The sequence below is a fragment of the Bradyrhizobium sp. 132 genome (assembly GCF_023074185.1).
Classification (GTDB): Bacteria; Pseudomonadota; Alphaproteobacteria; order Rhizobiales; family Xanthobacteraceae; genus Bradyrhizobium.
In genome coordinates this window covers 1-50,016 of the sequence record NZ_JADPKY010000060.1, presented here as the reverse complement: position 1 = coordinate 50,016, position 50,016 = coordinate 1, and the positions used below count along the sequence as shown (strand labels likewise).

Genomic DNA, 50,016 nt, shown 5'->3' with positions numbered 1-50,016 from the left:
GATAATCTGTTCTTCCGTAAACCTGGCTCGCTTCATCTGTCCGTCCTTCAGAAGGCCGGACTCTAACTTCAACCGGAGGAAATCGGCAGGGGCAGGTCAGACCAACGCGATGCTCACGGCAATCTCTATTTCGAGCAAGTCTGGTTTCCGGGCGTACACGCCGACATTGGTGGTGGCTATCTGGAGAATGAAGCGCGCCTGTCGGACGTGGCGCTAAAATGGATGGTCGCTGGGGCGTCTCAAGCATCATGGCAGCGTCTTGCGGCTATCTCCAGACCCGGCCGGACCGCAACACAATGAGCAAGCGGGCAGCATCCTGAGGGCCGGTGTGCGCCACCTTCCTGTCGATCCGGAGACCGGCGAGTCCGCGTCACCAATGCACAAATCCGTCTACAAGCGGTTCGAAACAGACCACGTCCTGCTTTATGATCGGATGGCACCTTAGGCTCGATTGCTCTCGAATGAAGCAGCAGATCAGCCGACAGCTTTTTGCTTGATCCAGTATGCGATAATGTAGGCTTGGTCTGTAAAAGTCGATGCGATAGGGTCCAAGTCGAGTTCTTTGCAAATCTTGCGCTTTTGCTTTTCGAATTCCATATATTCCTTGGCTATCACAGTCCCGCCAGGAAGAACTTTCTGATTTGACTCCGCTCGAAGAAAGTCGCGGACCTGAGCTATGACAGAACTAGTATTTCCGTCATGCGACTGTATGTCTTGCCCGGCGATATCGGAGATAAATTTCTGATATCGATACTTCTCTTTGTCCAACACCAAACAACTTTTCCGACGCTGTTGCGCTGTTCCAAATCGCTTCGCTCCCAAGAAAATTCCTAGTTCAAGGGGCATGTTGAAGCGCGGTAGTCGACTTGTACTATCCAGCTCAGTTCGACAAAGATCGTGAATGCCGTACCGGCATTGTTCGACCAGCTTCATGATCTTTTCGATCCGGGTCCCCCCGCTATCGATACTTTCGAGCGCGCAACGAGGTTGGAAGCCGCAGCGAGCGACAGCGAAAACTATCGCGTCGAAAAAAGGTCTATATTTCTTATCGAAGGGACAATTTATGAAGACAGCCAGGTCCGCAGATGGGCGAGACATTAAGATCTTCCGCGAACACCTGTGATGGCCTTCTCTAGGCGCTGCACACTGAATCCGCGTGGCTTACCTGGCGGCTTCACGATGACGACTCCGTCTGGCGTCGCCCCGATCGGATCGTAACCAGCCGTCTTGTACAGGTTTTTTATCCGCTTCACGCCGGGATTCTTGCTTTCGCCTACTGTGACCCAGCGCCCCCCTGCGGCCTTCTTCACCTCCGCGGGAGGTAACATTCGGAAGGTTGCTCGAACCAAGTTCCCCGAATGCCCGGTACCGGCGCTGGACTTTTTAGCCGCCGCTTTACTAGATTTCTTCACTGCCATTTGATGCCATGTCTCTCGAAATTCGCGACTCTCATCTACAGCAAGATGTAAGACCACTCCATCCATACGAAAAGAGGAATTATGAAGTTCTTAGAGAAAACCACCACCGTGTGGAGACGCGAAGAGACTAAAGAACGTCTCCTCGGATCAGTACCTTAAGTAGTAGCAAAATTCTTTAGCAATTACAACAAGTAACTTCGGGATAGCGTCGCGTCCGGTATCATTTGGATTCGATCGATCTGCTGCAGGCACATGAAAGTACGTGCGACTACTCTCCCGGAGGTCGAGCAGGTCATGAGCGTGGTCCACCAAGCATTCGGTGAGCCGCCGCCAAGGAAGCTAACGCGGCCCGTTCTGGTTTTCGTTCGGTTCGAGATGCCTTTTTAAGTTACTCAGCGCGAAAAAAGGTTTCCGCCTATCATTAGATGCGCAAAAGTGTTTTGAGCGCGAGCATTATCATGTCCAAAAGGACATACCGACCCAACTATTCGCCGCCGATCGACCCGCGGGCTTAAGAGATCAAGGCATTACGACGCGAGCTGTCCGACCTTCGCCATGACCTGATCCGACTGCAGCCTCAAGAGATTGCTGACCTGCTGTTCAGCTATTATGGCTGCACAACGAGGGCTGAGTGGGAAAAATGGAAGCGCGATACCGCCGGAGCCGTGATCCAGCACGCCAAGGTCGATCCGGCCCTGGCCTCATATCCCGGCATCGAAGAGCGCGCGGCATGCCCGTTATGTGGGGATGGCACGACCGCATTCGGCGCGCGCGGCGGGTTCGCCTACCCAGGCGGGCTGGAACGTCACCTGAGGGGTTACGGCAATATGCACCGATGCACGGTGCTCGGCACGGCATTCAAGCTCGCGGCCGATTACCTGCACGAAACGTTGCTCGCCAGTGACCGCGCCGAAAAGGAGCGCGAGCAGAAGCGACGGGAGTTGGAACCGATGGTGCAGCACGCCGCGCAGGCTCCTCCGGCCTTTCTATACCAGAACGAGTGGCGCGGCCCGGCGCGAGGCGAAGCAAAGATAGGTGAGGCCGAGCAGCGGCTACACGATCTCGGCTTCGAGATCATCATCGAGGGCAATGTTCGGACCTACAGGTTCGTCCAGGACGACTGGCTTGTCGGATCCGCGTGGCGCCAACAAGATCGAATTCGAGGTGACAAGCCTCACCAACCCGAAGAAAACGGCGCGGCATTGGCGCGCCAACACCTTCTATCTGCTCGACAGCTACGCACTCGACATCCCCGGCAAATTCCGAAAGCGGCTCCAAGAGGCCATCGAAAGCTTCGGTGAGGCGACGAAGTCATGAGCTGTCCCGTCAAGGCCTCGCAGTCCGAGCAAGGATTCTATGAGAAGACTAGCACGCCTGGCTGGCTGCGCCTGATGGTGCACCGGCACGGGGACGAAGCCGTCTATGTCGGCTTCACCGGCTTGAGCCAATGGACCTCTAGCTTCGCCCGATGCGCAGCTGCGAAATACACGCAGATCGAGGCAAGGTTGTTTCCGAAAGAGCTAGCCGGCATCGCGGGGCACCTGGAAGCGCGATGAAACTCGACCGCAACACCCGGATCGGAGGGCAACCGGCCAAGCTCGTCCGCGACCTGCTGGCCGATGCCACGAACTCCGATGGCTTTTTTGCCGATCTGGTCGACGAGCACCTCTTCAGGACATGGTGGCGCGCAACCATCGATGAGTTGATCGAAACCGGCAAGCTCGATGGATCCAATCGCGGTCACGCTCTGCGCCTTTGGACGACCGCACGCAGCCGCGACAAGATCTTCGGGGTGCGCCTGCCCAAAGTGCCGGATTTTACCGTTCAGACGCAGGGCCTGATCGAAGCGTTGCTCGCGCAGGAGCTCATCTGCGACGAGGGCCGGGAGAGCGACGGCCGCACGGTCTATCGGGTCACCGACGAGGGCCACGCGACCGGAATGAAATCCCTGGGTCCACGCATGAGCCGCGCGGCCGCTGAGGCTTTGCTCGCTGAGGTCCTCGCGCGCGTTGCCAGGATCAACGATGACGGCGAGCTCCTCCACTATGTCACTGAGGTGCGCGTGTTCGGCTCCTACCTCACCGACAGCGGTGATCTCGGCGACCTCGACGTCGCCATCAAGATGGAGCGCAGGCGGATTGCGGGCGAGTGGGTGAAGGCCGCCCAGGCTCTCACCGATAAGAGCGGCAGGACCTTGGACCTTTTTCAGAGGCTGACATTCCCGGAGACGGAAGTCCGGCGCAGGATCAAGCGCCGTTTGCCGCGCATCTCGCTGCACGAAACGAGCGAGCTCGACGAGAACCCGCAGATGGGCGGCAAGGCCGTCTACAGCTTCACTCCGCCCCCGGAAAAGACGCAAATCTCCTGAGGCATGCTTGTCGCTAGGGCCGCGCCCGCGCTGCCCTGCTAATCTTTCCATCCGGCGCCGAACGGTTGGGAAAGCAAGCGCCGACCTCGTAGCGCGGCAGTTTCCGAATCTCGCGCAGGGCTGGGCCTGAGATCCCCATAGGCGCGCGCTTCGTTGGCTCGGCGCTTGTCCCGAGATGATGTTCTGGATGCGCTCGTCAATGCCGGCGTCCATTGCCACGCGCTGACGACGCCGCCGCTCGAGCTGAGACAGCAACAACTGGACCGACCGGTCTCCGTCGCGGGAGAGATTGATCCACATCGAGCCGACAGGATTGTTTGGGCCCGGCATGATGATGAACGGCTTGTGGGAGTGAACGCCCTTGAAATCGTAAGCGGGATTGTAGCGGTAGGTCGGATTGCGATCGATCTCCGTCACCTTCAAGGTACCGGAGGGGCATGGTTTCTCCTCACTGCCGATCGTCGCGGGGTAGAATCTGATCAGCGCGTTCGACTTGTCGAACAGCTTGACCGTCTGCCGGCTCCTTGTCGACTTCGACCTTGGCCGCCTTCTCTGAACTCTGCTCGGCGCCGGCGTCGATCACGACGATGGCCTCGCCGGGGCGGTCGAAGTGCCTTCGCGGATTCAGGGCGGACAGCAGATCCTCGCTCATGTGAAGCTTCTCGGCCAAGCCTTCGCGCGGGCTGCCGTAGGACAGCTGCGGAATGTCCTTCATGTCCTCCATCTTCGCAGGCAGCTTCTTGAGGAACGGCCCTGCGACGTCCTGCTCCGCGATGGTGTAGTCCATTCCATCGTCACCGGGCGGCCGTCCGCAGCAAGCTTTCCCCAAACATCGGCGTTGAGGTCGTCGGAGACCGGCAATTGCTGCGCCTCTTCGAAGGCCCGCAGCGCCTTCTTCGCGTTCTCCCCGAACCTTCCTTCGATCTCGCCTGGCGAGAAAGTGCGCCCGGTCGAGCAGGACCTGCAACCGGATCCCCGCCGGGGCCGGCCTCTCGTTGGACAGGGTCTTCTTCGAGGGCTCGGCCGCGTCGATCGCGGCAGGCTTCATTTCGGCGGCAAGCGCGGACCTCGTGACGCCCGCCAGCACAAGGCCGATGACGATGCATCCGGACGACACATGCCCGCCTGGCTTGCGGTAGCGCTGGTGGATCACTTCCGGTCCGCAGGCGCCTGTGCGTTGGCCTTGTTGGCGTCGGTCTTGTTGGCTTCGTGATGACCGACGACGCAGCCGGCCGCAGCGCCGAGCTTGCCGTGTCCCGCCATGTGCCCGGCGACGCCGCCGACGATGGCCCCCTTGATGCAGCCCTTGGCGTCCGCGCCGGGTGCGAAAGCGAGCGAAATGGCGGCCGCGCAAGCCGCTGCCACAATCAATCTCATGAGCGTTCTCCATCCTGAAGGTTAAGGGTGCAACGGACTCGAACACACTCCGTTCCGTGTGCAGCGCAAGGCGATCGACAGCGGCTGGCGATCGCCGACTAGCACCTCTCCGAACCTCCGAACGCGTTTGGCCGGCCGGGGTCGCACTATTCCATGAACTTCGCAATCGGAAGTCGCCAGCCACGCTTCATTGCCATGACGCGCAGCGAGAAGCATGAAATCAGCGCCACCGCCGTCACCGGCGCGACTGGCAACTGCAACATGTGTCCAACCACCACGATGGCCGCGGCCGCAAGCGCCGCGACCGCATATAGCTCTGCACGGAGCACAGTAGGAATCTCGGCGAGCAGCACGTCACGCACCATCCCGCCGCCGATCCCGGTGACCATGCCCAGCACTATGGCCATGAGCGGATTCAGCCCGTGAGCCATTGCCTTCGATGCGCCGGTGACGGCGAAAAGCGCGAGACCTGCGGCGTCGAAGATGAGGACCGCGTTCGACATCCGCACGATCAAGGAAGAGAAGAAGAACGTGATGACACCAGCGAGGAGCGATACGCCGAGGTAGCGCCAGTCGGCGATAGCGCCGGGAGGAACGACGCCGATCAGGAGATCCCGGGTGATGCCGCCCGAATTGGCCGCCGCGAACGACAGCACCAGAATGCCGAACAAGTCCAATTTTCGCTTGACCCCCGCCAGCGCCCCGCTGAGCGCGAAGACAAAGGTACCGGCCAGATCAAGCACAAGCGGAAGCGCTTCCATGATGCCGTCCGGCGCTATGCCGGCAACCAGGCGCGAGCCGCGACTACCAGCGCCTCCACGCCGGTTTGCAGGGTGGGGTGCAGAACAGGTGCGAATTTCGGACTGTGGTTCACTGGCAACTCGGTGAGCTTGTTCGCCGCTTTCGCCTTGGCGTAGGTCTCCGGATCGGTACCGCCGACAAACCAGAAAACCGAGGGCACGTGCCATTCGGTCCCGAACGACCCGAAGTCCTCGCTCGCAGGGGCGGGTCCCGTTGCCCTTACCCGTTCGCTGCCGAAATGACCCCGGAATGCGCCCACCACGCGTTCGCTGGCATCCCGGTCGTTCACGTTGAGAGGATAGTGGTCCAGCGAGGTGATCTCCGGTTTGCGAGGGGCGCCGGAGGCCGCCGCCTCGGCATTGACGATCCGCTCGATGGCAGCCAGGACGCGCGTCCTTACTCCGGCATCGAAAGTCCGCACGTTCAGCTTGATGATGGCCTCGTCCGGAATGACGTTTTCTTTCGTCCCCGCCTGCAGGACGCCGATAGTCACGACTGCAGCTTCCGCAGCGGCGATCTCGCGCGAAACGATGGTCTGCAGCCGCAGCACGGTGGCCGCCGCCATCACCACCGGATCGATGCTCGCCTGCGGCATCGACCCGTGCGCGCCGCGACCGAACAGGCGAATCTGCAAGCTGTCGGCGGCGGAGGTGATCGCACCTGCACGTCCGGCAACGGTGCCCGACGGCCCAACCATGACATGCTGTCCAAGAATTACATCGGGCTTCGGGAATCGCTTGAACAAGCCGTCGTCGATCATAGCCTGCGCGCCTTCTGCCGTTTCCTCGCCTGGCTGAAAGACCGCCATGATCGTCCCGTGCCAGGTGGTCGGGGCCTCGGCGAGCAATCGGGTGGCGCCTACAAGCCAAGTTACGTGCATGTCGTGACCGCACATATGACTGACGGGGACGGTGTTTCCGTCGCGGTCTTTCGCCGTGATCTTGCTGGCGTAGGCAAGCCCGGTTGCTTCCTCCACGGGCAGTGCGTCCATGTCCGCGCGCAGCATGACCGTCGGTCCCTCGCCGTTCCGTAGCAAGCCGACCACGCCGGTCTTGCCGACGCCCGCCGTGACTTCGAAACCCGCGGCGCGAAGTCGGTCGACCGCCAACGTCGCCGTGCGGATCTCCTGCATCGACAACTCGGGATGCGAATGCACATCCTTGTAGAGTTCGGCCAGGTCGGGAAGCATTGCGTCAAGGTTGCCTAGTGCGGGATCGGACATGGGCCACTCCATCGCAGGACTTGAAGCAAAGGAAGCTTTTCCCTTTTCACAATCCGGCGCAAGCAGATCGAGCCGGAATAGCGCTGGCTTGCAGAGGGCCCCTAAGCCCGGTTGGAGGTGTTAGCGGACACCCACGCGGCATAGGACTGCATGAAGCCCTGAAGGAATTTCCGCGTTTCCTCGTTGACCAGCTTTCCGTCCGCGTCGAACAGTCTGTCGGCGCCGCCGATATAAGCTTCCGGTTGCGGCATCGCGGGCACGTCGAGGAATACCAACGACTGTCTCAGATGATGGTTGGCGCCGAAGCCGCCGATGCCGCCCGGCGAGGCGCTGACGACAGCGCCAGGCTTGCCGCTCCAGGCGCTCTTGCCGTAGGGCCGCGATCCCACATCCAGGGCGTTCTTCAACGCGGCAGGCACCGAGCGATTGTACTCGGGGGTGACAAAAAGGACGGAATCCGCCGCCCGTACACGCTCGCGGAACGCCGTCCATTCCGCTGGCGGATCGTCATCGCCGTCCTGGTTGTAGAGCGGCAGTTGGCCGATCTCGACGATGCCCAGCTTTAGTCCGGCTGGCGCCAGTTCAGCGAGCGCATTGGCCACCATGCGATTGATCGAAGCCTTCCGGAGGCTACCGACGATCACGGCGACGTCGCGGGGCTGATCCATGCGGTTCCCTTTCGATGTTTTTGAAATCGACTCCGACCTAACCCCGCAAAAGACCAATGGCTCCTCGGTCGGGAGCGGCTACACGATCCGATCCGGCAACAACGGCGCGACGGACGGACTCGAAAACTGAAATTAAGCCGACTTCCGTCCCGTGCCGGCCGCGGGCTTCTTCGCGGCTTCCTTCGCAGGCTCATCCCCGAGATTCATCCGCCGACGGCCGCCGCGCCCTGGGAATTCGGACGGGGAAGCCTCTTGACTCGAATGAACGAAACGGGAACATAAAAGCATGAAAGCTGGTCCCGATCGGACTATTCCCGCCGTCGACGATTTCGATGCCGCCGCCGACCAGGCGATAGCGGCTTGCGGCGGCGATGCCCGGAAAACCCGTGAAGGTCCTATGGTCGCGAACGAGTTTCTGGAGGTGCAGCTCAACGAGCTCCGCTCGAAGGTGTCGACCGGCTACGCCCGGGGGCGACTTCCAGGGCCGCGCGAACGCAATGATGAGGCAGATGGCTGACACGTGACCTATGATGGCTGACGTGACCTATTATGTCGCTCTACCGTTCGTTTTCTCCGACGACGGCGTGGCCGCCGGGGAGGCAACGGAGTGCTTCAGCGCCAATGCCGCGGTCATGCGGGCGGAGGCGCTATCCCGGAAGCCCGGTCATCTCGCGGACCGGAGATCCGCCCAGCGGCGACTTCACCGACGCCACGCTGATCCGGAAGTTCGGCGACGACCTAAGCGCGCTGTGAAGCTCGACTGGCTCCGTGGCGAGATCACGCGCATGCGCGGGCAACTCCGCGCCCAGGAGCGGGAGATCGGGATGCTGCAGCGGGCCAGCGTGCCGACAGCGTCAGCCGAACTGCTGCTCTCGAGAATGCGGGCGAAGGTCGACGATCTCTGTCGCGAGCGGGACACTCTACGGAAAGCGGCGTCCGCCTGACGCGACCGGCGTCACTGCGCCTCCAGATCCCAGCTGCCAGCGCTGCCGACGCGAGCACGCTTGACGACGACAGGGATGGCCCGCACCCCGCCCGCGTGCCGGTGGCGGGCCCGGACCGGCCTGCTTCTATCGTTGCGCCAAGCGTCCGCGTCCTGCTGCAGCCGCCTCGCCCAGCCGTGCTTTCGGCCTGGGCGAGGCTCTGTCATGCCGATTGAACTGTCCGCATGACTGCGTCCTTCACGCCGCCAGCCGCGACACCGAGAAGCGGCGCTTCGGCTTGCCGCCGGGCGGATTGCGAGGGCCGCCGTCCAGTTCGCAGAGAGCGTCAAGGATGGCGTCGATGCTGACGGGTGCCTTCAGTCCCTCCGGAGCCCGCAGCGCCGGGCAGGAGGCGATGGCCGAAGCGTCCGAGGCCCAGGACGCGAGGATGGCCCGCTTTTCTGCCAGCGTCAGGGCGGGGTGGGCGACCACGTCCTTCGGATGTTCGAAGACGGTGCCGGGATGCAGGATAGCCTGGAAGTCAAAGACATTGTCGTCGGTCGTGGTCGTCGGCCGCATGATTTCCTCCATTCGAAGACGATCAATAACGGGAGCCGCAGCGAAGTGGCTCCCGTTTGCGTCCGCTCAAGCCGCCTTGGCTTCGAGCTGATGGAGATTGTCGGGCGCGGCGCCGTTGATGGCGATCCGGCGCGGCTTCATGGCCTCAGGAATCTCGCGGACGAGTTCGATCTTGAGCAGGCCATTGTCGAAGGCCGCGGCCTTGACCTGGACATAGTCCGCCAGGTTGAACTGACGCTTGAAGGGACGGTTCGAGATACCGCGATAGAGGTACTCGCGCTCGGCCTTTTCGGGTTTGTTGCCCTCGATGGTGACGACGTTGTGCTCGGCCGTGACCGAGATCTCCTCGGGCGAGAAGCCGGCGACCGCGAGCGAGATCTGGTAGCGATCATCGCCGAGCCGTTCAATGTTGTACGGGGATAATTGTCCTCAGCGGCCCGCTGGGCGGATTCCGCGAGGTCGAAAAGGCGGTCGAAGCCGATGGTCGAACGCCAGAGCGGTGAAAAGTCGTAGCTGCGCATAGCCAGATCCTCCAAGGAGCAAAATGGTTACGAACGGCACCGGACACGACCGGTGCCCGTCTGGGACCCCGGGCCCAAAAGGCACCCGGAAGCCACCCTGCGGTGGCGACTGAGAAATTAGAAAAACTGGTTTTGGTTTCAAGGGTCGGCCCGAAAAATTTTCGGGTGCAGCCGGGGCCGATCTCTGACGCCCGAAAGAGGCTGCGAGCCACCGTTAGCCCTCCCCGCGCGAGACCGAGCTCGCAACAATCAGGTGCTGGCGCGTGAGAGCCAGTTCACACGCGGTAGCGGGAGGAGCTGCTACGGCTGGTGGGTGGTTTTCAGAGGAGACCGAACCATGGAATGGGCGGCCAAGGCGCTGGCACGCGCGACCGGCACGGACAAGGACGTCGAAGAACTCAAGGCGGTCGCGATCTTCTGCGGCGCCGGGCTGTTGCTATCCCTCTCAGCAGCCATGGTCTTCCCGGACCTCTGGTCCGCCCTCTTCTGAGCGATTGCCACGGACCACGCCGAGTGGCACCAAGCCCCCGCCGTTCTTGACTCCCAGGGCATCGGCATACTCAACTCCGCCGATTAATGTCGTGGGGTTGTGTCATGGAGCAGGAAGTCTACCAGGGCCTCGCCCATCGGGTCCGGACCCTCGCCGAGAAGGCCGATCCGTTCACCAGGCGACGCCTGCTGGATCTCGCCAAGCGATACGATGCGAAGAGCGATCAGCCACCCCGCCCTGCAGCGGCCGAGCGTCCGCTGCCGGTACCGCGGACGACGCCACCGGCGTCCATCTTCTCCGGACCCGGCGAAGCCTAAGGTGTGGACGGCGGCTGCCATCGCTGGATATTTGAACGGCTGCGGGTCAAGACGCGTTCGCTCGGACTCGCTCGCTTCCTTCGCGAGCGGCGGCAGCGGAGGCGCGGGCGCAATGACCGTCTGAGCCGCAGCCACCTCGACCGGCACATCGACGACCTTGCGCCCCTCCATGAATTCGAGCACGGTCCGCCCCTTGTCGATGATCTTCCACCCGCCGTTTTCGCGATCGACCAAACCTTGCGAAAAGACGTCGAGTTCCGGCACGCGCGCGGCCAGCCGCCTGGTGCGGTCGGCCCAGTCCCGGACGCTGGTCGCCAGGATCGCCATGTCGCGCTTGATGAAAGTGGCCCCCACAAGTCCGCGGCGGCGCCCATGCTGATGCTGGGGATGGGGATGATGATGCCGGTGATGATGCCGCTCACGATGATCGTCGGCATGCCGATGAGCAGCAGCATCATGCGGATCACCATCATGGTGCCGCCGATGATCGGCGCCGGATATGCCGGCCTCGGTCTTTCGAACCTGACTGTTAGGCGCGGGCCGCGGTGTCTTTCTTAGCGAAAAGCGGCTCCGCGCTGTCTACCACTTCTTTCGGAAGCATCTTCAGCTGCTCTGCGTCGAATGGGAGGTGAGTGAGATAGTTCGCGACCAGAGCCCCGACGGCTTCCGCCTGTGCTGCATCTCGTTGTCGCTTGAGCGGCTCCCTGTCCGCACGCCGGGACAACCAAAGCTTATGGGCGGCCCAAACCCGCGGGTCTGGAGCGACGATGCGCACCGGTTCGCCCTTCTCGTCGATCGCGGTTGCCTCGAAAGCCGGCGAATTCTGCAGCCAATCGAGTCCTTCGATTTGAACGGCAGTCAGGTCTTCGGGGTCCGAGCCGATTTTATCCGGGGCCTTCTTCCAAGGAGGGCTCTGCATAGGTTTGATCAGATCGACGAGATAGCCGTCCCGGTTTACGGCGCGGAACGTCTGCTTGGCGCGCTCGAAGCTGGTGTCGACACGTTGGAGTATCTTCAGCAACGAAGACTCGGAAACGTCGTCGTCCGCCACAAACGTAAGGCCGCCGCGCGCGTCGAACAGAAGATCGATGTCTTCCGTCGTGGCCAAGCCAGGATCGATTCTGACGCCGGAGGAGGCCTCATAAGCGTAGATGGCGTTTGTTCCGAGAATCCGAATGCCGGAACCTAACATTCCGAAGCCATCGAGAGCGCGCATGATGCGGGCACCGATCAGAGGGACGCGACCCAAGCCGAGTGCGCGATTGACCGCGGCTTGACGGTCCATCGTGTCGCGCAAGTTCCTCAGTCGGTTTTCCGCCGCTGCTCGCTTAGCCTCGAAGTCGACCTTCATTTTTTCGGTTTCGGCCGAGCGCGTGCCGAGCGAGCTTTGCTTTCGGAGGCCCGCTTTATCGTAGTAGCTCCGGACGAGGTATTCGTGGCCTTTGGACTCAATCCAGGTCAGGGAACCGCGATGAGCATCGTACGCCTCCTTGGCATCCCGCAAGGCCTGAAAGCGCTGCTGGCTATTGACCACCTCGCGGCGCTGATCATTGTTAAGCTCTTGAAAATCCATGGTTTCAACACTTCGATTAGTTTGACGTCCTCACTGTTGAAACCGTATTTATCATTAAAAATCAACGGTTTCAACAGTTCCATCGCAGATGTAGCCAAACTGTTGAAACCGGGAACTTTGTCTCCATTCGGCTGCCGTCCATCCGCCTTGCTACCCGCCTCCATCGAACCACCGGTCCAGCGCCTGTCTATCGGTTTCATTTTCCGCGCACGCGCGATCCAATTGATAGATGAGATCTGCCAACTGTCGATCGTCCAACGAAGGCACCAGGTCGACTTGGTCGTTTTCATCACCCGCAGGCGGACGCCTTCTTAGTAGTGCTTGAAAGCTTCTCTCAGATGCTTCGGCAGCCATCGTTCGTAGTTGGCAAGATCGACCCGGAGAGCACTGTCGTACCGGCTCCGGGCAAAACGGCTACGGAGGAGTTCCTGATACTCCTCGGCCCGCTTAGCTCGCGCTCTGGCCAGACGCGCTTGCTTGGAGATGGCGCGGCTTCCGGACGAGCTGCGGGACAGCATCCCGGCGCTCGAGGAGCTGCCGGTCCCGCTCCCGCATGCGAAAGCCACCAGGTTCACGCGGCGTTCTCTGCAAAGCCGCCTTCGATATAGGCTGCGGCTCCTACCTGTATGCGGCGCAAGACCTGGTGGTAAGTGGAGGAGCTTGCCTCGCAGACGGTCTCTACGACCGACGCGGGTGCAGCCTGGGGCAATGTCGCAAACGTCTCGTTGAGGACGCGCCCATCCATTTGGCTAGGGGCGACAATTCCCAGGAGATGCAGAATGGTCGGCGCGATGTCGCAGATTCCCGACGGAACTTCTGAAAGGCTGCCCGAGCGGAAGGCATTCCCGGCGAGAATACCGACTGCCGCCATCTCTTTAGGATGCAAGCCGCCATGTACTCCCAGTCCGATCGGCGCGTCGTTGCTCCAGGTTCGGCCCATGAGGCCGAATGGATCGACTTCACTATCGGCACGATAGGAGAACAGGATGTCGCTGGATCGGGCATGATCTGCCATCACAAGTTGGCGCGCAAAACTGCCCGGCGCGATGCCCTCGATGTCATTTCGTCCAGCGGTGAAGATAGGTCCGCACCACGGCGCCTTGGTCATTGCTGCGACGGCTCGCCGGATGTTCAGCTCCGAGGGGTCTGCCAGATAAATGGCCCCCACCTGCCCGGGAACGAGAATCGCATCTACGTCTTGCCCAGGCGCCGAGCCGCAACGGAATCCGGCATCTCTGAGCACTTGGTGAACGTCAGCCTTCGCATGGACGCTCACGTGTCCATGATCGGAGACGGCAATGATGTGGACGTCCTGCCGCCGGCCTTCAGCCTCCCACCAGTCCAGAACACGACCGAATTGCTGATCGGCCCAGGCGAGCGCTTCCAACGTCCGTACCTCTGCCGTGCCGCAGTAATGAGACGAAGCGTCCGGTTCGCCAAAGGAGAGAATGGTGACGTCCGGCCGAAGCTGTGGCCAGACGATGTCGAGCAAAGCCGCCGTCAGATAGCTCTGCGCTGCGACATCGGGCGTTCCTGCAGGCGCGGGCGCCGGGGGCGGACCGATCCGAGCATTCAGCGCCTCTAGAAGAGATCGGGAAGTCGCGAGCCGCGCGAAGTGCCCCGAGATTGTGGGATGACCGAACGTGCGCGCCTTGTGGTTGAACAAGCGGGTTGTCCCGGCAGAATTCGACGCGAGCACCGCGAGCATCTTGCCCTGGGCGGCAAGAACCTCGCCGAGCGATGGCACGCCCATGAGACGCCCGCCGCTCAACGTATCCAGGGTTTCGACCAGTTGATCATCCGCCGTGTCGACGTAGCGTGACGGCTCCGCTGCCCGGTCGAGGTATTGGTTCCCGACCATGCCATGGCGCCCGGGTGATGCGCCGGTAACAAGGCTAGGCATCGCCGCCCGCGTTTCGCTCGGATAGACGGTGACATTCCGGGCGAGGGTCACGCCCTGCCACTGCAGCCTATGAAGATGAGGAGTCGCTGTAGCATTAATAAGATCGGGACGAAGCCCATCGAAACTTACAAGGATGACGCGGCGGGTTGCAGGGTGAGTCACAGAGGCCTTCACGATAATGTCTTGTCCATGCGGTCGCGCAGCCAGTCCCCCACCAGCGAGATGGACAGTGTGGTGAGCGAGATGATCAGCGAAGAGGGCACGAGTATCCAGGGCGCGCGGGTCAGATAGTCACGACCATAGCCGACCATATTGCCGAGGGAGGTGAGCGGGGGCTGCACGCCCAGACCAAGGAAGCTCAGACCACTCTCGAGCAGAATAATATCCGGAAAGGCGAGCGTCATGGTGACGATCAGGGTTGAGGCGATGTTCGGTAGGATGTGGCGCAGGTAAAGGCGGCAAGGTCCTGCGCCCAGCTGGCGTACGGCGACCACATAGCCTTGCGTGTTCGCGCTCATCGCGAGCGCGCGCGTGACGCGCGCGTAGCGCTCCCAGCCATGAAGGCCAAGGAGGGCCACGAAGAGCAGCAGAGAGTTACCGACAAATGCAAGTACGGCGAGCGCCAGAACGAGAAATGGCATGCTGGCCTGGAAATCGACACATGCGAGGATGACCTGTTCGACCCAGCCGCGGAAATGGGCGGCGAGAAAGCCGAGCGTGGTACCCAGGCATGCGCCTATCAACGTGGCTCCAAAAGCAATGAAAAGGCTCATCCGGATCGATATCAGTAAGCGAGCCAGCAGGTCCCTGCCAAGCTCGTCGGTGCCGAACAGATGCGATACGTGCCCCCCGAAGCCAATAGGCGCAGCGAGACGATGCCGAAGATCAAGTGCGGCATAATCATAGGGAGCGAGACGATCTGCTAGGATCGCGATCACGAGCATGAGCGCGAGCCAAGCGATGGCGCCTTGCACAGCAACATTGCGCCAACGAAGTACTCTCTTCTTCTTAACGTGAGCAAACGACATCTGTCCGGCAGACATTTCCGCCATCTACGCTCCTCCAGCAGAGCGCGTATCGCGCAGACGCGGATCGAACATACCGTAAAGGAGATCGACTGCGAGGTTCGTCGCGATCATGGCGGCTGCCACCAGCAGCAAGATGCATTGGACCACAGCCAGATCGCGACTTACGACGGAGACGACGAGCAGACTGCCGATTCCCGGCCAGGAAAAGACGCTTTCGACGAGCACCGTCCCCGCGATTAAGTTGCCTACCATCAAACCCACGATGGTCAACACTGGTATGGCGGCATTGGGCAGGGCATGACCCGTCACGACTCTGCGCCATGGCACACCCTTGGCACTCGCCGTGCGGATATAGGCTTGCCCGAGCACCTCGAGCATGGCGCTGCGGGTGAAACGAGCCAGAACGGCCGCGCCGCCAAGGCCAAGCGTGACCACCGGCAGGACCATATGGCGCACGCTGCCGGCGCCCCCTGAAGGAAACCAGGGAAGCTCGACCGCAAAGGCGAGCACGAGTACGAGCCCGAGCACGAATGAAGGCACGGTGAAGCCCGCTACCGTCACCATCATCACCAGACGGTCAGTGAAACTGTCGCGCTTGAGGGCTGCATAGATGCCGGCCGGAATGCCTAGGAGAAGATTGAGGGCGAGTGCCGGAGCAGTGAGCATCAGCGTGACCGGGATGCGTTCGGCAACAACCGTGGCGGCAGTACGCCCGTCCCGCATGGATTGGCCGAGATCTCCGTGGACGACCGCAAGAAGATATTTTACGTATTGGACCCAGAGTGGTGCATCGAGCCCCCAAGCCTTGCGAAAGGCCTCGACCGCATCGGCCGACGTTTCAGGCGACAGCATCGCGCGAGCGGGATCGCCAGAGGCTCGCAGAACCACGAAGGCGAATGTGACTACCATCGCTATGGTGAGCACGGCGCGAGCCACCCGAGTCATGATGAAGCGGGTCATCAGGCGACGCTCCCAACTTGGAGACCATCCCTGTTGATCAAATGGCAAGCGACCCTGCGTCCTGCGCCTACGGATGTGAGCTCGGGCACAATCCGTGCGCAGGCCGGAAGAGCCGCCGGACAACGTGGATGGAAGGCGCAGCCGGCGGGCCGCGCCGATGGATTGGGCGGATCACCTTGCAGGATCGTCCGCTCGCTACGCCGTCCAGGCCTGGGTACGGCAGAAACCAGCGCTTTTGAATACGGATGCAAGGGGGCGCGCAGAACTGCATCGGGCGAGCCTTCTTCGACGATCGAGCCGAGATACATCACGGCGATACGATCACTGATCTGCCGAACGACGCGCAAATCATGGCTGATGAAGATCATCGCCATGCGCCGCCGCTCCTGCAGGTCACGGAGTAGATTGACGACTTGGGCCTGGATCGAGACGTCGAGCGCGGACCCCGGCTCGTCGCAGACGATGAGGTCCGGATCGGTCGCGAGTGCCCGTGCCAACACCGCACGCTGGCGTTGGCCGCCTGAGAGTTCATGAGGATAGCGCGCGCCGTGATCGGTTCTGAGCCCAACATCAGCGAGGAGCGTATTGATCAGGTGCGCTCTTTCCGACTTGCTGCCGATCCGATGAATTTCGAGCGGTTCTGCGATTTGCGCCCCGATCGTCAACCGGCGGTCGAGCGCCCCCAGCGGGTCCTGAAATACCATTTGGATTCGCATCCTGAGATGCCGCCAACGGATATCGCCTATCGGCGGCAACTCTTCTCCGCCGAAGCTGACGGTGCCCGCATCCGGTCGTTCCAGACCAATGAGAAGCCGGCCCGTGGTGGACTTTCCGCAGCCCGATTCGCCGACAAGTCCGAGCGTCTCACCGCTGGCCAGAGACAGCGAGAGTCCATTGACGGCGTGGACCGTCGAGTGACCCCGGAACAGGCCCTGGCGCAAGGGATATCGTCGGACAAGCCCATCGGCTTGGAGAAGCGGTGCGACGGTCATCGTCATGCGGCGACGGTCTCATCGTTGCACCGCTGGCCGGTGACATGCAGGCAGGCAATTCTGTGGTCGGCATTATCGTCCACAGAAGTCAATTCGACAGTGCATTCACCACACCGGTCCGTGCGCAGGTCGCAGCGTGGCGCGAAGGGACATCCTGGCGGGAGGTCCGCCGGGCTCGGAACAACACCGGGAATGGCGGCGAGGCGCCGCCGAGGCCCGTCCAGATTCGGGAGGGCCCCAACAAGCCCGCGTGTATATGGATGAGTGGGATGGTCGAACAGACGCACGGCGGGTGCTTCTTCAATGATGTGCCCGGCATAAAGGACCAGCACGCGCTCGCAGATCTCGGCGACAACGCCCAGATCATGGGAGATCAGGACCAGCGCCATGCCTCTTTCGCGTTGAATCTCTTGCAGAAGCTCAAGGATCTGCGCCTGAATAGTGACGTCCAAAGCGGTGGTGGGTTCATCGGCGATGAGGACGTCGGGCTGTCCCGCAAGCGCCATGGCAATCATGACCCGCTGATTCTGCCCACCGGAAAACTCGTGCGGATAGGCGCCAAGCCGTCTCGTCGCATCGGGAATGCCGACCTGATCCAGCAGACGACGCGCTTCGCTCAGCGCGCTGCGCCTGTCCATTCCACGATGGAGTTGCAGAGATTCGCCGATCTGGTCGCCCACGGTACGCACGGGATTGAGCGCGCTGGTCGGATCCTGAAAGATCATTGCAATTCGGCGACCACGTACATGTTCCAGATGACGGGCGGGAGCATGGAGAAGCTCTTGGCCAGCAAAGCGTACGCTGCCTGCCGTCCGGGCGCGCGACCCCAAGAGGCCAAGCGCCGCAAGCCATGTCACCGACTTTCCGCAACCACTTTCGCCGACCATGCCGAGCGCTTCGCCACGGCTGAGGCTAAGATTGATTCCCCACAGCACCGGCGCCTCGTCGAAAGCAACCTGCAACCCGGTAATCTCGAGAAGTGGTGTCATCTGATCTGCCTGTCCTGCCAGCGTCATCGCGGCTGCTCCACGCGAGCGGCATCGCAGGGACTGTAGAAACGGGGCAGCCCACGAGGTGGAGCTGCGCGCAATTGCAGGAACGCGTCCGTCATCCTGAGTCAGGTCCGGATCAACGCGCTGTTGAATGGGCCGAAATTGAGATCGAGCGTCAGCCCCGGCAACCAGGGTACGTCGCGCCGCTTGCCATAGAACTGGCCCGACACATGCAAAATCACACAGGGCGGATCGACCTCATTGATGATCTCGAGCATGCGGCGGACGATTGAACGGCGCTGCTCGGGCTGAGCGGTCTCCTGGAGCTGCGCGCCCAAGGCGAAATACTCCTCGTTTTTCCAGACCCCAACCGACTTCGGCAGGGTGCCGCTGGGGCCGTATTCACGCCAGGGATGGCCGAGATGATCCAGAAACAACGCCGTGTTGGAAGTGTCGAAGATCGCCCGCACCGGCTGGCGCTGAACTTGCGCGAAATTTTCCATCATCTCGATTTTGACGTTCAGGCCGACTGCACGCCACATCTCGATCATGGTTTGCGCGCCAGAGATCTGATTGGGGTAGTAGTTGTTGAGGAGCCGATAAATGATCTGCTCTCCTTTATAGCCCGCCGCGGCGACCAGCTCCTTGGCCTTATCGGGATCATAAACCAGCGCGGGGAAATCCTCGATGTAGCCCTGGCCATAACTCGCGAGTTGATAGCCATTCGGAATCGGCAGACGGTTCGCCCACAGGCTCTCGATCAAGAGCTTGCGATCGAGCGCAAGGCTCATCGCACGGCGGATCCGCACATCTTTCAGCACTGGATCGTTCTGGTCGAGCACGAGCGAGCGGATATTCTGTACTGGCCCGCCCGAGATCTGGAGATCGGCGCGCTTCTCGATACGCTCGAATTGATCCGGTGGGATGTCAGTGATGAGGTCGAGCTCGTTGGCAAGAAGGCCGTTCACGCGCGCGGAAAGCTCGGGGATAATGCGATATTCGACGCCCTCAAATGGTGGCCGTCCGCCCCAATATGCATCGTGCGCAGTCAACGTGACATGGATGTCGAGCTTGTGATTGACGAGCTTGTACGGGCCGCTCCCTACAGGAGCTGCCGTCCAGCGCTCCCACGAGCCCGCGGCGGTGAACGCGCGCTTACAGGCGATCTCCGCTCCCCAGGAAGCCAGACGCTGCTCAAGCAGTGCGTCGTTCCCTTTGGCGTGGACAATGACCGTATAGGGATCGACGATATCCACTTTGTCGATCCGGTCCAGCGACTGCAGCGCATCGGACATTCCGCTGCGGCCCGGTCCCAACAGGTGGTCGGGCCCCAGGCTAAAGGCGACATCTTCGGCAGTCAGCGGGCTTCCGTCATGGAACGCCACGCCTTTGCGCAGGAACAGCCGCAGCGACTGCGCATCGACTCGCTCCCAACGTTCGGCCAATGCCGGCCGCAGCGCCATCCCATTGGCGTGGTCAAAGCCAATGAGGCTATCAAACAGCTGTGGCATGATCCGCCGAATGGCGGTGTCGGTTGCGATGACTGGGTCAAACGTGCGGGGAAAGCCGGACATGCCAACTCTTAATCGCCGCCGGGCCGGTTTCTTGCCGGCGCTCTCAGCCCAGGCGGTGCTCGCGGTCGGCAACAAGCCTGCTGCGACCGCACCAGTCAAAGCCTCTCGCCGTGTCAGATGGCTGCGGGTCATCACCGTCTCCCGGAATTCGCTTCAATCAGTACGGAACGCATAACCTTGACCTTGCGGTGATCAGCAGATCCTCGCAGAGGCCGAAAACTAAGATCGCTGATCTCGTGCTTGCCAAACATGTCCACGTTAGAGCCGCGAAATACTACGCTGCGATGACATTCATCGAGTAAGTCGATGTTCACGTGCGCAGATGAGATGACATGAGGCTTCCGGGCAGAGAAAGGTGCCTCCTCGGAACTGGCTCGCTCCCCGTTGGGCTGAGGACGCTGCCCAACTGAAGCGTCATCAGCGCTCTCACTGTTAGCGCAACCAACATGGGTCTCGAGTGATCAAGTGTCGCGCGGAAACGATGTCCCCCCTAGCTTCTTGACCAGCTCTGAGGTGCAACGAGACACGACGCCAGCATCGAGATGGTTGATCATTAGATCGCAAGAATGCGATCACACCATTGGTTGGCCCGCTTAAGAGCAATTAGAAACAGGCAAGATTTCCGCTTTTCACTTAGGCGCTGACTCTTGTCTCTCGTTTAAGACCGACTCAGATGTCGTCCGTCCCCTCAAGAAGCTAAGATCATGACCGCTGGCGCGGCCCAATTGCGCGATCAGGGTGCCGACGTGACCCCGCTCAGTGATGGCGAGCCGTATCCGCGAAAGAAGGATTTTCCGATGTCCTCCGTCAAACGCCTTCGTACTCGCCTGGACGAAACCAGTCTCATCCATGTCATGGCCGCCCATAGCCCACTTTCGGCTCTGCTGGCCGAAGAGGCCGGCTTCGATGCTTTGTGGGCATCGGGCTTCGAACTCTCCGCGCTTTACGGTCTGCCCGATATGAGCCTGATCTCGATGACCCAGCATCTCGACATGCTGCGCTCGATCGCCGGACGCACGACGCTGCCGATCATCGCTGACATTGACACCGGTTATGGCAATGCAATCAACGTGATCCACGCCGTTCACGAATACGAGCGAGCTGGCGCCAGCGCTGTGGTGATCGAAGACAAAACCTTTCCGAAGGTGACGAGCCTTATGGCTGGCGGACGCCAGGAACTGCCTCGCGTGGAGGAGTTCCAGGGCAAGATCGAGGCCGCTGTTGCGACAAGACGAGACCCACATTTTCTCGTAATCGCCCGCACCGAAGCCCTGATTGCGGGTCTTGGCGAAACGGAAGCTCTGCACCGAGCAAAAGCTTACGAAGAGGCCGGCGCCGAAATGGTGCTAATCCATTCGAAAAAGAAGGATGCATCAGAGATCGAAAGCTTTTCGCGCGCCTGGGGCGGATCGGTGCCGCTAGCGATCGTGCCGAACGCCTACCCGGATCTGGACGCCGAGCGGGTCAAAGCACTCGGGAATATCCGCGTAATGATCTACGGCAATTACGGTATCCGCGCTGCTGCAACTGCGATGAGAGAGACCTTCCGCCGAATCATTGCCGATGGCGGCGTCCAGAACGTCCACAAGGATATTCTGCCGGTCGAGGAGATTTTCGACCTCCAGAACTTGGATAGCGTCAAGGCGGCCGAAGCTCGCTTCCTTCGCTAGATCTCTTGTCCAAGACGGCGTCATTGCGTCTGAGCTCTGCTCGGGCGCAGTTTTTGCTGTTCGCCAATTGCCGTAAACGCCCCTCTCCTCCAGAAGGGGGACCGCGCAAAGAGCGATCACGCCAGCCGATTTAACGGCACGATTTCGTCGCGCCTTTGGAAACCAATGTGCGCACCTAGAAGTGAGCTCGTTCGCACGGATTGCACCGCGTCTGAGCGAAATCGCTTTCGCGCGCGACCTGCAGTTGGTATCTAGTAACCCGGCTACGATCATCGAATAATGTGATGGACTATTGATTTCTGGCAATGCCCTCCTGCGAGAACTGACGGGCATGCCCGAAATTCCGGAGCACAAAATGGCTACCGAAACGGATGAAGTGCCACTCAATGCGATCCGGGTATTCGTCACAATTGCGCGCGAGGGAAGCGTAACCCGCGCGGCTAGCGCCTTGAGAATGACCCAGAGTTCGGTCAGCCGCTACCTCGCGGTGCTGCAGGAGTATCTGGGCAGTGACCTCATGCAGCGTCGCGGCCGGCGGAGCGAATTGACGGAATTCGGGCGGCTTTTTGCGAACACGGTTGCAGAACCGCTAGATACCGTTTGCTTCACCGCCAAGAGAATGCGCCGACGGAATCGTCGGGACACCAATCGGATTGTAGTCCGCACGTCACTCTCGACTTTCGCTTACGCCTTTCTAATTCCAAATCTCCAAGCTTTTTCTAATGAAATGGGCGGCGTAGTTGTGGATGTGATTAGTTCACTTTCGCAACCGACGTCGTCCGACGATTACGACATTTTGATCACACGGGATCTTTCCGTCATCGAGCCGGCAGATGATTGGGAAATCTACAACGAGCAACTCGTATGTGTGGGCTCACCAAATCACGTCGATGGCAAGAGCCTCCCGGTTGTTCGCACAGTACCCATCCTGAACATCACATCCCGGCCTGACATAATGCCGACATGGCTGAGGGCCATGAACCTGACTCCAAAGGATATAAAATCGGGAGCGCGATATGATCACAATTACCTTGCCTTGCCGGCGGTGATGACGGGCAAATGTCTTCTGGTCGCGCCCGAAATCATTGTAAGTGACCTGGTACGTGGCGGAGCTCTCAATGTGATTCCACGATCGCGCACTCCCAGCGGCATGCAGTATCGCGCCTATGCTGTCGACCGAGGCGATAATCCCGAAATGTCTCGCGCTTTTTGCCGGTGGCTCGTCCGTCTTTGTAAGAAGACCGCCCTTGCGGAGACGGCATAAGATTGTCGCAGCAGCATTCCAACTTGCTTGAAGATCTCACCAGCACCCGCTTTTCTTGAAGGTGAGAGCAAAGCCTACAATGGCGAAGCTCGGCCCTTCGCCTGGACCAAGAAACCGGTCCTTCAACGCCGTTTGAAAGCCGCCGTATCACCCAGGTCTGATTTGGTGCGTCTGGACGGGTCGAGAAAGCCCTAATGGTTGGCGCGCGTTCGATGCAAGTGCGTTGAAAACATCGCGCAGGCGCTCCGCGTCACAGGCGTACCGGACTGAGCGACGCGCCGCGCAATAGACCGGTTGTTCGGATCGACCTACTCTGCTCATTCGGGCGGTGCCACGACTCCGGTGACCGCGCCGGGGCACTCTCGGGGGTCACATCATCGTGCCCGGCATGAAACAGCGAACGCGCGGATGCCCGTCGATGAAATACGTCCAAACCATCGTGCGCCCTGCCCGGTTTGGTTGCGTGATAACGGCACCATCAGGCACCGAGACCCATTCGCCATTCAAGCGAACACGATAACTTCCGCGATAAGACTCCCAATCCGCGCCAGAGACGATGTATCCATCTGCATTCGTGCAGCATTGCCCAAACTCACTCTGCAAGCTCTCAAACCAGTGCTTCAAAGGTGAGTCTGCGTAACGACCGTCATCACGAGCAAGCACCGCGTTCGCGAACAGGAGCAAGCAGGCCACGGCAGCATGCTTCACCAGGTACCTCTTACTGATCCGCTCCATGATCATCAGTCACCGCGCTTCCTCGCCTATGGAATGCGGACAGCGAAGATCGGGCCCGTCAAGAACACTGGAAACGAGGTAATCAATCTCCTCGCGTGAGATACCGACGTCCAACAGTTCTCTCTCGCTCAAGAGGTCAAGTTGCTGCCGGAGCCTCTTGCGTCTACGCCATTCCAGAAATGCATCCCAGTAAACCTCCAGCGGGCTGTATGCCGGCCGTTTTGCAGTTGCCCGCTCCAGCCCTGCGCTCTGTTGAATCGTGCTCATTTCGTGTATCCGCCTGCCGTTTCATCAGGCACCTTGCCGGAATATGAGTTGGCGCGCTTAACTGCCGGCTTACATTTCGATAATCAGTGACTTATTTTTCCGCTTCAAGGTCGGACGAGCAGTGGCAGCAAACTCAGCGATGGACCACGAGTGGGGCCTGGCCCTCTCCATTGGCTGGTGCGGCCTCAATGGACCGCACGAACAGAAACCGTGAGATAATAGATATTTGTGCGTCCGCGCTGCCGTCTTGACCGATAAGGATTAGCCCTGCTCCGCCATTAGCTACAGTTAAGATGACGGGCTCGCCCTTCCACGTCCTGATTGGCTCCATTCCAAGGATCAAAAATTCACCGATCGGTTGGTCAAAGTATTGAAGCCTCAACTGTGGACCCACCTCCGCTGCGACCAACCCAAATCCCAACTCTTGGGCGCGTGCATAAATGTCCGCAAGCGACGCAGTATCGGTCTGAAAGCCAAGTTCAGCCGCCGACACTGCGAAAAGCTCCACGTTTGCTCTCGCTGCGCTGAGTGAAAATGAAGGTCGCGCGAGAACTTCGCCGGCCGAACGTCCGATGCCGCAACCTACCGCATCCAATGCATTGCTGAGGGCAAACGGATCCGAAAACGTCCCTACTGCAATGGTTCGCCAAACCGGAACATCGAAGGCCGATTTGACTACAATGTGCGGCATGCTGGCTGTGAGAGGCGTCCTAAGCTTCAGTTGCTTCTGCAGGCCATCTCGGGCCGTGCATTGGGCTTTGCCTTCCGTCGCGAATAGCAAGGTGCTTGCGATGCACAGCATCGCCATGGTGATCCGACTAGATGATCGGGACCTTCGCGACTTGATAGTGCAGTTCGCAAGGTCGAAATTCAGCATCTTGCAGCCGCTTGGGACAGGCTGGATAGCTCGTACGATCCGCTTTCCTGGCAGTTCTCGTAGCGGGCGGGTCTGCCTCGAACTTGTTGCACCGCACGTCGTACTCATCCCATCTCCTTCGATGGCGTTCTTGTGCAGCGACGATACCAGTGCGTCAGCCAGCGCGCTTAACGTTCGGCTTACATTTTCCTTACCAACGGCATATTCTTTGCGCTCCAGCTGGTGCTACAGGCCTTCACCATCGGAGGCCGCTTGACGCATCGTATTCGTCACAGGCTCGGGCTGCATCGAGATGGACGCCGTCTTCGTTGCACCCCAGGCATTTGGGTTTGCCGATTATCTGATCCGAAACGGGAGCGGGTTGTCAGCACGGACGACCTCATCAAAACCATAGGGAAGGGCAGCGTATCTGACGCGGCGCTGACAACCGCCCGAACGCCGTCCGGCAGGGGCGAGAGGCTGCGAGCCCGGACGATGCGCCCGAGGGCGCCGGTGCGGCACCGGACAAGCCCTCCATCGCCATGCTGCCGCTCGCGACGATGTCTGACGATCCGAGCAGGCGCACTTCGCGGAGGGATCGTTGAGGAGATGACGACCGGGATCTCGGTGATCAAATCGCGGTTCGTGATCGCTCACAACACGCCATCGACCCTCAATTTGAACGAAAGGAAGCCGTTCGGCTACTGCGTTTAGCGTCAACCGGACACGTTGGCGACGCCTGCATCAATTTCGGCTTTTTCAGCCGACGATGTCAGGCTGATAATGAGATGGTCATCATACGGTCGGTGCTCAAGCCAGTTCATGTCTCCGTGGAGCTACAGAGGCTGGATCGACAAGATTGCGGAACAGCCGGAGGAAGCAATCCGGAGCTTCGAAGACGCGAGCCGAATGAGCCCCGTCGACTCGCAACAGTTCACAGCGTTAACCGGGGTGGGAATTGCTCTTATAGAGCTTCCTCGCTTTGACGGGACCGTCGGTGGAGGAAAGCCGCTGCCTCACAATCCCTGTTATCCGGTCCGTTACCGCTGCCTCACGTCTGCTTTTCGCCCAGCTCGGACGCGACCGAGGCCGTTGTCGACCCGAACTGAACCTCTTTGCCGTCTCGGAAGTCGGCGTACTCATCGAAGCGATTGCGCAAACAGTAGTCGCTGCGATTATCCTTTCGGTACTCCGGCGATATGCATCCCTTTGACGAAGCGTTTGATCCCTGCGACGAACGCCGGCTCGCCGATCATTGGAGCCTCTTTGACGCGGCGGATGGTGAACCCTGGATCGAGCGCAAGTCCCCTTTTCGCCGCGACCTGCGCCTCATCTAACCTTCCGAGAAGCGCAAGCGCTGCAGCGTACCCAAAATGCAGGAGCGGATAATTTCGGTTGGCTTCGATACCTCGAGCAAACCAGACGGCTGCTTCAGCGTCGGCAGCGATCACCAGCTTGGAAAAGCCCGCCGTATTCATCCATCGAAACGCGGAGGTATCGCGAGGAGAGAGCCGCAGGGCTTCATTGATGTGGGTCTCAGTATCTGCGGCGCGACCCATGTAATTCTTCGCAACGCCCAGCATCTCGTAAGCATCAGCCAAGTTGGGATCCAGCGCCAAGGCTCGCTCGCACTCTGCCATGCCCAGGCGTACGCGATTGGTACAGATAAGAACGATGGCCAAGGTGAGATGCGCCCATGCATGGTCGGGAGCAAGACACAGAGCCCTTATCACCTTTGTTTCTGCTGCTGCCAGATGTTCGTGGGGGTTATCGGTTAAGAACAACACTCCAAGTGCGGCCTCGACTGTCGCCGTCCTGCTCAAGGCATCGATATGATCGGGATCAATAGCGAGGGCTTGTTCAAAAAAGCCGCGAGCTTCTGCGAGGTATTCGGGTGTCAATCCCTTGTTGAAGGAATAGCGGCCCTGGAAGTAGAGATCGGCCGCATCGGGATGCAACCTTGTTGCCGCGCGACGTGACTCTGCGGCAACCAGTTGGACATCGAGAGCTCGGGCAAGTCTGTTCACAATTTCGTCTTGCATTTCCAACAGGTCAGCGACGGGTTTGTCGAAACGATCGGCCCACAAATAGCAGCTACTATCCACGTCCATCAGCTGCACATTGACTCGAAGGCGGGCTCCACCTCGTTGCACCGAACCCTTGAGCACGTAGCGGATATTGAGTTCGCGACCAATTTGTTGGAGGTCGATTGACTTGCCCTTGTAAGTGAAGGCGGTGTGCCGGCCGATAACGAACGAACCGCTAATCCGTGATAAGTCGGTGGTAAGGCTCTCAGTGACGCCATCTGCGAAGTACTCTTGCTCTGCATCACCGCTAAGATTGGTGAAAGGCAAAACAACGATTGAAAGGTGAGCCGGTGAGAATGGCCGTTGTGCTGTGTCTTCGTTCAGCGCCGAGTTCGATGACCCTGTGTCGGCGCTTTGACCCTCGTGCACCGTGGCAACGAAGCGGAAGCCTTTGCGCGGCAATGTCTTTATAAGGCGTTGCTTGTCGCCATTGTCCCCGATCGCGGCCCGAGCGGCATTCACGCGGGTTGTCAGCGCGGCATCCGAAACGATGCGTCCATTCCAAACCGCGCTGATCAAATCGTCTTTGGTGACTACGTGCTCCCTATGCCTGATCAAATGATCAAGTAGATCGAAGACCTGCGGGGCTGTCGGGACCAAGTCAAGTCCTCGCCGGAGCTCACGCCGGTCGGTATCTAAAACGAAGTTTTCGAATAGATAGCGCAAACTATCTTTCCTTGCATGACGCGCTGACCGCGCTCCAAGAGTTGCAGTGCAAAGATAAACCGTCGCTGGTTTCGAGGGAAGTCCGTGCCTTGCACTTTGCGGACGAGCGTCAGGGTTTGGCAGCATCCGGCTTCTGGCCCGGATGCCAGGTTGGCGGGTTCGCATGCGCCGGGAAGACCGATTCTCCATCGTCTTCTCATCCTCTCGCCGGCTCGGCGGCGTCCCTACGTGACAAAGGAGCACCTGCAGAAGGCCCCCGGCGGGCATGCCGGAGGCCTCCTTGGAGGTTAACTTCGTTCTTTGAGCCCTCTTCTCTCCTTCCGCTGGTTTAGACAGAGCCTCACCAGTTCCGCTGAGCCCGCAAGAGCAGGGTCAGCGTGCTCTGATCTTTCAATTCGTAAAGAGCCGCCGGCTTGGCGACCGCAGACTGCACAGGCAGTGTCACTGTACTTCCGCTCGCGTACTTTTGGTCAAGCATGGTGTAGGCGAGATCTGCCGTGAAGGTCAGGTTCTTGACCGGTGTCCAGCGCGTGACGACGCCGACAACCCCATAGTTGAAATCAGGATTACAGCCAGCATTGCCGCTCGACAGCGCAAGGTTGGCTACGAATGCACCGCAGATGTAGCCCTTCGCTGCGTTGTTATACCGAACGGCGCCCGAGCCGCCGTAGATGGCACTATTCCAATGAGGATCCCAGTTGTGTGTGTAACCAGCATGGAAGCCGTACGTCCTGGTTAGCTCCTGGCCCGCACCGGCAACGAACACGGAGTCAGACAAGCCCGCCAGGCCGACGCTTTGATAAGCACCTGCCAGCCCCGTGCCGCCGTACATCGCGTAGGTGGTTGGCATCAAGTCGTTGAAGTTGTAGCGGGTCGCGCCGTTGGTATAAGCGCCTGACACGTTGATCGTGTCACCGGGTCCAGTCGGGATGTTCTTGATTGACAAGGCCAAAGCAGCAGCCCAGCCCCACTTGTCGTCCGGATGCCCGGTCGCTTCGTCGCCACCGTAGTACCCAGCATGGTTGTCATGCGCCGCGAACGACGCCTGGAAGAGACCCCACGCCTGGTCAATACGAACCATCGCGACGAGATCTGGAGACGATGAACCGCCGATGTTGTTAGTACCATATGCACCGGTCGCGAGAGCGGCCGCCGTTGCTCCACTTACATTCCAGATATTGGTCGTGCCGTAGGCGACCTGATCCTGGGCTGAGAAAGCAGCCGTGATGCCTTGTCCGAAGTCAGCGGTATAGGTGAACTGGTTCACGCCCGTGACCCATCCGCCGCCGCCCGGAAGATCATCGAACTCGTTGCCTGGATAGTTGGTCCAGGGCGCCGAGAACTGTGAGACGGCCTTACCCATCGTAAAGCCTGCGAACTGGATAAAGGCGGAGTAGACGCCGAGCGAACCACCAGCGACCTGTGAAGCGGTCGACGTTGTGTAAGCGGTCGCCCCATTGACGGCGCTCGTGCCGGCGCCAGTATAGCCGCCCGACGTCCAGGTGAACACGCCCGAGAAATAGGTGCGAACGAGGCCGTACTCAGTCGCGGTGCGCGTGTCGATGCTCAGTCCTTCACGAGCGCGCCAAGTGTAGCTGTTGCTTAAACGGTTGCGTGCTCCCGCTACGCCATTGGCGGCCGGGTCAAAATCGCTGTTGCTATTCGCGACAAAGTCAGTGCGCAGATATCCGCCAAGCTTCATGCAAGTGTCCGAGCCAGGGATGTAGTAGAAGCCGACGCCGTACAGTGAGCAAACCTTCACGTACTCCACTGCTCTGGCTTTGGCTGGCAGGTCAGCAGCTCGTGCCCCACTCGACGCGAGAGACGCCGACGCAAGAGTCAAAACAACATTCTTGATTGTTCGAAGTAAGCGAAAGTTCGTTTCTGAGAGTGTCATTGTCCCTATCCACTGGAGGTCAGCATTTGTGCGGCCGACGCAGTATCGTTGGGACGCAATCGTTTGGTGACGGAGATCAAGTAATCCGATGGCAAGGTTCGGATTTCACGATGGATCACCTGAGAACTGGAGTCATCCAATCGACTTCTCGGCCGCGAGATACGTAGGGCTAAGCGCGTGTTGCTGCGCAGGTCCAGGCGAGCGGTCGGATGCCACCCAGCGACAAAGCGCTGAGCTGTCGTACTGGCCTATGAGCTTCGCACCCTGGGAGCTCGATCCACTTCCAGCCTTCGGCGGCGATCGTTTCCGCCTCTGCCTTTCGCTTCTCAGCGACCAGACCGTCGAGCAGAGCGACGTCCTCGAGCCAGCCGCCGTCGTCGGACTGGAACGGGTTGCGCAGCACCACGCCACCGGCCGCCTCGCAGGCATCTAGGCCAACAAACATGGCGCGACGGTCGGAGGCGCGCACCGACTTCTCCGTCAGCATGCGGCGGATCTGATAAGGCTCTTTCTGCCAAGAGCCGGAGATGGTCTGCCAGACCTGCTCCTGGCGGCCGTGATCCGCGGTGACGGCGAAGGCCATCAACTGCTCGAGCGACATCCTCGTCGGCATAGACCTCGAGCAGCGCGGGCGAAACCGAGGCGAGTCGCAGGCGTTGGTTCACCACGTTGGGCGAGCACGTAGCTCACGCTGTCTCGCGGAAATCGCCGAGATAAACTGCGATGAGTGCGGCGCAATTGCCGGCTGAGGCTTTCTGCCATTGCGGCTTCGTCTGTGGCGACGCACCAGTCTATGACATCGCGGATAATCTGGCGGGCAAGGTCGCCGCTTGTTGGGCAGAGGTTGAACCGTCGTGAAGGAGACATAACACGGCATCGGCGCGCACTCCGACTCCCCCGCAATCCCGGTTACCGCGCGTCCTCTTTCCTTGCTCACTGCGCCAATTGATCTCCATTCCCCTCTCGCTCGCCAGCATCGCTCTGGCTTATGGCGACAAAGCGCTCTCGTACAATATCGACCCGGCCTTCAGGTCCCTTGATATTGCCGTCGAGAAAATGATCAAAATCGTCATGACCTAAGAGCGCTTTGAACTTCTCTGCAATGTAGCAGCGAACATCATCGTCTGCGTTTTGGATTTCAGCCACGAGTTCCTCTCGCCCGTCAACGACGAGAAGGATGTCCTCGATGTCACGGCTGCCGAGGAGATCGTCGTTGCCGCGGCCGAGATATGCTTCCAACTTTGTCGCCACGAACAGTTCCAGCGTGAGGCGCTTGATGTTCAATGTCTCGTTCAGGTGACACGTGACCGCCGTCTCGATGCCTTTGGCGTGCCAGCGATTGCTAAAGCCGAGAATACTTTCATCATCCGGCATGAAATCGACTTTGAGGTCGCCGAGCCGCATACGGCAAATGACCTCGTCTTCCGGAGATTCCACGAACCCCTTCTGACGCTACTCGTCTTGCAGTTGAGCCCATTGCGCATGTCCGACGAGATCAACGATCAGATCCACGTCATCGGTTGCCCGAACGGCTTCGAGCACGATCTCGTCCGTAATGAAAAGGGCTGTTGTGCAACCGCCAACAAACACCAGCCGCTCGCGCAGTTCATCTCCCAAAGACGGCGCGACCGTTTGCAACATATGAAGCAATTGGCCGTTAACGGTGGTCATTTTCTGAGAAGCCTTTCCGATAAACGCTCGGCCGCGAGCCCAGCCTCCCTTTGATTTCCAAGCCTGACACCATCGATAAGGGCCAGATACTCGTACAGGCGATCGTCTTTTTGAATGGCCTGGGGTACGCTTTTAAACAGCGGGTCTACCGCCTGCCCCATGTCTTTGCCTTTGGCGTACAGCCAGACGTAAATGTACTCTCCTGCGCTGAGCAGAAGATTTTTAAGCGGGGCGGCCGCAAAGGCGGTGGGGATGCCGCGGGTCATCGCACCCGGTTTAGCCGGGAAAACGAACTTCAATCCGTGCACCACGAAATTATAGAGATTGCGGCGGTTGGGCTTTGCCTGGCCGGTTTCCCGATCTTTGACCGCAAGTCCCGACGAAATGCTCCGGTTAATCGACGCATTGACCTCTGTCTTGCTGATACCAAGGGCTGATTCCAGGCTGCGTACTGAGTACGGGTCATCGTTATGCGCAGCCTCCCCAAGATGCGCGTCGCCCTCATTTTTGGCCTGCTCAAGGCTCACGAGCTTCAGCAATATAACAACGTCTTGACTTTTCACACGGATTCGCCCTCGTCCGCTGTCCTCGGACCAAGGACAGGACCCACAAAGGGAGTCTTCGGATCGAGATTAGAACGTACTGCTTTGTGGCGCGCACTAACGCCGGAGGTTCATCCCACTTCCTAGTCGTATTTTCGATTTCTCGCTACTTCAAATTGTTGCTGCTTCAAGTCTGCCCTTGCTTGTCAGCCGAATTCGCACGCCCAACCGGCCCGCCAGCGTTTCTAACGAATCCATAACCGCTCCCTTGAGCGAGATGGTGGCGCCCGTGTGGATTTCCAGCAATACATCTAGCGCGGTTTGCGTGCCGTGCGCGGCGATCATAGAGACGGCTCCGGATGCCCCGTTGTAGGAACATCGGGCGACCACTCTCTCGAGAAATGGAAGCGGCAGAAGATGCTGTCTTTCACGCAACGTCGTCAGTGCATGCCCAACGTGTGCTGCCGTGTCCGAATCTAGAAGATCGATATCGTTCGAACCAAGCACCTGGTTCAATCTCCGCTCGATCGCCGACAAGGCGTCCTCGGATCCAAATCGCGCGAATCCCTCGGCCAAGTTTAGCCCGTCGATCGGTTCATAGTCTTCCATGGCCGTCCACTCCTCCAGCAGCGGCAGGAAGAGGTCAGCGCCCGGGTGCAGCGGCGCAGCATCGATCACTCCTCCCTCGAACATGTCCATTTGAAAAAGGCCTGTCATTCCAAGCACGATGCTGCTGGTCAATCCCGCCCTATCCGATGGAGAGAAAGTGCGGTCCTTGAGGCGTCGTATCAAGGTCTCGACCAGCGATCGGGACCGATGATGACCGAAGATAGCAATCGTCGCGCGGAGATCCTTGATCGGGAGCCGGTCCGCTGCCGCGACCAAGCCGCACATCGAATCCGCGTCGCCATATCGTGCTGCAAAGATCGATAGTCGCCGGCGTAATTCGCCAGGGATGCCGTCTTCTTGAGCGAGAGTTCGACAGATTTCGGCCTTTCGTGCCGGGAGAAGTCTACGCGGCAGATAGCCTAAAAGCTCAAGTTTCTCCTTCATCTCCAGGTCGGACCGCATCAAGGCGTCCCTTAGAGACGAGCCGGGATCCTTCAGTTTCATGATGACTTCGACGGCGACGGAGGGTGTGTGATATCCCGGCATTCCCAGTGCGGTCTGGACGAGCAGCATCGCTCGAGGGTCCACCGGTGTGGAACGAAGGCCGAAGGCTTCCAGACGCATGTAGATCGGCAAGCGCTCGTCAAGCGCGACAGCCAGCAGACACTCATCGGACAGCTGTGTCGGATCTAAATGTCCGATGAGCGAAGATATAGCCTCTAGGTCCTTTTCGGACGCACCGTCGCGACGGGCACGAGTGACATACATGTCGAGAGCTTCATTACCGAGTGCGCTCACTGCAGGCTGCATCTCGCCAAGATTAAGCAGATTATCGATATCTCCTGTAAGAAAATCCGCGAGAATCGAACGGGTCAGATCTGGGGCTTTGATCTGTGCGACGATGGTCCCGGCCCCATGGTGCAGGAGCCAACGGTTGGACAACAACGCGCGCAATTCATGAATCATTGGATCACAGAAGGCGGCGGCAATCAGGGCTCCGACCCGACCACCCAGCCGCCAAGCGGCTGAAGGCCATAGTCGACACAATCGCCGCGTGAGTTCAGTTTTCAGCGACGGCGCGACGCTCATACCATTCGCGACACAGCGGGCCATGAGGCGCATCCCGGTACCGAACGCGTCGTCTTCCTGTGCCAGGAAGTTTGTGACCAGCGGGATCGGATGCGGATGCCGTTCGAGCACGAACTGAAGCGTCTGTGCCCACGGCCTCTTCGATGCCGAAGATAGACGGCCGGAGATTCCTTCCATGCGAAAATCCAGTATGTAACATGCAGCGAGGTATTCCTGGACCACAGGGAATGGAAACACGAAACGAGCGGGTCCACTCGGGCGGAGCACGCCGCATGTGATCAGCCTGTCTAGCGCGGGCTGCACGGGCTGACCTGCTCCGAGAGCGTTTCGAACCGAAGCTTCCAAACGCCGCGCGTCGACGCCGATCTCTTCGCGCTCTAAAGAATCGTAAGCGATTAACTCTGCGATAGGCCGCAGCGCGGCCGGATCGACCCCGGCACTAATCGTTCCCTTGAACTGCTCCGGACGGAACAGCAGACCAAGATAAAGCTCGAGCAACTCGGTCCGCTTCGACGGAAGTTCGCTCACTTCAAGTCCCGAACAGAGCAGGATGGCGAGGAAAAGCGGGATGCGGGTCAGCCGCTCCAGATCGGGACGAGCCGTGAATGCTTGCTGCAATCGTTCTCTAAAACCAGCCTCGTTCGGGCGGTAGAAGGAAATATACCTGCCAATATCGTTGGTATCCAGCGCGTCCAATTCAACAAGCATTGCGTCCGTCGGCGCCGCTAGCGCCGCGGCGTCGCGAACAGTCAGAAGCCACGGCACGGCCGGATAGCGTAGCGAGAAAGTCTTGACACGCTCGAGCATGACGGCGCGACGGTCGATCGAGACTTCATCTAGCCCGTCGAAGAAGAGCACCAATAGCCCCGTTTCCGCGGCCCTAGTCCAATCAACGGAGACTTCGAACTCCGCATTGAGTTGGTCCTGAAGAAAACGGCCGATGCCGCCTTCTTGCTTTGACAGTTCATGAACGGAGATGATCGCGGGAAGCAGTCCGCGCCCTGCCGCCGATTTGGCCAACGACAGGCACAAAGTGCTTTTGCCGAATCCTGGGCCTGATACGACCACGACGCGGTCGAACCCGGCCGACGGAAAATTCGACAAGTCCACGGAGTCCGGCCGGAGGCCAAACCAGGGATTCGGCACCTCGTCATCGAAGTCTGCGCGGTGAGAACGATCGTACCGATGAGCGCGGGGCCAAATAAACGTCTCGTCGATCGGCTTGACGACACCGGTACCGGGAACCTCGATCACTGCCTTGCCCGTCAAGACGCCGCGGTAGCTATCGGCTCCCCATCCGTGGGGTTCGCCGATCACCACTCCCTCGCTCGTTAGTCGTTCCATGAGCCTCGCAGGCTCGAAGGTTCCCCGCACGATTGAAGCCCCGCCGACCATGTCGCGGAGTAGAGCGAGCAGCGACGAGGGATCCCGGTTTGAATCCGGCATCCATAACGGTGCATGATCACGCTCTATCGAGGCGTGAGAATAGACTTCCACATCGACGCGCGAAAGCAACGCGCGAATGTCGTCGGCGGTGACGGCGTAATCCGCGAGTGCGGTTTCGATCTTGGAGAACAGCGAGCGTTGCCCTTCGTTGAGCCGCTTCGTAATGTATTCTTCGTGGTCTACGGCGTCGGTTGTTCGGCGGCAGCATTCTTCCAGGTCCGCGGCTATTTTTGACGGCTCTCCAAAAGCCAAAAGCAGGCGATCCTCAAGTGCCGTTGTAGGCCGAGCCAATTGCTCGCAAAACTGCTGCCATACGCGGCCCCAGGCGTCGGATGAAACGTCCAACGAACGCTTCGCCTGGATGTAGCGTCGCGATCCGTCACCAAGTAGCACCACAATGTCGTCGACGGCTTCAGGTGCTTCCATGCGCACATGCAGGACTCGATCCCGTCTTGCACGGGACCGAAGGTCCACCATCCGGCCGAGATATAAGGCCGCTATCGTGTTCTGGAAGAAAATTCCGGCCTGGTTCGCCGGTCCGCCTGCTTCCGTCATTCAGAAATGCTCCCTCCAACGTTGGCAATTGCTGCGGCGTCTCGCAATCGCCGGCTGCCATATTCCTTCGCGCAGTACGTCAGTGGAAAAGAAGGAAAATTAGCTAAACACGCTCCGCTCGCTCGTACCCGACACTGATCATCGCCAAGGCGCCTCCACTTCTCAGGACTATATCGGATCAAGAGGACCGGCCATCAATTCCTGCAAAGACGGCCGTTTCACCTCCTCCTTGGGCACACAAATGGACAGTTCGCGCTGCCACCGCCCAAGGCCTCTCACTTCGAGGTCAAGCCGAATAGGCAGCCAGTTTTCAAACGGAGCATCGGCGAGCAGTTCGATTCCGTAAATTCGCTCGACACACATGAACGGCGTGTGTTGGCGATTATCGAGAGGATCGATGTAGGGAATTGCGGCCTGGCGGATGACTTCTAATTTCAGGATTTGCTCGAACCAGGGCGAACCCGCGAGCAGACGAAATATTCGGCGAAGCGCGTGCCAAAGTCCTTATGAAAGGGGCTTTCCCCTCTTTGACTCGAGAGGCATCTCTTTATCGTTTGCGGCAGTGCATCCACCCCGGCTGCCTCAGCTATGCCGCCATTCTCCGTTGGCATGAGATCATGGTCCTCGGACAGTGCAAAATCTGTCGGGAGCTCGGCCGCGCTGATTCGTTTGGCACTTTGAAATACCGGGCACTTAGCATGTAGCCACCGCTCTGCTCCTTGCTGATGGATGGTGGCGCCCGTAGCACGCGCCCATCTAAGTTGCACCAGACGCGAATGTCTGTTGTCGCAGAACCGCGTGCTCGACCATCTCCCATCCAACGGGATTAGCGTCCCCAGGGCTCGGCCCCGGGTCCGCTAACCGTGCACGTGCATCCGCTGCTCAGCGGCGCCTCCATGACGAGGCTGGAAAAACAGACTAAGGATTCAGGTGGTGTTTTGCCAAGACGATCTCTGCGAACAGCTTGCGTCGACACCGCAGCAGCCGGTTGGACTGGCCTCTTCGATCCACGAGAAACGTAAGGTTTGGGCGGCGCCTCATCGCCTCATCGCCTCACGCCCGCTGCTTGTCTCGGCGGCGAGAATTGATCTGCGCCATCAGGATCGGCCCAAGCGAAAATTCGCCGACCTCGGCTTTTCGCGTCAGACCGCGCAAATAACCGCCGGCGGAATTGATCGCCGTCCCGCGCTGCAGGATGCACGCGACGACGATGGCTGCGGGCACCTCGCCCATGACTTTTTGCGCCTCCTCCCAGGCGCTTGGGCTGATGCCCAGCATCGATCGCACAACGGCCGCGGTAGCGAGGAAATCGCGCCAGTTCGAAACCCCACCCTTCGCATAATCGACGATGTCTGGACACGCACTCAGAACCATTCCCAACGGATAGGCCCCCTCCCCGACTCGCGACGGTTGAGGTTTGGGCTCCGCTCCCGCCGCCCTGCCTTTTCGGAAGACAGGTTCAAGATCAATCGGGGTATCTGGATTTGAAGTCTGTATGTGGCGCTCAGAGTGGGACTCATTGGCGCCCGGATTCTTGGATTTGATGTGTTCTTCCAGAAGATTGAGTACGTCATCGGCAAGCTGAGACAACTCGTCGGCGATCGGCTCGAGCTCCTGGCGCGTAGCCGTGCGCGGAATCTGATCGACGATCCCGCGGAAGGCAGCGTGCACAACCTGCCAATCGGCAGGCCCCTGCCCTCCCCTTCGCGTCGGAACGGCTTCCTCGATGCCAGTTGCAATCATCTTCGCGATGTCGCGCCGGCACAGGGTGATGCGCTCTCGTACGAGCTTGAGTGCGCGGGCCTCGGCTTCGATATCGGCTGCCAGGCTCTCGAACTCCTCCGAGCGCACGACCAGCGGCGACAGATCGAAGCCGAAGGCGAGCTCGATGTCGCCGGCATTGTCCTTGCGCGCATACCGCTTGCCATTGGGACTGTCGCGCCGAACGATCAGGCCCGCGTCGACCAGCACGGAGAGGTGACGTCGCAGCGTTGAGGCCGGCATGCCGTGCGCCCGCCGACTGAGTTGATGATTGGACGGGAAGACAATCAGATCGCCTGCCCCCGTCAGTGCGGTCTCGGGGTGGAACGTTAAGAGCGCGTTCAAGACCGAGAGCGAGCGCTCCGACACGCCAAGGCGCGGCCGTGCCGTGCAGATGGCGTGGAAGATCTTCCACTTATGGACGATCTTTTCGGGCGGACGTTCGGTTGCGACCATCTGGCTTGCCACATGGGCAAGCGTCAGCGATCGCCGCCCAAAGGGCGTCGTTGGGGAGTGTGACTGCATGTCTTTGCCTCATGCGGGCAAAGAAAATCCGCTCACCAAAACGGTGCCGTCGCTAAAGACGCTTGACTGCGATTCGTGAAAGTGATTCTCTGTCAGTCGCCAAACGTGACGAGAGAAGGCTTTCGGACGGAGACGTTCCGGGGGCCTTTTTTCTTTTCCGCTATGCTCCTACGGTGAGAGGACGGAAACGCGGGTACGCATCGCGCCGCCCGACCGTGTGAGGTCCAGGCAGCGCCATATCCAAAGCGGCAAGACGCCCGATGTCACTCATCGGTGCCTCCATCGAGAAATGCCCGGTAGAGTTCCGGCAGCCGCGAAATCACAAAGTCTCCAAACGCAGGCGCGGCCTTTTCATCTACAGCTAGCGTGATGCGATCTGCGCGACGTTCAATCTTCACGATTTTTTTGCCGCCGTCATCCGCCCAGGTTGTCGGCCGTGTAACCTTGGGCTTGCGGGGCGCCAGCGCGGCGAAAGTTATCGCGAACCGTTCATCGGAAGTAGCGCGCTCAAACCGATCGCTGGCAACGCTGTCGGCCAATACCTTTTGGTCGTTGCGGCCTACAAGCCGCTCTGCCAACTCCATCCAGCGCCGGCGGCCGGTTTTTGGCGCTGGCCCGATTGCATCGAGTAGGCTCCGGGGAAGGGCTCGCGCGACCGTGATGAGGCGGGAGAGCTCCGTCTTGTCGACGCTGAGCGCCGCCATGATGATCTCGCGCTTGAATCCACGATCCTCGAGCGCGGCGGCGTAAGTTGCCCGCTCAATAAAGGACAGATCCTCCCGCTCACCATTCTCCTTGCCTTGTGCCACCACCAGGTCTTCGTCGCTAAGGTCGCGGACCACGGCCCGCGCAGGGCGGCCAAGTTCGGCGAGCGCACGAACGCGACGATGGCCATACGCAATCTGAAACCGGCCGGGGCTGGACGGATGCGGGCGAAGGAGGATCGGCACCAACTGCCCATTGGCGCGGATCGATTCAACGAGAGCGGAGTGCTTCTCGTCCACGCTCGTCATACGATCGGGAACGATCGAGGCGTCAATCAAATCTGGGGCGATCTCGACGACGGTTTGACCGGTGGTGAGTTGCTCGGTCAAGGCCTTGGCGGCGTCGCGCTCCGCGGACAACATCTCAAGCGAGCGGCTCATGGCGCCGACAGCCCCACGCGACCCGAGTGTTGGCTGGGTTGGTCTGCGATTGTCGCTGGGCTCGCCTGACGGTTGTTCGTTGACCGCGGTCAACTTGTCATCGATGAGGTCAGCAAGCAGGTTTTTTCGACCCATTAGGCCCTCCCCCACGCAGCCTGGATGAGGCTTTGGATTTCACCATTGACGCTGTCCAGCGATTCCATGGCGCGGTCGTAGGTAGCGCGCGTGAACTGGTCGCGGCTGACCTCATAGAGCGTTTGCTTCGTGATGCCAGCGTCCGAGATCGCCGTACTTTTCAGCATCATGTTCGTGACCATGCGGTCGCCAAACAGCGAGCGCATAAAGCCGACCATTTGGGCCTGCGGTCCATCGCCGGGCTCATAACGCGTGACGAGATAGCGCATCCAATCGTAATTCATGTTGCCGCCGGCCTTGGCGACGACCGCAAGAAGGTCGGATGTCATGATTAGAAACTGGCACATCGACATGACATCGAGCATTTGCGGATGCACAGGGATCAGAATTGCCGTTGCTGCGCAGAGCGCAGAAAGCGTGAGAAATCCGAGTTGAGGCGGACAATCGATCACGACAATATCGTAGCGGTCCTGGACCGTGGCGAGGGCACGGGCAACGCGGGCGAAGAACAGCGGGTCACCCGACTGGCGCGCAGCTAGCGCTTTCGGGGTTTCATGTTCGAATTCCATCAGTTCGATGTTGCCAGGAACGATGTCGAGCCCCGAAAAGTAAGTCTGCCGAATGATCTCATTCAGTTCGCGACGCGCATCGTCGTAGCGGATGGCGCCGTACAGAGTTCCGTTTTCCTCGACATCAAACTCTGGCTGATAGCCGTGCAGCGCGGAGAGCGAAGCCTGCGGATCCAGATCGATCGCCAGCACTCGATAGCCCTGCAGCGTGAGATGTTGGGCGAGATGCGCGGCCGTGGTGGTCTTCCCCGACCCACCCTTGAAATTAACGACCCCAATGACTTGCAACTGTTCGCCCGCGACGCGATACGGTCGGTATCGGCGCGCGCCCTTGCCGGATTCATCGAGATAAGCACGAAGACTTTGAATATCGTCGAATGTGTACGACCTTCGACCCGATGGGCTGGTGTCCGGCTGAGGGCCCCTGCCCTCCAGCGACAATTGGCGGAGGTAGCCGTCATTAATGCCGACGAGCTTAGCGACTTCGCCAGATGTAAAGCGGCGCAGATGCTTGCGTGCTTTTGGCGGGAACAGCTTCGTTCGGTGGGCGTGCAGCTTCGCCGACAGTTCCCGCGCGTCTGCCGCGATCGTGTCGTGGATCGCCTGCGGCGCGCCAGGCGTGATTGACGCCATCGCTTGTTGGTCGTTCAGGGCCACGGCTTTCTCGCGTAGTTACGAATTTCGGGTACACGGCATGCGCAAAGCGTGGCTATTACGCCCGATTCTGGCCGGTCTCGCAACAGTTAAAGGGTAAATCAATCCTTAACGGTCCGAATCGGCCCACGGGTGGTCTAAAGTTGACCGCGGTCAACTCTCGGCACGTAGCCTGCGCGGCTGCTGCGAAGGCGCCGCTCTTAAACAGAAGTTGACCGCGGTCAACTTTCTCCGACGCAGTTCCCACAATCGACTCGCGCTCGAACTCTATCACCGCCCCATTCGGATCAAAATTCAGCGTTGAGCCCTGGCGCGCTCCGCTCAGCCGCAACCGCAACATCCGCTGCGCGGCGCCCGCGCCGAGACCGTGCAGACGCGAAGGATGGCAGATCGGAAGGATGGCAGGTCGAGAGTCCCGCGACCCGTCACGAGCAAGTCGTCCAGCGGATCACCAGATGCGGGCGCTTGCGTTTGCACCGATTCGTCACGTGCTGGCTTGGAATGGCGAGCCGACTCGGCCAGCGCTGCAGCGAGGGAAAGTGCCCTCTTTCACCGCTAAAGCCGGCGCGCTCCCAGCCGCCGTTCCACCCTCGAAGCCGCATGATCATCGGCTGCGAACATGTCGCGCTCGCACAGCACGACCGCGACGTCAGCCCGCATAGCGTGACGATCAAGGGCTTTGGCGGATAGTCGGCTCCCAAGCGGCACAACACCCCCGGAAGCAGTGGACCTCGCGGCAGGCGTTCGAGCTTAGGCACGGGGTTGAGGACCTGTTATCCCTCGCGGGTGTCCTATGCGGATCATCCGCCGTACCATCCCGGGTTGCTGGGCCCCACGCTCCACGCGACTGGCGGGACTAAGAAAGCAGCAGGGATGGCGGCGCGACGGGCAAGAGGTAGACCGGAGCCGGTCGGGCGATCAGTGTCGCCGAAACCGGTCTCGGCCAATCCAGTTCGGAAGGAACGGCATCTCTTCATCTTCGCGGAACGGGCCACAATGCGGATCAACGGCGGTGCAGCCCATTTCCCGCTCGCAGCCGAGGGCGAATGCAGATGTAGTCGGCGGAGGCTTCCTCAGCTCCGCCTCCTTGGCGCCTTCCAGCATCCAGGTCGCACCGCGCCGAGGTTTGCCCGAGCGGGTCTCGGATCGGTTGTCTTGAAACCACGCAAGCGCGGGCGAGGGCATCGACGAGGTTGTGGTCGTCCGGGACGGATCGAGGTCGGCTAGGGCGGCAACAATGGAAACAAAGCGCGCCCCGTGTCCGGAGACGGAAAGGGCAGGGTAGGGGGAGCGGAAAGGACGGAGGAATAGGGGAGGCGTTTATCAGCCGTTAACCATAAAGTTCCAGTCAGCACCACAAAGAGCCGCACGTCGACCTGAGGCCGCCCGTCACTGGAAAGCCAGCGACCTTGGCCGTCCTACTAACGGGGCCTGCTCTCGTATTCCCTGTATCGGAATCACCTAGGGATGGTTGCGTCTAGAGGAGCATGCCATAGCGGTGCATATCGAGAATTCGCAGACCGAGGCGATGGCGCGGGAATTGACGGTGGTGGAAAAAGGTCCGCCTCACCCGAACAGTGCATCGGCACGCGCTCATGAGCTCGAGATCGAGACGACGTCGTTTTTCCTCGACCGTGGCGTCCAGTTCTGCCCGGATGTGCCAAAAGGGGGGCGCCTCCGCGGCGGACAGCGCGCCAAAAGGATTCCGCGACGGCCTGTATGAGGAGATTCATCGGCGCATCGCCCTTCATCGCGCTCATCAGCGACTGAGACGAGGCACGCGAGCTTTTGGCTCGCCTGCAGGAAATCGGAACGCGTCTGACGTCGCCGCAGGCCGTGGGGAGGGGGGTGCCGTGCCGCCGGCACTAATCTTGGGGTCAGCGCCACCGCGGAGGGGCTCGAAGATTAGCTAGCCGATGCTCATTTCCGCAGTCCCGGTGCAGCCTGAGACCGCACGGCTCGCTGGACGCCATTCTCCCTTTGGGCAAGGGCGGTCCGGCGGGCGTCAATTTCCGGGCATGTTTTTACCTACGCTTCACCTTGCCTCCGCGCAGCTCGATTTTCGAAGGCGGCCTGCTCTGCCGGGGAGGGCACAGTCACCGGAAAGGTACGGCTGGTCCGGAACAGGGCAGGGGGTTGGCACGAGTGGCGATTTGTGGTTGATCTGAAGCTTGGCGCTGGTGATTTACAGCGCTGTGCGTGCTGATCGCACTGCGGCGGCACCCCCGACCGATAACGCGTGCTTATCGATAGCGAGAGGAGAGCGGGAACAGGCCTCGCTATGACGGAACATAAAGGTGTGTTAGGTTCCGTTTCGCTGTTTCCTCTTAAGGTTATCAAGGCCTTGTCTTCCGGCTACAAAATCGCCGATCCACTGCCTTGGGCTCAGCTCGCGGGGCCGCTCGCCGCGGCCGAGGATGCTGTCGCCCGCCTCGACGAGCGACTGGCCAAAAGCGCAATCCGTGACGGCGCGATCAGCCGAATGCACTTCACCGACGCGTGCGCCACTCTGTGGCTTGATGGCGAACTTGTCCACCTCGATGACCTCGTGCTTCACGACGCCGGCATGGACGTCCGTGCCCCCACCCACGAGCTGACCCGGGCTCACGCCGTGCTGCGCGCCCGTCGGCGCATTGCCGACGCAAAGCCCAATTGGGCGCTGTCGGTTTCCGGACTGGCTGACCTTCGGGGCCGGCGCGAGCGAGAAGAGGTCGAGGAAGGTCTCGGGCTCAACCAGGACGCAGAGCGGGACGCGGTGGGTCTCGACGGACCGCTTGGCGTCATGAACACCGATCTCCATCTGGCCGCAGCCTTCGCCGCGGTCGATGCCGCCAACGCCAAGGCGGAGCGCAGACTCGCCGACGAGCTTCGGTCGTGGCCAGAGCGGGACTCGCTCGTCTACGATCCGGACTGGGACGAGGACGGCCGCCTCGACGACTGGCGCGCCGTCGTCGATGAGACCCGCAAGCTGCCGCCGACTCTGGCGGCTGCAATCGCCGCGGATGCCTGGGACGCGATTGAACCGCTCGAGCACACGCCTTGGCTAGGGTGCCTGCTCGCAGCTAGCGTGTTGCGCGACCGCGGCAAGACACGCTGGTATCTGTTGTGCCTGCATGGAGGGCTGAAAAGCATCTCGCGTGAGCGTCGGCGGGCGCGTGACGTCGCAGCGCGGCTAGTTGTGCAGCTCGAGGCGATGACGGCCGCCGCCGAGGCCGGCCTAAAGGACCACGACCGCTGGCTGATGACCAGAAACCTCCTCGCCCGAAAACTCGCCGGCCGGCGCGCCACTTCAAAACTGCCGGCGCTCCTCGACTACGTGCTGACCCGGCCGATTGTCTCGTCCGGCATGATCGCGGCGGAGCTTGGGATCACGGCCCGTGCGGCCCAAAACCTCGTCGCCGAACTCGACCTTCGCGAGACGACTGGCCGCGGACGCTATCGCGCGTGGGGCATCCTGTAGAGCGCGAGGCGCAAGCAACGTGAATTCCGTGCCAAGAGCGTAATGGGCGAGCATTCGTGCGCCGCAGAACATCAGTGAGGCAGCACGGAAAACGGGATCCCACAACGCGTCCGATGGATCGCCGCTGCCGCAGGTATTGAAAGAGTTGACGCGGATCCACACGCTGCTCGAGAAGCACTAGCGCGACATGCAGGACACCGAGTTTACGGTTGAGCAGGCAAGCTATAGATGCTTCGGACCCGCGGCGGCACGTGCCGATTTCGTGGTGCTTCTTCGAGATCATGAAGGGCCTGCCGGTCACGATCGGGCTTCCGGGTACCCTTCATAAATTCCTGGCGAACACCGATGCGAGGGAGTGGCCGCACCACAATGGTGAGACAGTGGGAAACACAGCGAGTCCCCTTATGATACGGGCGTGCAGGGCTTCTCACCACTCACGTTGACCGGATGTTTATCGTTTCCATGAGCGGCGTTTACCAGTGCACGCGGTCACTGCGTGGAACCACCTGTGTTCGCTTGCGTGCGCTGCACGCGCAACACCGATTAACGCCCCAGCAACCTAAATTAGATACTCACGAGAAGACTCGAATCGCACGGATGTACTGCGGTTCGATTTTTCTGGCGTAAGCGTAGCGTGCGCGTAGCGACTTGTGTGTTTGCGTACCCGTCCGAAGGGCGCGCGGTTCGCGTCCTTCGGCACTTGTCTCTGCATCTTCGCATCAACGCCAGGAGAGACCGGCAGTAGCACACGGCCTCTTCGCTGGCGCCTCAGCCGTTCGCGCGCCGCCGCTCGCAATCCCAATCGGTTCCAGGCCCGCGACGCTGCGCGCTCGCTGGCGATTCAGCCGCTCGAACCGCTGAAGCAGGCGGAAGCACGCCAGAAACTCTGGAAGGCGATGCTGGTGACCAGATCTGGCTGCCCGAGGTCGGCAAGTCGACGCACTACCACGCCTAGCGGGTGCGTCCGTCCTGGCTGGCCGAGATGAAGAAGATGACACGAGCGCCGTCCACACCTTCTACCGGCCTTGCGCCTGGGGCGACGCCAGCGAGGAACCAAACTGGGGCATCCCGCGCAGACCGCTGCACTCTCCCCCCGAACTCGCCGAGGAAGCGAAGAGCTCGGCCGAGATGGCGTGAGCGAACGGCGGTAACCTTTCTTACGTTCTCCCCGCTTGCGGGAGACGTAAGATCGCTCTTGCGATGCGGGCGAGGGGGTACAGGTCTTTCGACAGTCGAATACGTGGAGAGATGCCCCTCACCCCAGTCCTCTCGGCGCGAGCAAATCTCGTTGCGGCCCCGTAGGAACGGGGAGAGGGAGAAGACCTCCTCAGGCCTCGATATCCAGCGCACAGTCGAAATTCGGTGCCGAATGCGTCAGCGCGCCGGCTGAGGCGTAGTCGACGCCGGTCGCCGCGATGGCTGCGATCGAGTCCAGGGTGACACCGCCGGATGCCTCCAGCTTGAGGCGTCCCTCGTTGAGCCTGACGGCTTCGCGCAGCGTCGCAATGTCCATGTTGTCGAGCAGCACGGCGTCGGCAAGGCCGGTGTCGAGCACCTCGCGCAACTGCGGAAGCGTGTCGACCTCGATCTCGATCTTGACGAGATGGCCGGCATGGGCGCGGGCGCGCGCCAGCACGGGACGGATGCCGCCGGCGACCGCGATGTGGTTGTCCTTGATCAGGATCGCGTCGTCGAGACCGAAGCGGTGATTGAAGCCGCCGCCGCAGCGTATCGCGTATTTCTCCAAGGCGCGTAGCCCAGGCGTGGTCTTTCGCGTGCAGCAGATTCTCATCCGGGTGCCCTCGGCGCGCGCAACATAGTCCGCCGTGAGCGTCGCAACGCCCGACAGGCGGCCGACGAAATTCAGCGCGGTCCGCTCCGCCGTGAGAATGGCGCGTGCCGGCCCCGAGATCGTCAGCACCTGCTGCCCGCGGGTGACGCGCGCGGCGTCGCGAACATGTGCGCGTACCTCGATGTTCGGCGAAAGCTTTTGCAAGGTGGCGAGCGCCAGCGGCAAGCCGGCGATCACGCCGGATTGCCGTGCGACCAGGATGGCTTGCGCCTTCGCTGCCTCGGGGATCGTCGCAAGCGAGGTGATGTCACCGGCACGGCCGAGATCCTCATCGAGCGCGCGTAGCACGGCCTCGTCGAGCGCTAGCGCGGGGAGAGAAAGGCGTCGGGATAGAGCAGAGAGGTCGGGGTGATCATGGCAGACTCCGTCAGGCGATCATGGGTTGCGCGGCTCGCGGTGTCGGGCGTTCGGTCAGACCGTCCGCGAATTCGCGCACTGCTGCGAGCGTCGTCATGGTGCGTTGCGCGAGGGCGGGAACGTCCGCGGAATGGTCGGAGCGGAAATGCGCGCCGCGGCTCTCGCATCGGCTCCAGGCCGAGGCCGCCACGAGCAGGGCGGCCGTTGCCATGTTGTGGACCGCGATGCTCGTGGCCTCGCGTTCGAGCGCGGCGAAGCTGCGAACCGCTTCCGCAAGCCCGTCACCATCGCGGATCACGCCGACATGCGTGCTCATTAGCATCCGCAGCCGCTTCACGGCCGCAGCATCCGGCGCGCCGTCCCGCGGGGTCGGCACGTCCGCAAGGCGTGCGGGCGGGAAAATGGTGCGGCCGGCGATGTCGTCGGCGATGCGCGCGCCGTAGACCACGGCCTCCAGCAGCGAATTCGACGCAAGCCGGTTCGCGCCATGCGCGCCGGTGGACGACACTTCGCCGCCGGCCCAGAGCCCGTCGATCGAGCTGCGGCCGCGATCGTCCACCGCGATGCCGCCCATGTGATAGTGCGCCGCCGGTGCGATCGGGATGGCCTTCGTGGCGGGGTCGATGGCGGCGGCGATGCAGCTTGCATGAACGGTGGGGAATTTGTCGGCAAAACGTGCGCCCAGCGCTTGCCGCGCATCGAGGAAGGCGCCGCGTCCGGCCGAGATCTCCGCGAACACGCCGCGGGCCACGATGTCGCGCGGTGCGAGTTCGGCGAGCGGATGGCGCGCCGCCATGAAACGCTCGCCACGGCCGTTGATCAGCGTCGCTCCTTCGCCGCGCAGCGCTCCTGTGGCGAGCGGCGCCGGATCGCGGCCGACCATGATGGCGGTCGGGTGAAACTGCACGAACTCGGGATCTGCAATGACCGCGCCCGCGCGTGCTGCGATCGCAAGGCCGGATCCGCTCGCCTCGCGCGGATTGGTAGTGACGGCATAGAGATGGCCGACGCCGCCCGTGGCGAGCACCACCGTGCGCGCGGCGAACAGGACCGGCCGTGCGGCGAAATTGTCGGCTTCGCTCAACTGAAGGCCGGTGACGGCGCCGTCCTCGGTCAACAGCGCTTCGGCGACGAAACCTTCGATCAGCCGGATCGACGGCGTGCGCCGCACGGCATCGCGCAGCGCCGCGATGATGGCGGCGCCCGCGCCATCGCCACGCACATGCACGATCCGCCGCGCCGAATGTGCAGCTTCGCGTCCGACTGCGAGCCGGCCTTCGAGGTCGCGGTCGAACGGCACGCCATAGGCGAGCAGATCGTGGATCCGCGCTGCGGCCTCGCGCGCGATCCCCAGTGCGACGGCTTGGTCGACGATGCCGCCGCCGACCGCGATCGTATCCGCGGCGTGCGCGTCCGGCGTATCGCCCTCGGCCACGGCCGCGGCGATGCCGCCTTGCGCCCATGCGGACGACGCGCCCTGCCCAAGCGGCGCGGCCGAGATCAATGTCACAGGTCGCGGCGCGAGCTTCAGTGCGCAAAAGAGTCCGGCGAGACCGCCGCCGACGATGACGACATCGTCGGGACTGCGGGTGAGGTCGTGGATGCTATCTTGCATGTTCCGCTCTCAATTCTTCAAATTGATCATCCGCTCGACCGAGCGCCTTGCGCGTTGCGCCAGCGCGGGATCGATCGTGACCTCTTCACGAAGCGTCAGCAGGCTCTCCAGAATGTTGGCGAGCGTGATGCGCTTCATGTGCGGGCAGATGTTGCAGGGGCGCAGCATCTCCACATCGGGCAGCTCGGCCCGCACATTGTCGGCCATCGAGCATTCCGTGATCATCACCAGCCGCCGCGGCCGCCGCTCGCGTACCCAGTTGATCATGTGCGCGGTCGAACCCGTGAAGTCGGCCTCGGCCAGCACGTCAGGTGGGCATTCGGGATGGGCGATGATCTGCACGGAGGGATCGGCCTCGCGGTAGCTGCGCAGCTCGGCGCCGGTGAAGCGCTCGTGCACCTCGCAGGCACCCTTCCAGGCGATGATCTTCACGTCGGTCTTCGAGGCCACGTAAGTGGCGAGATAACGGTCAGGCAGGAAGATCACGCTCGGTGCGCCGAGGCTTTCGACCACCTGCACCGCGTTCGACGAGGTGCAGCAGATGTCGACCTCGGCCTTCACCTCCGCGGAGGTGTTGACATAGGCAACGACAGGCACGCCGGGAAAGTTTTCGCGGAGCAGGCGCACGTCGGCGCCGGTGATGCTGGCGGCGAGCGAGCAGCCGGCGCGCGTGTCAGGAATCAGGACCGTCTTGTCCGGATTGAGCAGTTTCGACGTCTCCGCCATGAAGTGCACGCCGCACTGGACGATGATGTCGGCCTTCACCCTGGTGGCTTCGACCGCGAGCTGGAGCGAATCACCGCCGATGTCGGCGACGCAGTGGAAGATCTCCGGTGCCTGGTAATTGTGCGCGAGGATCACCGCGCCCCGCGCCCGCTTCAGCTCGTTGATCGCCTTGATCGTCGGGGCCATCAGCGGCCATTCGATCGGCGGGATCACATGTTTCACGCGCTCGTAATGCGGTGCGGTGGCTCGCTCGACCTCCGGCGTCCATTCCAGCGAAGGCATCGGCAATGCGGGCCTCGAGCCCGCTGGGACGGAACGCGGCGCAGCGGTGGTTTGGCCCTGCGGCCGGTTAGCAAAGTCGTCGGGGCCGTAAAGTCCAGAGATCGGCATGAAGCCTCCAGCACATATTAAATAAGCTCAATTTGAGTACATATGGAGCCTGAGAAACCCGGCCGAGAGGCCGGGTTCGATTTCAGCAGCGCTCAAATATGCTCAATGAGTAAATTAGACCAGGACAACTAACACTACTCCGAGAGCTCCACGGTCGAATTTTTGGATCTCGACTGAACCTATAAGGGGCGACCAGGCTGCAAAGTGTGAAGTCGCATAACCCGTCGAGTAACACGCGCTCGTGGACGGCAACTGCGACAGAGACGCGACAGCGCAATGCGGTTGAATCCCGCGTTCAGGCCATCAATTTCGATGAATTTCCCCGCAGCGCCTGTGCGAGGTTGCGCCCCAAAGCTGCTCAGTATGGAAGCCGTTTCGAAGCCGTTGCCCGGGATCCGGCAACAGACCTTCGAATTGGCGCTATCGAAGCGGGCGAAACGCCGCGCCGCTGCGCGAGACTACGGATCGAGATCTTCCTTTGAACGTGCATTTCGGTGAGATTACTAGCATTCGCAACTCAGCTAGGCGCGGCCGCCAACGGCGGGCCGAGATTCTCGTCGAAAAGCCAATAATCCGAATCACTAGTAATCGTTCTTAAATCGTGGACGCAGGTGAGCGCGTGATGCTTGCACAGGATCGCTGCAACGAGCAGAGATCCTCTATTGAAACCTTGTCAGTGCGAACGAGCTCTGAGGATAGGGCCTAACATCCGGTGGCGCCGCATTTGACCAAGCCAGCAACGCAAGTCGGGAACGACTCTGCTGACACTCAGCTGCTGGTGCGGCGATTAACGTTGGAGGTCCGATCCCTCAACATCTGTCTGGAGGATTTTCTTCAAGTCCGGGCCAAGGCACTCGGCATCACTGGACCACAATTGACAATCTTGATGGCAGTGACAGACCTAGCGAGCGAGGGGGATGTTGCAGTCAGCACGGTGGCAAAATTGCTGAAAGTTGATCCGTCCTTCATTACAATAAATTCCAAGGCGCTGGAGAAAGCCGGATTTCTGCGGCGCAAGCCCTGTATCAGGGATGGTCGGGTCGTCCACATTTCACTGACGGACAAGGCTTGTAAGCGCCTCGCGAACGTCGCTGCACAACAGAAGGAACTCGATCAATTTGTGTTCGGTGAGCTTGGCGGTGAGGAATTGACCAAACTGTCTAGCAGTCTGCTGAAAAACCTTGAAATGGAGAATTTTCATTTTTCCGCCGGTCGTTTTTGGAACGGCGCGGTAGAGTTGGATGTAATTTCTGGCTTGTTATTGAGTGTGCCCCGGCGCGGGGTGGCTATGCGGCGAGCAGTTTTGGAATTCGGATCAGGTTATAGGCGATCAGATTAAGCAGGAAGTCGGCGGCGACGCGAGCGATGCCCCGATGTTTGGTCTTGCGCATGGTGCCATGCTGCTTGCCCCATCCGAAAATGCACTCGACCATCGCCCGGCGTGATTGCGACATGCCGTATCCCGGATGCCGCGTGGTTCGTTCGTCGATCGCGCTGTTACGGTTCTTGCCGGTTTTGGTGATGGCCTGATTCTGTGTCACATGCGGCGTCACGCCGATGGCGCGAAGATTGGCGACATGATCGGCCGTATCGTACGCCTTGTCCTCACCAGCCGTGATGCGGCGACCTGCGGCTTTGCGTCTCGCCTTCAGCATGACCTCCGCAGCCCAGCGTTCGGCGGTGCCATTGGCATGCGTGACCCTGCCGGCCACCGCCAGCCCATGCCGGTTCTCCATGGTGGTGTGGCCCATATAGCAAAGCTTGGCC

42 protein-coding genes and 6 pseudogenes are annotated in these 50,016 nt (G+C 60.7%); 15 read left to right on the top strand and 33 right to left on the bottom strand.

The window, feature by feature from the left end; translation table 11 throughout:
- Together IVA74_RS40765 and IVA74_RS40760 are read left to right on the top strand one after the other, a co-directional pair.
- The coding region (locus tag IVA74_RS40765) for a hypothetical protein (RefSeq protein WP_249817208.1) at positions 1–217 on the top strand (217 nt) is incomplete at its 5' end.
- Positions 166–300 (top strand): hypothetical protein, encoded by a 135-nt coding sequence (locus IVA74_RS40760; RefSeq protein ID WP_346730937.1) that lies wholly within the window; start codon positions 166–168, stop codon positions 298–300. The genes IVA74_RS40765 and IVA74_RS40760, both read left to right, overlap by 52 nt.
- A 174-nt stretch (positions 301–474) precedes the next feature.
- Here the strand turns inward: IVA74_RS40760 and IVA74_RS10555 are convergent, their stop codons facing one another.
- Positions 475–933 carry a hypothetical protein gene (locus IVA74_RS10555; RefSeq protein ID WP_247342552.1) on the bottom strand — a complete coding sequence of 153 codons (459 nt, stop codon included), beginning with the start codon at positions 931–933 and terminating at the stop codon, positions 475–477.
- A 1,150-nt stretch (positions 934–2,083) separates the two neighbouring features.
- Between IVA74_RS10555 and IVA74_RS10550 the strand changes: the two genes are divergently transcribed.
- Genes IVA74_RS10550 through IVA74_RS10540 form a run of 3 tightly spaced genes read left to right on the top strand, consistent with a single transcriptional unit; the run spans position 2,084 to position 3,786 of the window.
- On the top strand, positions 2,084–2,719 hold the full coding sequence (locus tag IVA74_RS10550) for a hypothetical protein (RefSeq protein ID WP_247342550.1): 636 nt from the start codon (positions 2,084–2,086) through the stop codon (positions 2,717–2,719).
- Positions 2,720–2,731: 12 nt separating this feature from the next.
- Complete coding sequence (locus IVA74_RS10545) at positions 2,732–2,974, top strand: hypothetical protein (protein WP_247342547.1); 243 nt, start codon at positions 2,732–2,734, stop codon at positions 2,972–2,974.
- The gene (locus tag IVA74_RS10540; protein WP_247342544.1) at positions 2,971–3,786 is read left to right on the top strand and encodes a hypothetical protein; all 816 of its coding nucleotides are present in this window, start codon (positions 2,971–2,973) and stop codon (positions 3,784–3,786) included. The genes IVA74_RS10545 and IVA74_RS10540 overlap by 4 nt, the downstream gene beginning before the upstream one ends.
- Before the next feature lie 448 nt (positions 3,787–4,234).
- Here the strand turns inward: IVA74_RS10540 and IVA74_RS10535 are convergent, their stop codons facing one another.
- The 5 genes from IVA74_RS10535 to IVA74_RS10515 all read right to left on the bottom strand — a co-directional run bounded on the left by IVA74_RS10535 (position 4,235) and on the right by IVA74_RS10515 (position 7,854).
- On the bottom strand, positions 4,235–4,573 hold the full coding sequence (locus IVA74_RS10535) for a hypothetical protein (RefSeq protein WP_247342541.1): 339 nt from the start codon (positions 4,571–4,573) through the stop codon (positions 4,235–4,237).
- A 362-nt stretch (positions 4,574–4,935) separates the two neighbouring features.
- Entirely contained in the window at positions 4,936–5,163 is a 228-nt protein-coding gene (locus IVA74_RS10530) for a hypothetical protein (RefSeq protein ID WP_247342538.1), read from the bottom strand.
- A gap of 146 nt (positions 5,164–5,309) precedes the next feature.
- A complete protein-coding gene (locus IVA74_RS10525; protein ID WP_247342535.1) occupies positions 5,310–5,924 on the bottom strand; it encodes a trimeric intracellular cation channel family protein in 615 nt (204 codons plus the stop codon).
- Between the two features lie 14 nt (positions 5,925–5,938).
- Positions 5,939–7,186 carry a M20 family metallopeptidase gene (locus tag IVA74_RS10520; RefSeq protein WP_247342532.1) on the bottom strand — a complete coding sequence of 416 codons (1,248 nt, stop codon included), beginning with the start codon at positions 7,184–7,186 and terminating at the stop codon, positions 5,939–5,941.
- 101 nt (positions 7,187–7,287) lie between these two features.
- Positions 7,288–7,854: an NAD(P)H-dependent oxidoreductase gene (locus tag IVA74_RS10515; RefSeq protein WP_247342529.1), complete on the bottom strand. Its 567-nt coding sequence runs from the start codon at positions 7,852–7,854 to the stop codon at positions 7,288–7,290.
- A 286-nt stretch (positions 7,855–8,140) separates the two neighbouring features.
- Between IVA74_RS10515 and IVA74_RS10510 the strand changes: the two genes are divergently transcribed.
- Both IVA74_RS10510 and IVA74_RS10505 read left to right on the top strand, forming a co-directional pair.
- Positions 8,141–8,371, top strand: coding sequence for a hypothetical protein (locus IVA74_RS10510; protein WP_247342526.1), 231 nt, complete (start codon positions 8,141–8,143; stop codon positions 8,369–8,371).
- Positions 8,372–8,384: 13 nt separating this feature from the next.
- Positions 8,385–8,607, top strand: a pseudogene (locus tag IVA74_RS10505) (hypothetical protein).
- A 428-nt stretch (positions 8,608–9,035) separates the two neighbouring features.
- Here the strand turns inward: IVA74_RS10505 and IVA74_RS10500 are convergent.
- Entirely contained in the window at positions 9,036–9,356 is a 321-nt protein-coding gene (locus IVA74_RS10500) for a hypothetical protein (RefSeq protein WP_247342523.1), read from the bottom strand.
- A gap of 66 nt (positions 9,357–9,422) precedes the next feature.
- Positions 9,423–9,877, bottom strand: a pseudogene (locus IVA74_RS10495) (Hsp20 family protein).
- 337 nt (positions 9,878–10,214) lie between these two features.
- Between IVA74_RS10495 and IVA74_RS10490 the strand changes: the two are divergent.
- On the top strand, positions 10,215–10,367 hold the full coding sequence (locus tag IVA74_RS10490; protein WP_247342520.1) for a hypothetical protein: 153 nt from the start codon (positions 10,215–10,217) through the stop codon (positions 10,365–10,367).
- A gap of 104 nt (positions 10,368–10,471) precedes the next feature.
- Positions 10,472–10,684, top strand: a complete 213-nt coding sequence (locus tag IVA74_RS10485; protein WP_247342567.1) for a hypothetical protein — start codon at positions 10,472–10,474, stop codon at positions 10,682–10,684.
- A 165-nt stretch (positions 10,685–10,849) separates the two neighbouring features.
- On the opposite strand, the pseudogene IVA74_RS41145 reads toward IVA74_RS10485, so the two are convergent.
- Positions 10,850–11,038: pseudogene (locus tag IVA74_RS41145) on the bottom strand (hypothetical protein); the annotation flags it as partial.
- A gap of 18 nt (positions 11,039–11,056) precedes the next feature.
- Between IVA74_RS41145 and IVA74_RS10475 the strand changes: the two are divergent.
- The gene (locus tag IVA74_RS10475; protein ID WP_247342518.1) at positions 11,057–11,242 is read left to right on the top strand and encodes a hypothetical protein; all 186 of its coding nucleotides are present in this window, start codon (positions 11,057–11,059) and stop codon (positions 11,240–11,242) included.
- Here the strand turns inward: IVA74_RS10475 and IVA74_RS10470 are convergent.
- The 7 genes from IVA74_RS10470 to IVA74_RS10440 form a co-directional block, all read right to left on the bottom strand.
- On the bottom strand, positions 11,214–12,257 hold the full coding sequence (locus IVA74_RS10470; RefSeq protein ID WP_247342515.1) for a nucleotidyltransferase domain-containing protein: 1,044 nt from the start codon (positions 12,255–12,257) through the stop codon (positions 11,214–11,216). The two genes, IVA74_RS10475 and IVA74_RS10470, sit on opposite strands and share 29 nt — an antisense overlap.
- Before the next feature lie 571 nt (positions 12,258–12,828).
- On the bottom strand, positions 12,829–14,322 hold the full coding sequence (locus IVA74_RS10465) for a nucleotide pyrophosphatase/phosphodiesterase family protein (protein WP_247342564.1): 1,494 nt from the start codon (positions 14,320–14,322) through the stop codon (positions 12,829–12,831).
- An 8-nt stretch (positions 14,323–14,330) separates the two neighbouring features.
- The gene (locus IVA74_RS10460; RefSeq protein WP_247282308.1) at positions 14,331–15,188 is read right to left on the bottom strand and encodes an ABC transporter permease; all 858 of its coding nucleotides are present in this window, start codon (positions 15,186–15,188) and stop codon (positions 14,331–14,333) included.
- 24 nt (positions 15,189–15,212) lie between these two features.
- Entirely contained in the window at positions 15,213–16,148 is a 936-nt protein-coding gene (locus IVA74_RS10455) for an ABC transporter permease (protein ID WP_247342512.1), read from the bottom strand.
- On the bottom strand, positions 16,148–17,146 hold the full coding sequence (locus tag IVA74_RS10450) for an oligopeptide/dipeptide ABC transporter ATP-binding protein (protein WP_247342510.1): 999 nt from the start codon (positions 17,144–17,146) through the stop codon (positions 16,148–16,150). Before IVA74_RS10450 ends, IVA74_RS10455 begins: the two co-directional genes overlap by 1 nt.
- The gene (locus IVA74_RS10445) at positions 17,143–18,129 is read right to left on the bottom strand and encodes an ABC transporter ATP-binding protein (protein ID WP_247342561.1); all 987 of its coding nucleotides are present in this window, start codon (positions 18,127–18,129) and stop codon (positions 17,143–17,145) included. The genes IVA74_RS10450 and IVA74_RS10445 overlap by 4 nt, the downstream gene beginning before the upstream one ends.
- A 128-nt stretch (positions 18,130–18,257) precedes the next feature.
- Complete coding sequence (locus IVA74_RS10440) at positions 18,258–19,838, bottom strand: ABC transporter substrate-binding protein (RefSeq protein ID WP_247342507.1); 1,581 nt, start codon at positions 19,836–19,838, stop codon at positions 18,258–18,260.
- Positions 19,839–20,503: 665 nt separating this feature from the next.
- Here IVA74_RS10440 and IVA74_RS10435 point away from each other — a divergent pair.
- Both IVA74_RS10435 and IVA74_RS10430 read left to right on the top strand, forming a co-directional pair.
- Positions 20,504–21,376 carry an isocitrate lyase/phosphoenolpyruvate mutase family protein gene (locus tag IVA74_RS10435; RefSeq protein ID WP_346730936.1) on the top strand — a complete coding sequence of 291 codons (873 nt, stop codon included), beginning with the start codon at positions 20,504–20,506 and terminating at the stop codon, positions 21,374–21,376.
- Positions 21,377–21,731: 355 nt separating this feature from the next.
- A complete protein-coding gene (locus tag IVA74_RS10430; protein WP_247282215.1) occupies positions 21,732–22,640 on the top strand; it encodes a LysR family transcriptional regulator in 909 nt (302 codons plus the stop codon).
- A 369-nt stretch (positions 22,641–23,009) separates the two neighbouring features.
- On the opposite strand, the gene IVA74_RS10425 is transcribed toward IVA74_RS10430, so the two are convergent.
- The 13 genes and pseudogenes from IVA74_RS10425 to repA form a co-directional block, all read right to left on the bottom strand.
- Complete coding sequence (locus IVA74_RS10425) at positions 23,010–23,375, bottom strand: hypothetical protein (protein ID WP_247342558.1); 366 nt, start codon at positions 23,373–23,375, stop codon at positions 23,010–23,012.
- A 9-nt stretch (positions 23,376–23,384) separates the two neighbouring features.
- A complete protein-coding gene (locus IVA74_RS10420) occupies positions 23,385–23,642 on the bottom strand; it encodes a DUF1127 domain-containing protein (protein ID WP_247342500.1) in 258 nt (85 codons plus the stop codon).
- 133 nt (positions 23,643–23,775) lie between these two features.
- The gene (locus tag IVA74_RS10415) at positions 23,776–24,450 is read right to left on the bottom strand and encodes a hypothetical protein (RefSeq protein ID WP_247342496.1); all 675 of its coding nucleotides are present in this window, start codon (positions 24,448–24,450) and stop codon (positions 23,776–23,778) included.
- 1,223 nt (positions 24,451–25,673) lie between these two features.
- Positions 25,674–27,251: a winged helix-turn-helix domain-containing tetratricopeptide repeat protein gene (locus tag IVA74_RS10410; RefSeq protein ID WP_247342494.1), complete on the bottom strand. Its 1,578-nt coding sequence runs from the start codon at positions 27,249–27,251 to the stop codon at positions 25,674–25,676.
- A 340-nt stretch (positions 27,252–27,591) separates the two neighbouring features.
- Positions 27,592–29,148, bottom strand: coding sequence for a porin (locus tag IVA74_RS10405; protein WP_247342490.1), 1,557 nt, complete (start codon positions 29,146–29,148; stop codon positions 27,592–27,594).
- Positions 29,149–29,416: 268 nt separating this feature from the next.
- Positions 29,417–29,816 (bottom strand): annotated as a pseudogene (locus tag IVA74_RS10400) (DNA-binding protein); the annotation flags it as partial.
- A gap of 265 nt (positions 29,817–30,081) precedes the next feature.
- On the bottom strand, positions 30,082–30,585 hold the full coding sequence (locus IVA74_RS10395) for a hypothetical protein (RefSeq protein ID WP_346730935.1): 504 nt from the start codon (positions 30,583–30,585) through the stop codon (positions 30,082–30,084).
- A 15-nt stretch (positions 30,586–30,600) separates the two neighbouring features.
- Complete coding sequence (locus tag IVA74_RS41140; RefSeq protein ID WP_346730934.1) at positions 30,601–30,819, bottom strand: hypothetical protein; 219 nt, start codon at positions 30,817–30,819, stop codon at positions 30,601–30,603.
- Positions 30,816–31,382, bottom strand: coding sequence for a hypothetical protein (locus IVA74_RS10390; RefSeq protein ID WP_247342487.1), 567 nt, complete (start codon positions 31,380–31,382; stop codon positions 30,816–30,818). The genes IVA74_RS41140 and IVA74_RS10390 overlap by 4 nt, the downstream gene beginning before the upstream one ends.
- A 150-nt stretch (positions 31,383–31,532) precedes the next feature.
- Positions 31,533–35,060: a hypothetical protein gene (locus IVA74_RS10385; RefSeq protein WP_247342485.1), complete on the bottom strand. Its 3,528-nt coding sequence runs from the start codon at positions 35,058–35,060 to the stop codon at positions 31,533–31,535.
- Positions 35,061–36,113: 1,053 nt separating this feature from the next.
- Positions 36,114–37,346 (bottom strand): plasmid replication protein RepC, encoded by a 1,233-nt coding sequence (repC, locus tag IVA74_RS10380; protein WP_247342480.1) that lies wholly within the window; start codon positions 37,344–37,346, stop codon positions 36,114–36,116.
- Positions 37,347–37,609: 263 nt separating this feature from the next.
- A complete protein-coding gene (gene repB / locus IVA74_RS10375) occupies positions 37,610–38,626 on the bottom strand; it encodes a plasmid partitioning protein RepB (protein ID WP_247342478.1) in 1,017 nt (338 codons plus the stop codon).
- The gene (repA, locus tag IVA74_RS10370; protein WP_026233724.1) at positions 38,626–39,828 is read right to left on the bottom strand and encodes a plasmid partitioning protein RepA; all 1,203 of its coding nucleotides are present in this window, start codon (positions 39,826–39,828) and stop codon (positions 38,626–38,628) included. Before repA ends, repB begins: the two co-directional genes overlap by 1 nt.
- Before the next feature lie 2,302 nt (positions 39,829–42,130).
- On the opposite strand from repA, the gene IVA74_RS10365 reads away from it, so the two are divergent.
- Positions 42,131–43,309, top strand: coding sequence for an RHE_PE00001 family protein (locus IVA74_RS10365; protein ID WP_247342555.1), 1,179 nt, complete (start codon positions 42,131–42,133; stop codon positions 43,307–43,309).
- A 907-nt stretch (positions 43,310–44,216) separates the two neighbouring features.
- Positions 44,217–44,446: pseudogene (locus IVA74_RS10360) on the top strand (cell wall hydrolase); the annotation flags it as partial.
- A gap of 190 nt (positions 44,447–44,636) precedes the next feature.
- Here IVA74_RS10360 and nadC read toward each other — a convergent pair.
- From nadC to nadA, 3 genes and pseudogenes are all read right to left on the bottom strand, one after another.
- Positions 44,637–45,517: pseudogene (gene nadC, locus IVA74_RS10355) on the bottom strand (carboxylating nicotinate-nucleotide diphosphorylase).
- 11 nt (positions 45,518–45,528) lie between these two features.
- Positions 45,529–47,133 carry an L-aspartate oxidase gene (locus IVA74_RS10350; protein ID WP_247342474.1) on the bottom strand — a complete coding sequence of 535 codons (1,605 nt, stop codon included), beginning with the start codon at positions 47,131–47,133 and terminating at the stop codon, positions 45,529–45,531.
- Positions 47,134–47,142: 9 nt separating this feature from the next.
- Positions 47,143–48,249, bottom strand: a complete 1,107-nt coding sequence (gene nadA / locus IVA74_RS10345) for a quinolinate synthase NadA (RefSeq protein ID WP_247342471.1) — start codon at positions 48,247–48,249, stop codon at positions 47,143–47,145.
- A gap of 724 nt (positions 48,250–48,973) precedes the next feature.
- On the opposite strand from nadA, the gene IVA74_RS10340 reads away from it, so the two are divergent.
- Positions 48,974–49,588 (top strand): MarR family winged helix-turn-helix transcriptional regulator, encoded by a 615-nt coding sequence (locus IVA74_RS10340; protein WP_247342469.1) that lies wholly within the window; start codon positions 48,974–48,976, stop codon positions 49,586–49,588.
- Here IVA74_RS10340 and IVA74_RS10335 read toward each other — a convergent pair.
- The coding region (locus IVA74_RS10335) for a transposase (protein WP_247342466.1) at positions 49,536–50,016 on the bottom strand (481 nt) is incomplete at its 5' end. The genes IVA74_RS10340 and IVA74_RS10335 overlap by 53 nt on opposite strands.

Coding starts and splice junctions, on each gene's coding strand:
- IVA74_RS10555 (WP_247342552.1), bottom strand. CDS start 933: ATGAAGCTGGTCGAACAATGCCGGTACGGCATTCACGATCTTTGTCGA.
- IVA74_RS10545 (WP_247342547.1), top strand. CDS start 2,732: ATGAGCTGTCCCGTCAAGGCCTCGCAGTCCGAGCAAGGATTCTATGAG.
- IVA74_RS10540 (WP_247342544.1), top strand. CDS start 2,971: ATGAAACTCGACCGCAACACCCGGATCGGAGGGCAACCGGCCAAGCTC.
- IVA74_RS10535 (WP_247342541.1), bottom strand. CDS start 4,573: ATGGACTACACCATCGCGGAGCAGGACGTCGCAGGGCCGTTCCTCAAG.
- IVA74_RS10530 (WP_247342538.1), bottom strand. CDS start 5,163: ATGAGATTGATTGTGGCAGCGGCTTGCGCGGCCGCCATTTCGCTCGCT.
- IVA74_RS10525 (WP_247342535.1), bottom strand. CDS start 5,924: ATGGAAGCGCTTCCGCTTGTGCTTGATCTGGCCGGTACCTTTGTCTTC.
- IVA74_RS10520 (WP_247342532.1), bottom strand. CDS start 7,186: ATGTCCGATCCCGCACTAGGCAACCTTGACGCAATGCTTCCCGACCTG.
- IVA74_RS10515 (WP_247342529.1), bottom strand. CDS start 7,854: ATGGATCAGCCCCGCGACGTCGCCGTGATCGTCGGTAGCCTCCGGAAG.
- IVA74_RS10510 (WP_247342526.1), top strand. CDS start 8,141: ATGAAAGCTGGTCCCGATCGGACTATTCCCGCCGTCGACGATTTCGAT.
- IVA74_RS10500 (WP_247342523.1), bottom strand. CDS start 9,356: ATGCGGCCGACGACCACGACCGACGACAATGTCTTTGACTTCCAGGCT.
- IVA74_RS10490 (WP_247342520.1), top strand. CDS start 10,215: ATGGAATGGGCGGCCAAGGCGCTGGCACGCGCGACCGGCACGGACAAG.
- IVA74_RS10485 (WP_247342567.1), top strand. CDS start 10,472: ATGGAGCAGGAAGTCTACCAGGGCCTCGCCCATCGGGTCCGGACCCTC.
- IVA74_RS10475 (WP_247342518.1), top strand. CDS start 11,057: ATGCTGATGCTGGGGATGGGGATGATGATGCCGGTGATGATGCCGCTC.
- IVA74_RS10470 (WP_247342515.1), bottom strand. CDS start 12,257: ATGGATTTTCAAGAGCTTAACAATGATCAGCGCCGCGAGGTGGTCAAT.
- IVA74_RS10460 (WP_247282308.1), bottom strand. CDS start 15,188: ATGTCGTTTGCTCACGTTAAGAAGAAGAGAGTACTTCGTTGGCGCAAT.
- IVA74_RS10455 (WP_247342512.1), bottom strand. CDS start 16,148: ATGACCCGCTTCATCATGACTCGGGTGGCTCGCGCCGTGCTCACCATA.
- IVA74_RS10450 (WP_247342510.1), bottom strand. CDS start 17,146: ATGACGATGACCGTCGCACCGCTTCTCCAAGCCGATGGGCTTGTCCGA.
- IVA74_RS10445 (WP_247342561.1), bottom strand. CDS start 18,129: ATGACACCACTTCTCGAGATTACCGGGTTGCAGGTTGCTTTCGACGAG.
- IVA74_RS10440 (WP_247342507.1), bottom strand. CDS start 19,838: ATGACCCGCAGCCATCTGACACGGCGAGAGGCTTTGACTGGTGCGGTC.
- IVA74_RS10435 (WP_346730936.1), top strand. CDS start 20,504: ATGTCCTCCGTCAAACGCCTTCGTACTCGCCTGGACGAAACCAGTCTC.
- IVA74_RS10430 (WP_247282215.1), top strand. CDS start 21,732: ATGGCTACCGAAACGGATGAAGTGCCACTCAATGCGATCCGGGTATTC.
- IVA74_RS10425 (WP_247342558.1), bottom strand. CDS start 23,375: ATGGAGCGGATCAGTAAGAGGTACCTGGTGAAGCATGCTGCCGTGGCC.
- IVA74_RS10420 (WP_247342500.1), bottom strand. CDS start 23,642: ATGAGCACGATTCAACAGAGCGCAGGGCTGGAGCGGGCAACTGCAAAA.
- IVA74_RS10415 (WP_247342496.1), bottom strand. CDS start 24,450: ATGGCGATGCTGTGCATCGCAAGCACCTTGCTATTCGCGACGGAAGGC.
- IVA74_RS10405 (WP_247342490.1), bottom strand. CDS start 29,148: ATGACACTCTCAGAAACGAACTTTCGCTTACTTCGAACAATCAAGAAT.
- IVA74_RS41140 (WP_346730934.1), bottom strand. CDS start 30,819: ATGACCACCGTTAACGGCCAATTGCTTCATATGTTGCAAACGGTCGCG.
- IVA74_RS10385 (WP_247342485.1), bottom strand. CDS start 35,060: ATGACGGAAGCAGGCGGACCGGCGAACCAGGCCGGAATTTTCTTCCAG.
- repC (WP_247342480.1), bottom strand. CDS start 37,346: ATGCAGTCACACTCCCCAACGACGCCCTTTGGGCGGCGATCGCTGACG.
- repB (WP_247342478.1), bottom strand. CDS start 38,626: ATGGGTCGAAAAAACCTGCTTGCTGACCTCATCGATGACAAGTTGACC.
- repA (WP_026233724.1), bottom strand. CDS start 39,828: ATGGCGTCAATCACGCCTGGCGCGCCGCAGGCGATCCACGACACGATC.
- IVA74_RS10365 (WP_247342555.1), top strand. CDS start 42,131: ATGACGGAACATAAAGGTGTGTTAGGTTCCGTTTCGCTGTTTCCTCTT.
- IVA74_RS10350 (WP_247342474.1), bottom strand. CDS start 47,133: ATGCAAGATAGCATCCACGACCTCACCCGCAGTCCCGACGATGTCGTC.
- nadA (WP_247342471.1), bottom strand. CDS start 48,249: ATGCCGATCTCTGGACTTTACGGCCCCGACGACTTTGCTAACCGGCCG.